At 46.7% G+C, this 55,683-nt stretch carries 66 protein-coding genes, 1 tRNA gene, 1 pseudogene and 2 riboswitches (2 of these 70 only partly in view); of the genes and pseudogenes, 33 read left to right on the top strand and 35 right to left on the bottom strand.

The window, feature by feature from the left end; all coding sequences use genetic code 11:
• Positions 1–957, top strand: the 3' portion of a protein-coding gene (locus tag MST20_RS02095) for a DHA2 family efflux MFS transporter permease subunit (RefSeq protein ID WP_243939778.1). 468 nt of this gene lie to the left of the window's left edge; only the last 957 of its 1,425 coding nucleotides appear in the window; the start codon falls outside the window, past its left edge; it ends in the stop codon at positions 955–957.
• 57 nt (positions 958–1,014) lie between these two features.
• Here MST20_RS02095 and MST20_RS02090 read toward each other — a convergent pair whose 3' ends face one another.
• The gene (locus MST20_RS02090; RefSeq protein WP_243939776.1) at positions 1,015–1,758 is read right to left on the bottom strand and encodes a LysM peptidoglycan-binding and 3D domain-containing protein; all 744 of its coding nucleotides are present in this window, start codon (positions 1,756–1,758) and stop codon (positions 1,015–1,017) included.
• A 439-nt stretch (positions 1,759–2,197) separates the two neighbouring features.
• Here MST20_RS02090 and MST20_RS02085 point away from each other — a divergent pair, with 439 nt between their 5' ends.
• Positions 2,198–2,746, top strand: coding sequence for an IseA DL-endopeptidase inhibitor family protein (locus tag MST20_RS02085; RefSeq protein WP_243939774.1), 549 nt, complete (start codon positions 2,198–2,200; stop codon positions 2,744–2,746).
• A 44-nt stretch (positions 2,747–2,790) separates the two neighbouring features.
• Here the strand turns inward: MST20_RS02085 and MST20_RS02080 are convergent, their stop codons facing one another.
• Together MST20_RS02080 and MST20_RS02075 are read right to left on the bottom strand one after the other, a co-directional pair.
• The gene (locus MST20_RS02080; protein ID WP_243939772.1) at positions 2,791–3,168 is read right to left on the bottom strand and encodes a VOC family protein; all 378 of its coding nucleotides are present in this window, start codon (positions 3,166–3,168) and stop codon (positions 2,791–2,793) included.
• A 48-nt stretch (positions 3,169–3,216) separates the two neighbouring features.
• Entirely contained in the window at positions 3,217–4,089 is an 873-nt protein-coding gene (locus tag MST20_RS02075) for a DMT family transporter (RefSeq protein ID WP_243939770.1), read from the bottom strand.
• A 91-nt stretch (positions 4,090–4,180) separates the two neighbouring features.
• On the opposite strand from MST20_RS02075, the gene MST20_RS02070 reads away from it, so the two are divergent.
• Positions 4,181–5,068, top strand: coding sequence for a LysR family transcriptional regulator (locus MST20_RS02070; protein ID WP_243939768.1), 888 nt, complete (start codon positions 4,181–4,183; stop codon positions 5,066–5,068).
• A gap of 56 nt (positions 5,069–5,124) precedes the next feature.
• On the opposite strand, the gene cysI is transcribed toward MST20_RS02070, so the two are convergent.
• Together cysI and MST20_RS02060 are read right to left on the bottom strand one after the other, a co-directional pair.
• Positions 5,125–6,843 (bottom strand): assimilatory sulfite reductase (NADPH) hemoprotein subunit, encoded by a 1,719-nt coding sequence (gene cysI / locus MST20_RS02065; RefSeq protein ID WP_243939766.1) that lies wholly within the window; start codon positions 6,841–6,843, stop codon positions 5,125–5,127.
• Positions 6,844–6,870: 27 nt separating this feature from the next.
• Positions 6,871–8,700 (bottom strand): assimilatory sulfite reductase (NADPH) flavoprotein subunit, encoded by a 1,830-nt coding sequence (locus tag MST20_RS02060; RefSeq protein ID WP_243939764.1) that lies wholly within the window; start codon positions 8,698–8,700, stop codon positions 6,871–6,873.
• Positions 8,701–9,017: 317 nt separating this feature from the next.
• Here MST20_RS02060 and MST20_RS02055 point away from each other — a divergent pair, with 317 nt between their 5' ends.
• Together MST20_RS02055 and MST20_RS02050 are read left to right on the top strand one after the other, a co-directional pair.
• Positions 9,018–9,908, top strand: a complete 891-nt coding sequence (locus MST20_RS02055) for a LysR family transcriptional regulator (RefSeq protein WP_243939762.1) — start codon at positions 9,018–9,020, stop codon at positions 9,906–9,908.
• A 135-nt stretch (positions 9,909–10,043) separates the two neighbouring features.
• Entirely contained in the window at positions 10,044–10,394 is a 351-nt protein-coding gene (locus MST20_RS02050) for a hypothetical protein (protein ID WP_243939760.1), read from the top strand.
• A gap of 70 nt (positions 10,395–10,464) precedes the next feature.
• Here the strand turns inward: MST20_RS02050 and MST20_RS02045 are convergent, their stop codons facing one another.
• Together MST20_RS02045 and MST20_RS02040 are read right to left on the bottom strand one after the other, a co-directional pair.
• Positions 10,465–11,043 carry a maltose acetyltransferase domain-containing protein gene (locus MST20_RS02045; RefSeq protein ID WP_243939758.1) on the bottom strand — a complete coding sequence of 193 codons (579 nt, stop codon included), beginning with the start codon at positions 11,041–11,043 and terminating at the stop codon, positions 10,465–10,467.
• A 34-nt stretch (positions 11,044–11,077) separates the two neighbouring features.
• Positions 11,078–11,257: a hypothetical protein gene (locus MST20_RS02040; protein ID WP_243939756.1), complete on the bottom strand. Its 180-nt coding sequence runs from the start codon at positions 11,255–11,257 to the stop codon at positions 11,078–11,080.
• A gap of 174 nt (positions 11,258–11,431) precedes the next feature.
• On the opposite strand from MST20_RS02040, the gene MST20_RS02035 reads away from it, so the two are divergent.
• The 3 genes from MST20_RS02035 (at position 11,432) to abnA (ending at position 13,351) form a co-directional block, all read left to right on the top strand.
• Positions 11,432–11,504, top strand: a tRNA-Val gene (locus MST20_RS02035).
• A 192-nt stretch (positions 11,505–11,696) separates the two neighbouring features.
• A complete protein-coding gene (locus MST20_RS02030; protein WP_033155145.1) occupies positions 11,697–11,780 on the top strand; it encodes a putative holin-like toxin in 84 nt (27 codons plus the stop codon).
• Between the two features lie 620 nt (positions 11,781–12,400).
• Positions 12,401–13,351, top strand: a complete 951-nt coding sequence (gene abnA, locus MST20_RS02025; protein ID WP_481747878.1) for an arabinan endo-1,5-alpha-L-arabinosidase AbnA — start codon at positions 12,401–12,403, stop codon at positions 13,349–13,351.
• An 87-nt stretch (positions 13,352–13,438) separates the two neighbouring features.
• Here abnA and MST20_RS02020 read toward each other — a convergent pair.
• From MST20_RS02020 to MST20_RS02005, 4 genes and pseudogenes are all read right to left on the bottom strand, one after another.
• A pseudogene (locus MST20_RS02020) lies at positions 13,439–13,858 on the bottom strand (SMI1/KNR4 family protein).
• 164 nt (positions 13,859–14,022) lie between these two features.
• Positions 14,023–15,396: a serine hydrolase gene (locus MST20_RS02015; protein WP_243939755.1), complete on the bottom strand. Its 1,374-nt coding sequence runs from the start codon at positions 15,394–15,396 to the stop codon at positions 14,023–14,025.
• A gap of 178 nt (positions 15,397–15,574) precedes the next feature.
• On the bottom strand, positions 15,575–15,859 hold the full coding sequence (locus tag MST20_RS02010; protein ID WP_243939753.1) for a hypothetical protein: 285 nt from the start codon (positions 15,857–15,859) through the stop codon (positions 15,575–15,577).
• Positions 15,849–16,418 carry a MarR family winged helix-turn-helix transcriptional regulator gene (locus MST20_RS02005; protein WP_243939752.1) on the bottom strand — a complete coding sequence of 190 codons (570 nt, stop codon included), beginning with the start codon at positions 16,416–16,418 and terminating at the stop codon, positions 15,849–15,851. The genes MST20_RS02010 and MST20_RS02005 overlap by 11 nt, the downstream gene beginning before the upstream one ends.
• Before the next feature lie 168 nt (positions 16,419–16,586).
• Between MST20_RS02005 and MST20_RS02000 the strand changes: the two genes are divergently transcribed.
• Positions 16,587–17,777 carry a DUF819 family protein gene (locus MST20_RS02000; RefSeq protein WP_243939750.1) on the top strand — a complete coding sequence of 397 codons (1,191 nt, stop codon included), beginning with the start codon at positions 16,587–16,589 and terminating at the stop codon, positions 17,775–17,777.
• A gap of 44 nt (positions 17,778–17,821) precedes the next feature.
• On the opposite strand, the gene metC is transcribed toward MST20_RS02000, so the two are convergent.
• Together metC and MST20_RS01990 are read right to left on the bottom strand one after the other, a co-directional pair.
• Entirely contained in the window at positions 17,822–18,997 is a 1,176-nt protein-coding gene (gene metC / locus MST20_RS01995; protein ID WP_243939748.1) for a cystathionine beta-lyase, read from the bottom strand.
• A complete protein-coding gene (locus tag MST20_RS01990) occupies positions 18,987–20,111 on the bottom strand; it encodes a methionine biosynthesis PLP-dependent protein (RefSeq protein WP_243939746.1) in 1,125 nt (374 codons plus the stop codon). The genes metC and MST20_RS01990 overlap by 11 nt, the downstream gene beginning before the upstream one ends.
• Before the next feature lie 65 nt (positions 20,112–20,176).
• A riboswitch (SAM riboswitch) is annotated at positions 20,177–20,293 on the bottom strand.
• A gap of 127 nt (positions 20,294–20,420) precedes the next feature.
• Between MST20_RS01990 and MST20_RS01985 the strand changes: the two genes are divergently transcribed.
• The 10 genes from MST20_RS01985 to uptA all read left to right on the top strand — a co-directional run bounded on the left by MST20_RS01985 (position 20,421) and on the right by uptA (position 27,380).
• Positions 20,421–21,368: a helix-turn-helix transcriptional regulator gene (locus MST20_RS01985; protein WP_243939744.1), complete on the top strand. Its 948-nt coding sequence runs from the start codon at positions 20,421–20,423 to the stop codon at positions 21,366–21,368.
• An 80-nt stretch (positions 21,369–21,448) separates the two neighbouring features.
• Entirely contained in the window at positions 21,449–21,937 is a 489-nt protein-coding gene (locus tag MST20_RS01980; RefSeq protein ID WP_243939743.1) for a DinB family protein, read from the top strand.
• 11 nt (positions 21,938–21,948) lie between these two features.
• Positions 21,949–22,404 (top strand): helix-hairpin-helix domain-containing protein, encoded by a 456-nt coding sequence (locus tag MST20_RS01975; RefSeq protein ID WP_243939741.1) that lies wholly within the window; start codon positions 21,949–21,951, stop codon positions 22,402–22,404.
• A 111-nt stretch (positions 22,405–22,515) separates the two neighbouring features.
• The gene (locus tag MST20_RS01970) at positions 22,516–23,238 is read left to right on the top strand and encodes an esterase family protein (protein WP_243939738.1); all 723 of its coding nucleotides are present in this window, start codon (positions 22,516–22,518) and stop codon (positions 23,236–23,238) included.
• A gap of 64 nt (positions 23,239–23,302) precedes the next feature.
• On the top strand, positions 23,303–23,812 hold the full coding sequence (locus tag MST20_RS01965) for a YjcG family protein (RefSeq protein ID WP_165426709.1): 510 nt from the start codon (positions 23,303–23,305) through the stop codon (positions 23,810–23,812).
• A gap of 9 nt (positions 23,813–23,821) precedes the next feature.
• Positions 23,822–24,241: a GNAT family N-acetyltransferase gene (locus MST20_RS01960; RefSeq protein ID WP_243939736.1), complete on the top strand. Its 420-nt coding sequence runs from the start codon at positions 23,822–23,824 to the stop codon at positions 24,239–24,241.
• Positions 24,242–24,405: 164 nt separating this feature from the next.
• Positions 24,406–24,801, top strand: a complete 396-nt coding sequence (locus tag MST20_RS01955; RefSeq protein ID WP_243939734.1) for a GtrA family protein — start codon at positions 24,406–24,408, stop codon at positions 24,799–24,801.
• Positions 24,802–24,817: 16 nt separating this feature from the next.
• Positions 24,818–25,714 (top strand): UTP--glucose-1-phosphate uridylyltransferase GalU, encoded by an 897-nt coding sequence (galU, locus tag MST20_RS01950; protein ID WP_161517787.1) that lies wholly within the window; start codon positions 24,818–24,820, stop codon positions 25,712–25,714.
• A complete protein-coding gene (gene galE / locus MST20_RS01945; RefSeq protein WP_243939732.1) occupies positions 25,711–26,697 on the top strand; it encodes a UDP-glucose 4-epimerase GalE in 987 nt (328 codons plus the stop codon). Before galU ends, galE begins: the two co-directional genes overlap by 4 nt.
• A 95-nt stretch (positions 26,698–26,792) precedes the next feature.
• Entirely contained in the window at positions 26,793–27,380 is a 588-nt protein-coding gene (gene uptA / locus MST20_RS01940; protein WP_020450968.1) for an undecaprenyl phosphate transporter UptA, read from the top strand.
• A 39-nt stretch (positions 27,381–27,419) separates the two neighbouring features.
• On the opposite strand, the gene MST20_RS01935 is transcribed toward uptA, so the two are convergent.
• Complete coding sequence (locus tag MST20_RS01935) at positions 27,420–27,677, bottom strand: hypothetical protein (protein WP_243939730.1); 258 nt, start codon at positions 27,675–27,677, stop codon at positions 27,420–27,422.
• A gap of 121 nt (positions 27,678–27,798) precedes the next feature.
• Between MST20_RS01935 and MST20_RS01930 the strand changes: the two genes are divergently transcribed.
• The gene (locus MST20_RS01930) at positions 27,799–30,078 is read left to right on the top strand and encodes an ATP-dependent helicase (RefSeq protein WP_243939728.1); all 2,280 of its coding nucleotides are present in this window, start codon (positions 27,799–27,801) and stop codon (positions 30,076–30,078) included.
• 38 nt (positions 30,079–30,116) lie between these two features.
• Here the strand turns inward: MST20_RS01930 and spoVIF are convergent, their stop codons facing one another.
• From spoVIF to MST20_RS01910, 5 genes are all read right to left on the bottom strand, one after another.
• On the bottom strand, positions 30,117–30,374 hold the full coding sequence (spoVIF, locus tag MST20_RS01925; protein WP_003180710.1) for a sporulation-specific transcription regulator SpoVIF: 258 nt from the start codon (positions 30,372–30,374) through the stop codon (positions 30,117–30,119).
• A gap of 128 nt (positions 30,375–30,502) precedes the next feature.
• The gene (locus tag MST20_RS01920; protein WP_165426703.1) at positions 30,503–30,634 is read right to left on the bottom strand and encodes a YjcZ family sporulation protein; all 132 of its coding nucleotides are present in this window, start codon (positions 30,632–30,634) and stop codon (positions 30,503–30,505) included.
• Positions 30,635–30,713: 79 nt separating this feature from the next.
• Positions 30,714–30,923: a hypothetical protein gene (locus tag MST20_RS01915; protein WP_165426702.1), complete on the bottom strand. Its 210-nt coding sequence runs from the start codon at positions 30,921–30,923 to the stop codon at positions 30,714–30,716.
• An 83-nt stretch (positions 30,924–31,006) separates the two neighbouring features.
• Complete coding sequence (locus MST20_RS21125) at positions 31,007–31,132, bottom strand: hypothetical protein (RefSeq protein WP_254926386.1); 126 nt, start codon at positions 31,130–31,132, stop codon at positions 31,007–31,009.
• Positions 31,133–31,209: 77 nt separating this feature from the next.
• A complete protein-coding gene (locus tag MST20_RS01910; protein ID WP_003180704.1) occupies positions 31,210–31,566 on the bottom strand; it encodes a DUF1360 domain-containing protein in 357 nt (118 codons plus the stop codon).
• Positions 31,567–31,713: 147 nt separating this feature from the next.
• On the opposite strand from MST20_RS01910, the gene MST20_RS01905 reads away from it, so the two are divergent.
• The 5 genes from MST20_RS01905 (at position 31,714) to MST20_RS01885 (ending at position 34,350) form a co-directional block, all read left to right on the top strand.
• Positions 31,714–32,100: a spore coat protein gene (locus tag MST20_RS01905; RefSeq protein ID WP_243939726.1), complete on the top strand. Its 387-nt coding sequence runs from the start codon at positions 31,714–31,716 to the stop codon at positions 32,098–32,100.
• A gap of 48 nt (positions 32,101–32,148) precedes the next feature.
• On the top strand, positions 32,149–32,553 hold the full coding sequence (locus tag MST20_RS01900; protein WP_243939725.1) for a spore coat protein: 405 nt from the start codon (positions 32,149–32,151) through the stop codon (positions 32,551–32,553).
• Positions 32,554–32,623: 70 nt separating this feature from the next.
• Positions 32,624–33,136, top strand: coding sequence for a spore coat protein (locus tag MST20_RS01895; RefSeq protein WP_026579895.1), 513 nt, complete (start codon positions 32,624–32,626; stop codon positions 33,134–33,136).
• A gap of 131 nt (positions 33,137–33,267) precedes the next feature.
• Positions 33,268–33,750, top strand: coding sequence for a CotY/CotZ family spore coat protein (locus MST20_RS01890; RefSeq protein ID WP_020450961.1), 483 nt, complete (start codon positions 33,268–33,270; stop codon positions 33,748–33,750).
• A 150-nt stretch (positions 33,751–33,900) separates the two neighbouring features.
• Positions 33,901–34,350, top strand: a complete 450-nt coding sequence (locus MST20_RS01885; RefSeq protein ID WP_165426698.1) for a CotY/CotZ family spore coat protein — start codon at positions 33,901–33,903, stop codon at positions 34,348–34,350.
• Between the two features lie 37 nt (positions 34,351–34,387).
• On the opposite strand, the gene MST20_RS01880 is transcribed toward MST20_RS01885, so the two are convergent.
• From MST20_RS01880 to MST20_RS01835, 10 genes are all read right to left on the bottom strand, one after another.
• A complete protein-coding gene (locus MST20_RS01880) occupies positions 34,388–34,867 on the bottom strand; it encodes a CotO family spore coat protein (protein ID WP_243939723.1) in 480 nt (159 codons plus the stop codon).
• Positions 34,868–34,970: 103 nt separating this feature from the next.
• Complete coding sequence (fabI, locus tag MST20_RS01875) at positions 34,971–35,747, bottom strand: enoyl-ACP reductase FabI (protein ID WP_003180687.1); 777 nt, start codon at positions 35,745–35,747, stop codon at positions 34,971–34,973.
• A gap of 156 nt (positions 35,748–35,903) precedes the next feature.
• Positions 35,904–36,722 (bottom strand): bifunctional hydroxymethylpyrimidine kinase/phosphomethylpyrimidine kinase, encoded by an 819-nt coding sequence (thiD, locus tag MST20_RS01870; RefSeq protein WP_243939721.1) that lies wholly within the window; start codon positions 36,720–36,722, stop codon positions 35,904–35,906.
• A 22-nt stretch (positions 36,723–36,744) separates the two neighbouring features.
• Positions 36,745–37,755: a thiazole biosynthesis adenylyltransferase ThiF gene (locus tag MST20_RS01865; RefSeq protein ID WP_243939719.1), complete on the bottom strand. Its 1,011-nt coding sequence runs from the start codon at positions 37,753–37,755 to the stop codon at positions 36,745–36,747.
• Entirely contained in the window at positions 37,752–38,519 is a 768-nt protein-coding gene (locus MST20_RS01860; RefSeq protein ID WP_243939717.1) for a thiazole synthase, read from the bottom strand. Before MST20_RS01860 ends, MST20_RS01865 begins: the two co-directional genes overlap by 4 nt.
• Positions 38,520–38,525: 6 nt before the next feature.
• Positions 38,526–38,729, bottom strand: a complete 204-nt coding sequence (gene thiS, locus MST20_RS01855) for a sulfur carrier protein ThiS (protein WP_243939715.1) — start codon at positions 38,727–38,729, stop codon at positions 38,526–38,528.
• Positions 38,726–39,835 (bottom strand): glycine oxidase ThiO, encoded by a 1,110-nt coding sequence (thiO, locus tag MST20_RS01850; RefSeq protein WP_243939713.1) that lies wholly within the window; start codon positions 39,833–39,835, stop codon positions 38,726–38,728. Before thiO ends, thiS begins: the two co-directional genes overlap by 4 nt.
• Positions 39,819–40,430, bottom strand: a complete 612-nt coding sequence (tenI, locus tag MST20_RS01845) for a thiazole tautomerase TenI (RefSeq protein ID WP_243939711.1) — start codon at positions 40,428–40,430, stop codon at positions 39,819–39,821. The genes thiO and tenI overlap by 17 nt, the downstream gene beginning before the upstream one ends.
• Entirely contained in the window at positions 40,405–41,106 is a 702-nt protein-coding gene (gene tenA / locus MST20_RS01840; protein WP_243939709.1) for a thiaminase II, read from the bottom strand. The genes tenI and tenA overlap by 26 nt, the downstream gene beginning before the upstream one ends.
• An 83-nt stretch (positions 41,107–41,189) precedes the next feature.
• Positions 41,190–41,298: riboswitch (TPP riboswitch) on the bottom strand.
• A gap of 59 nt (positions 41,299–41,357) precedes the next feature.
• Positions 41,358–43,202, bottom strand: coding sequence for a monovalent cation:proton antiporter family protein (locus tag MST20_RS01835; RefSeq protein ID WP_243939707.1), 1,845 nt, complete (start codon positions 43,200–43,202; stop codon positions 41,358–41,360).
• A 263-nt stretch (positions 43,203–43,465) separates the two neighbouring features.
• Between MST20_RS01835 and prpE the strand changes: the two genes are divergently transcribed.
• A complete protein-coding gene (gene prpE / locus MST20_RS01830) occupies positions 43,466–44,206 on the top strand; it encodes a bis(5'-nucleosyl)-tetraphosphatase PrpE (RefSeq protein ID WP_165426687.1) in 741 nt (246 codons plus the stop codon).
• A 15-nt stretch (positions 44,207–44,221) separates the two neighbouring features.
• Here prpE and MST20_RS01825 read toward each other — a convergent pair whose 3' ends face one another.
• Genes MST20_RS01825 through MST20_RS01810 form a run of 4 tightly spaced genes read right to left on the bottom strand, consistent with a single transcriptional unit; the run spans position 44,222 to position 46,975 of the window.
• The gene (locus MST20_RS01825; RefSeq protein ID WP_279599928.1) at positions 44,222–45,097 is read right to left on the bottom strand and encodes an RluA family pseudouridine synthase; all 876 of its coding nucleotides are present in this window, start codon (positions 45,095–45,097) and stop codon (positions 44,222–44,224) included.
• A 26-nt stretch (positions 45,098–45,123) separates the two neighbouring features.
• The gene (locus MST20_RS01820) at positions 45,124–45,924 is read right to left on the bottom strand and encodes an NAD kinase (protein ID WP_243939703.1); all 801 of its coding nucleotides are present in this window, start codon (positions 45,922–45,924) and stop codon (positions 45,124–45,126) included.
• Positions 45,925–45,942: 18 nt separating this feature from the next.
• A complete protein-coding gene (gene yjbM, locus MST20_RS01815) occupies positions 45,943–46,578 on the bottom strand; it encodes a GTP diphosphokinase (RefSeq protein WP_243939701.1) in 636 nt (211 codons plus the stop codon).
• A gap of 31 nt (positions 46,579–46,609) precedes the next feature.
• On the bottom strand, positions 46,610–46,975 hold the full coding sequence (locus MST20_RS01810) for a UPF0738 family protein (RefSeq protein ID WP_003180659.1): 366 nt from the start codon (positions 46,973–46,975) through the stop codon (positions 46,610–46,612).
• A 130-nt stretch (positions 46,976–47,105) separates the two neighbouring features.
• On the opposite strand from MST20_RS01810, the gene MST20_RS01805 reads away from it, so the two are divergent.
• The 5 genes from MST20_RS01805 to MST20_RS01785 all read left to right on the top strand — a co-directional run bounded on the left by MST20_RS01805 (position 47,106) and on the right by MST20_RS01785 (position 50,503).
• Positions 47,106–47,678 carry a CYTH domain-containing protein gene (locus tag MST20_RS01805; protein ID WP_243939699.1) on the top strand — a complete coding sequence of 191 codons (573 nt, stop codon included), beginning with the start codon at positions 47,106–47,108 and terminating at the stop codon, positions 47,676–47,678.
• Between the two features lie 12 nt (positions 47,679–47,690).
• Positions 47,691–48,344, top strand: a complete 654-nt coding sequence (locus MST20_RS01800) for a lytic transglycosylase domain-containing protein (RefSeq protein ID WP_243939697.1) — start codon at positions 47,691–47,693, stop codon at positions 48,342–48,344.
• Positions 48,345–48,627: 283 nt separating this feature from the next.
• The gene (locus MST20_RS01795; protein WP_003180652.1) at positions 48,628–49,026 is read left to right on the top strand and encodes a globin domain-containing protein; all 399 of its coding nucleotides are present in this window, start codon (positions 48,628–48,630) and stop codon (positions 49,024–49,026) included.
• Positions 49,023–49,925 (top strand): protease adaptor protein SpxH, encoded by a 903-nt coding sequence (gene spxH, locus MST20_RS01790; protein WP_003180650.1) that lies wholly within the window; start codon positions 49,023–49,025, stop codon positions 49,923–49,925. Before MST20_RS01795 ends, spxH begins: the two co-directional genes overlap by 4 nt.
• A gap of 410 nt (positions 49,926–50,335) precedes the next feature.
• Positions 50,336–50,503 (top strand): hypothetical protein, encoded by a 168-nt coding sequence (locus tag MST20_RS01785; protein WP_023856663.1) that lies wholly within the window; start codon positions 50,336–50,338, stop codon positions 50,501–50,503.
• 57 nt (positions 50,504–50,560) lie between these two features.
• Here MST20_RS01785 and pepF read toward each other — a convergent pair whose 3' ends face one another.
• On the bottom strand, positions 50,561–52,390 hold the full coding sequence (gene pepF / locus MST20_RS01780) for an oligoendopeptidase F (protein WP_347880848.1): 1,830 nt from the start codon (positions 52,388–52,390) through the stop codon (positions 50,561–50,563).
• Positions 52,391–52,602: 212 nt separating this feature from the next.
• Positions 52,603–53,751, bottom strand: a complete 1,149-nt coding sequence (locus MST20_RS01775; protein ID WP_243939693.1) for a competence protein CoiA family protein — start codon at positions 53,749–53,751, stop codon at positions 52,603–52,605.
• 170 nt (positions 53,752–53,921) lie between these two features.
• On the opposite strand from MST20_RS01775, the gene MST20_RS01770 reads away from it, so the two are divergent.
• Positions 53,922–55,466, top strand: coding sequence for an ATP-binding protein (locus MST20_RS01770; protein ID WP_481747877.1), 1,545 nt, complete (start codon positions 53,922–53,924; stop codon positions 55,464–55,466).
• A gap of 22 nt (positions 55,467–55,488) precedes the next feature.
• Positions 55,489–55,683, top strand: the start of a protein-coding gene (locus tag MST20_RS01765; protein ID WP_020450941.1) for a response regulator. It continues 525 nt past the right edge of the window; only the first 195 of its 720 coding nucleotides appear in the window; the start codon lies at positions 55,489–55,491; its stop codon lies off the right edge, out of view.

Here is a 55,683-nt window from a genome sequence, read left to right as displayed (position 1 = left end):
ATTGTCGAGCATTATTCATGGCGGGTTGTTTTCTTCATGATGCTGCCAGTATCGGTTTTCATGATTTTTTATGCGGCGTTCCGCCTAAAAAATGTAACCGAACTGACGTATCCGAAAATAGACATATTATCGATCTTTTTATCGACTGCCGGGTTTGGCGGAATCGTTTTCGGCTTCAGCAACGCCGGGGAAGCAGCGGGCTGGAGCAGCCCGAAAGTGATCATCGGACTGGCGGCCGGTGTCATCGGATTAATATTGTTCGTCATGCGCCAGCTCAAATTGAAAGTGCCGATGCTAGATATGAGGCCGTTTCGTTCAAAAATATTTTCCGTCTCAGTTATCCTGATGTGGATCGTGATGATGCTGCAGTTTTCGATGATGCTGATTTTGCCGCTTTACTTCCAGATGGCGCTTGAGCTTTCACCGCTTTATACGGGCATTCTTATGCTGCCGGGCGGCCTTGTCCTGGCGATGACATCCCTTGTTGCAGGACGCCTGTTTGATAAGCTTGGCTTTAAACCGCTGCTGATCACCGGATTGATGATTGTGATTGCCGTCCTTTCGCTGTTTACGAATATTTCAAGCGATACGCCGATGGCGGCCGGAATGATGCTGTACGCCGGCTTCACACTCGGCGTCGGGTTGACGATGGCTCCGATTATGACGCTCGGTTTAAACCAGGTGCCAAAACCGCTGTACCCGCATGGCTCGGCGATTATGAATACGGTCAATCAAGTGTCAGGGGCCATCGGTCCGGCATTGTACACGACTATTCTGACGACCGTTTCGAATCGCTTTATCGCGCATTCTTCAGGAGCCAGCCGTCAGGAGCTGCACATGCAAGGCATGACAGAAGGCGTTCATATGGCTTATTTCGTAGCCATCGTCTTTGCAGCAGCTGCTCTTGTGATTTCTGTTTTTGTGAAAAGCAGTCGCGGGGAACATCATCCAGCATAAACATCGATTCATCAAAAAAATGCAGGAGGCGTTTCATGCCTCCTGCATTTTTTGATATTAGTTTAAAATTTTGACCTTTACGGTTTTGACGCCCCAATTGAAAGCGTCTTTTTTATCTGGAATAAATACGTCTATTTTATGGCCTTTAATGGCGCCTCCGGTATCTTCAGCCGTCGCTTCGCCATAGCCTTCCACATATACTTTCGTACCGAGCGGAATCACGCTTGGATCAACCGCGATGACTTTCGCGTCACGGTTCGCATTCAGGTCGACGCCTGTTTTTGTGATGCCTGAAATGCCCCCGTCATTTGCCGTATACGCAGTTGCTGTCACTGTGATTTCCTTTTGCACGTTGACTGGCTGATCGATTTGTTTTTGCGCGGACTCTTGTTTCAGAGGCGCTGCTGTTACTGCAGCCTCTCCTGCTTGTCCGTTTATCGCAATCGTATGCCCTGCAATAATCAGGTCTGACTTCAGATTATTCCGTTTTTGAAGATCGCTTACAGTCACACCGAACTCTTTTGCGATTTTTGAGAGTGTGTCCCCTGGCTGAACGGTGTACTGCTTTTCTTCAGATTTTTCTTCTTGAGAAGAAATGTTCAGCTTTTGACCCGGTAAAATCAGATCTGATGAAAGCTGATTCCATTTTTTTAAGTCCTTGAGGTTCATTCCGTAGTTTTGAGAAATCCCCCAGAGCGTGTCTCCTTTTTGAACTTCGATTTCTTTTGCTGAGGCAGTCGCTCCGAATGCAGTCGCCGACATAGCTGCGGCTGCAGCCAAGGACATGATTGTCTTCTTCATAAGTTAAATCCTCCCTTGTTAGCCCTTTTGAAACTAACAGGGAAAATCGTAACACAGCAAAATGTCATCGCTATGACAGATTGATGCGAATTTCGTTACAGTTTTTTTACTGATAAAGTTTGATTTTATATAAAATTCTGATTTTTAACAACATTATTCCTTGATGTTTCAGACGTCCTCTTTCCTGCTTTTGACGCTGGTCAAGCTGGAATTCTTTTTCAGTATAAGATGGTTTTTCTTCTATGTTTATGAGAGGAGAAATTCGGGAATACGAATCAATAGACGCAAATTATTTTCCTGAACACATAACCCCAGTCGCTTTTACGTCGTCATATATAAGAAAACAGCGGAGGAAAATTTTTCTCGCAAATCTCTTGTAATCTATCTGTAATTATTGTAACATTTGTAACATAAGAGATATATTTAAGGAGAGAGGAACATGAAAAAGTTAATCGTTTGTTTATTAGCTGTTTTACTCATCTTACCTGCCGGAGCATCTCTCGCAGCGAAAAACCAAACATCAGGGAATTTAACAAATAAACAAGTCATGCAAATGACTTTGCAGGCACGGGAGCACTTTTGGAATACGATGAGCGGCCACAATCCAAAAGCGAAAAACTCAACTTGCCAAACCGAAACATTTGAATACCGTGGTCTTCCATATACGTATATGTGCAGTGAATTCAGCACAAAAGCGAAATTAACAGATTACTTGACGCCGGTTTTCACAAAAGACGCCATTAAAAAAGGATTTGAGAAATACAACATTATGTCTTATAAAGGAAAAATGGCCGTTCCTGTCGGCGATGGGGACAACCTCTTAGGATGGGACAAGGCAAAAATCAAACTGATTTCTCAAAAAAACAATACCCGCACCTATGAATTTTCCGTACCGGCATTGGACGGATCAGTGACTGCGAAAAGAAAGATCACGTTTGTGAAAGAAGACAATAAATGGAAAATCAATCAGCTCGATGCTGCCATCTAAACGAAAAAAGCTAATGTCTAAAAACGGACATTAGCTTTTTTCCGTCAAACGGTCAGCTCAACGATGTTGCCGTCAGGATCCAGGATGACGCTTTCATAATACCCGTCACCCGTGACGCGCGGCTTTCCGGTAACCTGGTATCCTTCCTTTTCAAAGCGGCTCGTCATCTCGTCAACCTCTTGCCGCGACCCTAAGGAAAACGCCATATGTGCATAGCCGCAAGCGTTTTCCTCTCCTTTTGCAAGGTCGGGACGTCTCATCAGCTCAAGCCGTGTTCCCGATTCAAACTGAATGAAATATGATTCGAAATGCTTTTTCGGGTTGACGTATTTTTCATTCGCCTTTCCGTGAAAAAACCGGGTATAAAAATCTTTCATTTCCTCTAAATTGTTCGTCCATATAGCGATGTGTTCGATTTTCATAAAATTTCCCTCCCGTTACATCATATCATATAGACCCTCTGCCTTTTTTTACACCTTTTTAAATTGATAAGTATTCATAAAAATCCCGATGCAGATCATGAAGGCACCGATCAGGATGCTGATTGTGACCGGTTCATGCAGCTGCAGCCAGCCGAATAAAAGGCCTAATACGGGAACAAACATTAAAGCCATCGATGCTTTTGTCGCTTCGATTTGATTCAGGATCCAAAACCAAATGACGAACGTCAAAGCCGTAGAGAATAAACCGTTAAATAAAAGAGACAAGATCGCTTCATTTGACCAGTGAATCGGCCGGGACGGTTCCAGTATAAAAGAGAAGATCAATAACATCACCGCCCCTGTGAGAAGCTGCCATGCATTCATATGAATCATATCTGTATCCTTAAATTTCAGTTTGCTGTAAACATTGGCAACGCCCCAGCTGAGCGCTGCGATTAAAACACAAAGCTCGCCAAATATGACGTTTTGATCAACATTCAGAATCCCTCCCCCTAATATAAATAAAAGACCGATCAAACCGGAAAATAAACCGAGCATTTTATACACATTGATTTTCTCGTTTAATTTAAAATGACTGATGACAGTGACAAAAATCGGCATGGTGTACACCAAAACAGACGTTTTTCCCGAATCGACAAACTGCATGCCGTAAGTTAACACCCCCATATAACCTAAACCCATCAACAAACTCATCACCAGATAATGCTTGATATTCTCCTTTCCTATTGAACGCTTCCTTCCTTTGATCAAGAGAATCGCAAACAAAGGAACGGCTCCAATGAACAGCCGCAGTGCCGAAAATAAAACAGGGGGAATGTCAGTGATTGCGATTTTCATCGTCACCCAGGTATACCCCCAAATAAGCGTTACAGAGATGATCCCCAAAAGTACTTTAAACATAAACCGTCACCTTTCTTCTTTGTTTCATGTACAGTCTATGCTATATTGACTTATAACTGAAATACATTTTTATCATTGGAGGTATAACCATTTGGTTATGAATATGAACAGCCTTCACATCTTTGTGAAAGTCGCGGAGACACTAAATATGACAGAAGCCGCCAACGAGCTGTATATTTCACAGCCGGCCGTGAGCAAAGCCATAAAAACGATGGAAACGTCGCTCGGGGTCAAATTGTTGATTCGGGATAAACAAAACAAGTTAAAGCTGACTGACGCTGGAAAAGAAATCGTCGTACTGGCCAGACAGATGATCGTGATTGAAAACAAAATATACCAGGTGGCCGATCAAGAAAATCATCTGCTCAGGGGGAAAGTCAAAGTCGGCTCGTTTCCCGCCGTCTCAGCGAATATTTTGCCTCAGGCTATCGCCTCCTTCAGATCAAAGTATCCGCTCGTACAAATCGAGCTGGTCGAGGGAACCTCCGACCAAATCAAACAATGGGTCGAAACTCGCCTGGTTGATCTAGGCATCGTCGCCTCTCCCTTTGACGGTTTCGAAAGTCAAGTATTGTTTCAAGACCGGATGGCGGCCGTCATCCCTGAGCACTATCGTCACTTAAAAGACGCACCATTCATTGATCTGAAAAAACATCAAAATGAATTGATTTTTTGTAAAGGCGGGCACGAAATTGCGGTATCTCAAATCTTTCAAAAACACCGCCTCGAATTAAAAGAAAATCTGACTGTGCAAAACGCGGAAACATTGGTCAATATGGTCAATAACAACTTGGGGATCGGCTTGATTTCTAACTTTTCGCTTTCTTCCGTGTCCCATCAGTTGATCAAAAAAGACATCTCTCCTCAAATTATCCGCGAGGTCGGCATGATTACACCTTCATTTGCAGAAGCAACACCGGCGGCTGCCGAGTTTATGAAAATGATCATCGAATCGGAAACGGCCCGGTCATTTTCGTAAACAGAAAAACGCCTCAGCACCAATCAAAGGGCTGAGGCGTTTTTTTAAAATGACCATCAATCATGGAAATTCGTTCCGTCCGTCGTTTCTTTAACAATTCCGGCGCGGATGACGAAATCTCCGAAATGTTCTCCTTCATGGCGTTCTTTCGCATAGCGCGGAAGAATGTCGCGAAGTTCTTTTAAAATTTCTTCTTCACCGATATTTTCCCGGTACATTTTGCTCAGACGGCTGCCGTCAAAAGCGGCGCCGAGGTACATGTTGTACTTGCCCGGGGCTTTTCCGATGAAGCCGATTTCGCCGAGCGCATGGCGGGCGCAGCCGTTCGGGCATCCTGTCATGCGGATCGTAATCTCTTCATTCTTCAAGCCGTTTTCTTCAATGATTTCATCAATTTTATCAATCAGCTTTGGCAAATACCGTTCCGCTTCGGCCATCGCCAATCCGCACGTCGGCAGTGCGACGCATGCGATCGAGCTGCGGCGGAGCGCTGTATAATGCCTGCCGTCAGTCAAACCAAACTGTTCGATCAGCTCGCTGATCTTTTTCTTCTTTTGGCTTGTGACATTGGCAATGATCAAGTTTTGATTGGCTGTGAGGCGGATATCGCCGGTATGAACTTTGGCAATTTCCCTTAAGCCGGTCATCAGCTTGTAATCATCATAATCAGTGACACGGCCGCCCTCAATAAACATTGTAAAGTGCCATCTTCCTTTTACACCCTTTACCCAGCCGTAGCGGTCGCCGTTATGTTCGAAATGATACGGCCTTGCTTCAGGGAGGCTCCAGCCGAGGCGGTTTTCCAGCTCGTTTTTGACCGTTTCCAAGCCGAGGCGGTCAATTGTGTACTTGAAGCGGGCATTTTTGCGAACCGAGCGGTTTCCGTAGTCCCGCTGGATCGTAATCGTTTTTTCGGCGACATCGTATAACTGATCAGGCTTGCAGAAGCCGATGACTTTGGCAAGCTGCGGATACGTTGCTTTGTCCCCGTGGGTCATGCCCATGCCGCCGCCGATCGCGACGTTGAAGCCGATGAGTTCATCATCCTCGACAATCGCGATAAACCCGAGATCCTGGGAAAATACGTCAATATCATTTGACGGCGGAACGGCGATGCCGATTTTGAATTTCCGCGGCAGATACAGCGGTCCGTACATCGGTTCGAGTTCTTCCGCATCAGGCGTGCCGGCCACTTTTTCTTCATCAAGCCAGATTTCATGATATGCCCGTGTGCGGGGCAGCAGGTCATCACTCAGTTTTTTCGACCATTCATACACTTCTCTGTGGATTTCTGATTGATACGGATTGGAAACGCACATGACGTTCCGGTTAACATCGCCGCATGCTGCAATCGTATCCAGCATGGCTGAATGGATCGACTGAATCGTTTTTTTCATGTTCCATTTTAAAATCCCGTGCATTTGGAAGGTTTCCCGGGTTGTCAGCTTCAATGTGCCGTTTCCGTATGTCCGGGCAAGCTCATCCATGACAAGCCATTGCTCAGGCGTTGCGACACCGCCCGGCATCCGGACGCGCAGCATGAACTGATACGCCGGCTCAAGCTTTTGCTTTTGACGCTCATTCCGGAGATCGCGGTCATCCTGCAAGTAGCTGCCGTGATGCTTCATCAGACGGTTGTCGTCATCGGAAATTCCGGCTGAAAGCGGCTCAAGCATCGATTCCTTCAGGGTACCGCGCAAATAGTTGCTTTCTTTCTTAATGCGTTCTACATCGCTCGGCGGGCCTTCAGGCGCTTTTAATATTTCGTTCCCCATGTTGAAAAAGTCCCCTTTCAATCAAAATCAGTATACATCGCGCTGATAACGTTTTTGCTTTTTCATTTCTGCCAGATAGGCTTCAGCTTCCTCACGGCTTTTGCCGCCTTCTTTTTCGATAATTTCAAGCAATGCGTTCTGAACATCTTTGGCCATGTTGTTCTTGTCGCCGCAAACGTAGAAAGCCGCTCCTTCTTCAAGCCACTCAAACAGTTCTTTGCTGTGCTCAAGCATGCGGTGCTGTACATACACTTTTTCTTCCGTATCCCGCGAGAACGCGACATCCATTTTTGTCAGCACGCCGTCACTCAGCCACTTTTGCCATTCTGTCTGATATAAGAAATCGGTGACGAAATGCTGATCGCCGAAGAACATCCACGATTTCCCCGATGCCCCGGTTTCTTCGCGCTCCTGCATAAATGACCGAAACGGCGCAACACCTGTGCCCGGACCGACCATGATAATCGGAGCCTCCGGATTTTCCGGCAGCTTAAAGCTTTTATTCGGCTGAATAAAAACAGGCAGCGTGTCGCCAGGCTGAAGGCGTTCAGCACATAAAACCGAGCAGACCCCTTTTCGGTCTCTGCCGTGCGTATTGTAGCGGACAGCGCCGATCGTCAAATGCACTTCATCCGGATTTGCAGCGAAGCTCGATGCGATCGAATAAAGACGCGGCGGAATTTTTCGAAGAATCGAAACAAATTCCTGCGGAGCTGCTGCAATCGGGCCGAAATCCTGAACAAAATCAATCAGGTCGCGGCCTGCGATGTACGCTTTTAATTGATCCACGTTTTCCTGAGCGGCAAGCTCGCGCAGTTTTTCATTTTCAATGAGTTCTGCCGCCTGCTGAATGAATTTTTTTGTCAGTACCGTAATTTCATAGTAAGAAGTCAACGCTTCTTTCAGGGAAAGGTTTTCTCCTTGATCAACAGTGATGGTAGCATTCGGATCCCATTTCAGCTCGGCCAGCAGCATGTCGACGAGTTCCGGGTCATTTTCCGGAAAAATGCCGAGCGCATCGCCAGGTTCATAAGTCAAGCCTGAGCCTTCGAGCGATAATTCAAGGTGGCGCGTTTCTTTATTTGATCCGCGGCCGTTTAAATTCAAATTTTCCAGCACTTCCGCTCTGAACGGATTTTTTCTCGAATATACCGTTTCTCCTCCTGCGGCTTGCGGTGCTGCCGTTTGAGCGGGTGCTGAGCTTGCGCCCTGTTCCTGTCCTTCGTTTAAGCTTGAGATGACACCGTCAAGCCATGCTGCAGCCGGCTCATCATAATCGAGATCGCAATCGACGCGCGGATGGAGCCTTGTGCCCCCAAGCTCACCAAGCCGCTGATCGAACTCTTTTCCGGTCTGGCAGAAAAATTCATACGACGTGTCGCCAAGAGCCAGTACAGAAAAACGGAGATCATCGAGCTTCGGAGCCCGTCTGCCGTGGAGAAATTCATGGAATGACAGCGCGTTGTCCGGCGGATCCCCTTCTCCGTGCGTGCTGACGACGATGAGAAGATTTTTTAATTTTTTCAATTGGTTCGGCTTAAAATCACTCATTGCAGAGACGGTGACTTGAAAGCCCCGTTCTGTAAGCGTCTTAGCCGCGTTTTCAGCAAGTCCCTGTGCATTTCCTGTCTGCGATCCGAATAAAATGGTCACTTCTCTGGAAACAGGCTGGGCCGGGCTTGCAGCCGGAGCTTCCGCCGGCAATGTTTCAAGCGCTGCCGCGGCATCGGCGGTTTGCACAGCCGCCAGATAACCGCTCAGCCAGGCTTTTTGCGATGCCGTCAAAGTTGGCAGAAGGCGGTTGAGGAGCTCTGCCTGCTCCTGATTAAAAGGACTGTTCATTACCTGAAGTTGCAACGATATCCACCTCACTAAGGAATAAAAAAATTATGACTTGTTTGAAACGGAAAAGGATTACATTCATCATATATCCACTATTCCTATAAATCAAATCGGTTTTATTGACGCAAAACATCTGTCGATCACGGCTTTGCTGCAAAGAAATATTGTAAGCGCTCACTCATCACGTCCCTTTTGCCGCTCGGCGTCAGCCTGCTTCAAACTAAACATTCCTAAAAAATATTCTAATTTAAAGTTTACTGGAATACTCAACATTAGTAAAATATATATTAATTATCACAGCTATTAAGATTTTTAATAAAGGAGAGATTCGTGTGCATTATGATGCGCTGAAGACATTCGTTACCCTTGCAGAAGTCAAAAATTTCACGAAAACGGCCGAGCTTCTTCTCATGTCGCAGCCGAGCGTGAGCATGCACATTAAAAATCTTGAAAAAGAGTTCCAGACAAAATTATTTGAACGCTCTCCGAAATATTTGAAAATCACGCCGACCGGTGAAATTTTATACGATCGCGCCAAACAAATGATCACTATCTATGAACAAACGCGGCAGGACATTCTCGATCACCACAACTCGATCAAAGGCGAGCTGAAAATCGGCGCAAGCTTCACAATCGGCGAATACATTTTGCCATCTCTCTTGTTCGACCTACAAAAAGAATATCCTGAGCTCGAACTCAAGGCCGTCATTGGAAACACGGAAGAAATCGTGCAGTCTGTCCGCCTGTACAAAGTGGACATCGGCTTGATCGAAGGACAGACAAATGAAAAAGAGCTTTCTGTCCACGCCTTTATGCAGGACGAATTGTTTATCGCAGCTTCAAGCGATCACCCGCTTGCGGTCAAACAGGATGTGACAATGGCCGATCTGCAAAATCAAACGTGGGTAACGCGCGAAGTCGGCTCAGGCACACGCGAATACTTAAACCATGTCATCCGTTCAAACGGTTTGAAAGTGAAGTCGTTTCTGACGATCAGCAGCAATCAGGGGATCAAAGAAACGCTCATGACAGGCATCGGACTGTCTCTTTTATCTAAAAGCGTCATTGAAAGAGATGTGCAGCATGGAAACCTTTCCGTGCTCCGGCTGAAAAATCAAACCTTTAACAGGACGCTTTCATATATATATTCACCCGTCATGCAGGACAAGAAAAATGTGAAAACCTTCATTAACGCTTTGAACAAAAGAACGGCTTCGGGATGATGAACCGTTCTTCCTGCCGCTTCACGAAATGTTTGTTTTCGTTTGTCCAATGTATGAATCATCACTGGAAACGATTGACTGCCGGCTGATCATACCATATCCTGGAACTATCACATAGGAAAAGAGATGATGGTTATGAAATGGTTAGGTAAAAGTTTAGTTGCTTCATCATTACTGGCGGGTATGCTTGCTGTTTCGGGAAGTCCCATGCATGTACAAGCCCAGGAACTCTCTAAAACTGAAAGTCTCTCTTCTCACGTATCTGTCATTGCCCCTCAGGCGATCGTTATCAACAGGCCGATGAAAGTCGGACAGGAAGATCAATACGTCGGCATTTCGAACGTCTCCTACAGCGGCAGCGCCATTACCGTCAGCGTCACCTCGGACCGCGTGTACGTAAAAGCCGTCAGCCCAGGCAAAGCGACATTTTCGTATCTCAATTCATTGGGACAGCTGGTCATCAACAATATTACGGTCACCCGATAGCACTTAAATCCGCGGGAGGAAACGGCTTCCGCGGACATTTTATATCTCCGGTCTAAAATAAAAACACCAATCACATCGAATTGGTGTTATTGCTATCAACGTATTTGATGATCTTCGCCGGATTTCCGCCGACGATGGCATTGTCCGGGACATCTTTTGTCACGACGGCTCCGGAAGCGATCACTGCATTGTCGCCGACCTTGACGCCGGGATTGATGACCGCGCTGCCGCCAATCCAGACGTTCCGTCCGATGATGACAGGTATCCCGTACTCCGCACCGCTTATCCTTTCGGACGGATCGAGCGGATGGGTAGCCGTATAAATATTAACACCCGGTCCGAGCATACAATGATCGCCTATCCGGATTTCGCATACATCGAGGAAAACACAGTCAAAATTGGCGAAGAAATTTTCCCCGACATGTATATTAAAGCCGTAATCACAGCGAAACACCGGTTCGATGTGGAGCGTTTCCCCTGTTGAACCAAACAGCTCTTTAATCAGCTTGGTCCTTTTAGTGTCGTCGATTCCGTTCGAATGGTTGAATTCATTCGTAAGTTTGCGCGCCCTGAGTCTGTCATGGCACAGCACCGGATCAGAAGCATGATAAAGCTCTCCGTCCAGCATTTTTTGCTTTTCTGTTTTCATTGGTTTTGGTCTCCTTGACTGCATTTTATATTGGCTACATCAATTGCAACACTAGATTGAGCACTTTTACAATAAAGTAGACATTGATGAGCAGCAAAAGCAAAATAACAGCCTTCCGCTTCTCATGTTTAATTTCATAAACGAATTTCCACATAAAAAAGATTGCTAAAAATACGATTAAAATACTATCAACACTTTTAAGTATCAGATCCATCCAATTCCTGCTCCCTTTTGACTTCTATATAAGACAATATTTTCATAACGCGCGGCGTACTGCAAGACTTTTTCCCAGTTCTCAAAAAAAAAATCGAAAAACTGTTGACGAATCCATCTAATCTGCATATAATAGAACTTGTCAGCAAAACAAATACCCAGTGTTACATACCATGATTCCGTAGCTCAGCTGGGAGAGCGCTACCTTGACAGGGTAGAGGTCGCTGGTTCGAGCCCAGTCGGAATCATACCAAATCGAAACGGCAGGATTTCCAATGGAGTTCCTGCCGTTTTTGTGTTTCGTTTTATTCAATTCTCCTCTATCCCGCCTCAACATCAAAAAACAGCCTCAGGGTTTGAAAGAGTTATGGTAAAATATTCTTTGTACAAAGTTCGGGCTCACTCAAGGGAAGTTGGCTCATCCCCTATGAAAGGGGGTGATGCTTATGACAGCATACGAAACAATCTCGTTAATGATTGCTTTCGGCATGTTAATTGCCGTGTTGTCGAAGAAAGAAAAATAGACTTCCCTTGAGCCCTGGTAAAGTTCATAGGGAAAGTCTATTTTAAAATGACTGAGCCAAGCCCTTGTTGGGCCGCTTTGTACACGCGACTCGACTGTTGGCGCAGTCGGGTCTTTTTTATTTTATGCATTTCTTTTTAAAAAATACACCTGAACGTTTGAGCGATACGTTGATGACGCACCTGTGGTCTTTTTATGATTTTGACAGTCTATCTTCAAATTCATATTACCAATTTCAACCCACTAAATCAACTAATAGTGTCATTCACCTCTCGGGATAAATGAAAATATTCGAGGGTAAACCGTGCTTCTTCTTCCAACGCTTTTGAACAACCACATTATTTTTTCATAATTCACAACATCCAAAATAATCCAAAGTAAGTCGAATTAATCTCCTCCAACTCTTTTACATTCAGACGAAAAAATGACTTTTGTTTGATTGTTTTTTAAACATGGATGTTTTCTGGGTTTTCCGCTTTATTTCAGGACTAGAAAACAAGTCCTTTGTCTGATTGAGAGAGACCGAACCCCTGCTAAAATAAAGTTCGTGTTGTTGGGAAATATTTCTCAAAAGGGAGGGCCGATTGTTAAAGGATATCGACATTTGAAAGGAGAACAACTGTGGCTAAGACTATTATTTCTGGTTTTATTTTATTTTTTCTGCTTATTTTTTCGGGAGCTGAACCAACATCGGCGGCTTTCTGGGATACAAAAGGAGACAACATTATTCATGATCCTTCCATGATTAAAGAAGGAAATACATGGTATACATTCGGCACTGGAATTGGCAATGGAATCCGCGTCATTAAATCGACAGACGGAAAAACGTGGAGCGCAATGCCAAGCATATTTGCAACTCCATTATCATGGTGGAAACAGTACGTGCCAAACCATGAAGAAAACCAATGGGCGCCTGATATCAGCTATTATAATGGACGCTACTGGCTTTATTATGCGGTATCCGCGTTCGGCTCGAATACTTCCGCGATCGGATTCGCTTCAACAGACCGACTCTCTTCCGGAAAATGGCGCGACGACGGGCTTGTTATCCGGACGACGCCTGCGAACGATTATAATGCGATCGACCCTGATTTAGTCATTGATAAAGAAGGAAATCCGTGGCTTTCCTTCGGCTCATTTTGGAGCGGCATCAAGTTGACAAAGCTTGATAAAAACACGATGAAACCTACAGGGAAGATTTATTCCATCGCATCAAGGCCGAGCCATGGCGGAGCGGTTGAAGCGCCGTCTATTACATATAAAAACGGCTACTATTATTTATTCGTTTCGTTCGATAAATGCTGCCAAGGTGTGAACAGCACGTACAAAACCGCTTACGGCCGCTCGACAAAAATCACAGGACCTTACTATGACAAAAGCGGCAAGAAAATGACGGAAGGCGGAGGCACAATCCTCGATTCCGGAAACGACCGCTGGAAGGGCCCGGGCGGCGCGGATATCGTGAACGGCAGCATCATCGTCAGACATGGTTATGATGCGCTTGACAATGGAGCGCCTAAGCTGCTGATTAATGATTTATACTGGGATTCCAAAGGCTGGCCGAGGTATTAGTTTTTAAACCGAGCAGATATTTTTCTGCTCGGTTTTTTCTGTTATTTTAGCAGTCCAGCTTTGCAAGAACTCCATCCAAAAAAATGTTCAATCTTCCATATCTTCAAAGTATCGATCATTTTGATCAACTTTTTTAATAAATCCCTCTAGAGAGTCAGCTATTTTTTTATCAAAAAAAGAATACCGATGACTTATCGGTATCATTTAAATCAAGCGTTAAATATACACCTTCATTTACCTCATAAAAAACAAGCTTGTCTTCATCTTCATATATATCATCTAAATCAGGGTCAAATTCGTAAATATCTTCCCTTAAAGTGATATCTGCGATCGTAGCGGGATCTAAAAATCTGTTTATTGCACTATTTCCTCTTATAAATAAAATTCTCTGAGTTCTTTAGGAAATAGAAAACCAAGTCTATCTTCCGCTTTTCTTAGATCGTTTTCTTTTAACTCATAAAACTCATGATGACTATTTTTTATAAAATTAAGTTTGTTCAGCCTCATGAACAGCCTTAGACAGCCTTATAGATGGTGCACCTTTACTATGAATATCCGATTGATGCTCATCAAGAAATTTAGCCGGGCTGATATCCCCAAATTGCATAATCAACCTTCCAACGGTTAATTTTCTTCCTGGCAGACAGCAGAGCCAGGCCGCCAAACAACGTTCATACCTTGCTGTTTGATTCCACTATCCGCACCGCTTCTTCCTCTGCGCCATTTTGATAAATAATCAAGCGGGTTACCACACCATTCTCCAAAATAAATTCCACTTCAACAGACAATAACCTGAGGAAAAAGCGCGTTTCCGAGGCTGGAAATAATTCAAAACGGATCTGTCCGGTGATTTGCATATAAAGCCGTTCCTTATCAACTGTCACATCAGCGACGGTGCCATCCTGAAGTGAATAACTTCCGACATATCTTTTGTAAATGGCCGGATCGATCTCTTTTTTCTTTTTATCGGCGGGGCGGTCAGGGGTTTTGTAGTCCTTGTCAAACAGGATATTTTCAACGGCTTCAAAGATGGCCTGTTCATATTCATCATCCTGTTCCACATTGCTCAAATAAATGAAGGTTTTTCGTTGATCAATATATCGGATCATTACGGTTGAATAGCCTGGCCAGCCGCCGCTGTGACCGACAATTCGCCCTGTTTCAGGACTGTCCCGAAGCACCCATCCACATCCGTAATCTACAGACTCTCCGTTTTTCAGAGACGCGGGAGAAAAGGCAAGCTCTTTTGAAACTTGATTGATCAAACAATCTGTATATAAGGCTTGGTCAAACAAATATAAGTCATGAATGGTTGAATTTACGGTTCCGTCCCCCTGAATCCCGTCAAGATAGGAGACATATTTTGTTTCTTCAAGGTCATCGGGCAGAACGTACTGTTCTGTATACACGTCATACACATATCCATACGCATAGTTCTCAATGGTTTCAGGTTGAAGCCTTCTGTTATACACCCTTGAGTTCCGCATTTCCACCGGTTCAAAGATGCTTTTTTTCATGTATTCGGCAAAGCTCAAACCGGATGCCTTTTCAATGATAACCGCAAGCAGCACATATCCCGTATTGCTGTACAGCCAGCCTTCACCCGGGGCAAAATAGCGTTGCGGCTGATGATTCACCAGCATATCAACGATATCTTGATTAACAGCAATCTTGTTATGATCCCAATGTTGTAAAAACCACTCCATATAATCGGGCAGACCCGACGTATGTGTCAACAAATCGTGAATCGTTATGCCCTGATAAGGAAATCCGGTTATCCATCGTTCTACGGGATCCTCAATATTCAATGCCCCTTGCTGTGCTAATTGAAGGATGCCCAAAGCAGTGAACGGCTTGGATAGCGATGCTAATTCAAATAAGGAGTGCTCCTGCAATAAACGCTTATCTGCCAAGTTTGCATAACCGAAGGCGCCTTGATAAAGAATGTCTCCGTCTTCAGCGACTAATACCGCCGCGTTGATCTGATTTTTTTCATTTAACACACTAAACAGGTTAACAAGTTGTTCTCTTTTTTTCTGTTTCATTTTTCCACCTCCCTTTCTTTATACGCATATGGAAATAAGAGGTTTCAACTAAAAAAAAGACAAGACTGCTTCTTGTCTTTGAAATCACTGTTCTACCATTCTAATAAGTTTCAACATCCTTTTCGCAAGTCACTCATTGTTCTACAGTGCGAGCCATTAGCCCCAGCACAAATGAATGTCAAATGGACTTTTGATTGCGGCGAAAAAATGTTGCAAACAGCAATGAAACGTTGCTCAAAAGACTTGCCGCCCCTAACCAGACGAGCCATTCCGCATTTGTCCCCCAGGAATATCCGATGATGATCAGAGCAATGCAGCTTGAGAAAAAGGGTCCTGTCCTGTCTAACTTTGCGCCGCGGCGAATTGTTTCCTTTGTCTGCAGGAATTTATCTTTTGCATGATAGAGCTTCTTCTTTACCTTGATTTTAAAAATAGTTACCTTTGCATACAGATTATTTTTCATCATTTTCTCCTCCATAGCGGCGTTTCTCTAATTCTCCGAGAATCTTTTCTGTATCTAATAGGTTTCCCACGCCAAGCTGAATGTTTGCATTCTCCTCAAAACCGTCTTGTTCTTCACCGTCAAAACGGTAAAGCTTTTGCAGCAGCCGCCAAAATGTCGCAACCTCTTCGGTTGTAAACTGCTGAAACAAGTCGGCCAAGAAATAGACGGACCTTTCGGAACAATCCACCAGCGCTTTCTTTCCTTCAGCGGTCATTTCAATATTAATGGAGCGTTTGTCTTTTTGACTTGGCACTGATTTGATATAGCCTTTTTTGATCAGACCTGTCATCAGCTTGTTGGCGGTCTGTTTGGTTGTGCCAAGCTTTTTGGAGATATTCGTAAGCGTGGCAGTTTCAGTCGGCAAATGCGCGATGGCGATGAGTGCCATATGTTGCCTGGAAGTTAATATTTCCATGTATTCATCACCTCGGGTTTGCACCTTATTGACAACTGAAAACAATGTCGCATAGCTTTGCTGCATCAAATGTAATTCGTTGATTAAGCTGTTGATATCCATTTGTTCTCTCCTCCGAATATAGTCAACATGCTGACAAATGTACAATACCCTCTTTCCGTAAAATTGTCAACATGTTGACTATTTTTATGATTGATCAATTGGGCATTCCGCTTTACACTATTTAATTATCAGATAATTCAAAATACTAATCGGAAACAGGGGGTTTTTATGAATTCTTCACTCATTTCAGCGGATGATGCATGGGTGCTTTGGGGGTTTATTGCGGTGTGGGCGGCGGTGAGTATTTATTTGGAGCAGCGGTATCGCTGGGCTGCGGCCGTATCGGGGGCTGTACTGGCGCTGGGCGGATCGATGCTGTTTACGAATGCGGGGATTCTTCCGGCCGAGTCGCCCGTCTATGATGCGGTGTGGTCCTATGTTGTTCCGCTTGCGATACCTTTGCTGCTTTTTCAAATCAATGTGCGGAAGATCCTGAAAGAAAGCGGCAGGCTTTTGATGATGTTTTGCATCAGCGCCCTGGGCACTGCGGCCGGAAGCGTGATTGCTTTTTTTCTGTTTAAGCAGCAGATTCCGCACCTTGAGAAAATCGGCGGGATGATCAGTGCCTCTTATATCGGCGGAGGCGTGAATTTTGCAGCGATGGCCGCGAAGTTCTCAACTCCCGGTGAGTATGTATCATCGACGGTGGTTGCAGATCATTTTATGATGGCACTTCTTTTTTTCATTTTAATGGGGATACCGGCGCTTAAATGGTTTCAAAAACGCTTTGGCGTCCCTGAAGAGGCGGCCGGCCGCAAAAATCAGGCGGAAGCCTATTGGAAAAGAAAAGAGATGTCCTTGCAGGACATTTCTTTAAACATCGGAACCGCCTTTGCGATCGTTGTTGTGTCTGTAAAAGCAGCGGCCTTTTTCAAAGAGCATTTTTCTTCTGACGACGGGTTTCAGTTTCTTGCCTTTGTCTTGGGCGACCAGTTCCTGCTGCTGACGACGCTGACAATTTTGCTGACAATCGCCTTCCCCCGCTATTTTGAACGGCTGCGCGGCACACAGGAAATCGGGACTTATTTGATTTACCTATTCTTTGTCGTCATCGGCATTCCGGCAGACTTGCGGATCATTCTCATGAACGCCCCGCTCCTCCTTGCATTTGTGTTTGTGGTTGCCATGTCCAACCTGCTCGTATCGCTCGTCGCCGGAAAGCTGTTTCGTTTTCGGCTCGAGGAAATCCTCTTGGCCTGCAATGCGTCTGTCGGCGGTCCGACAACAGCGGCGGCGATGGCGATTGCCAAAGGTTGGCAGGGCCTCGTTGCTCCGGTAATGCTGGTCGGGACGTTCGGATATCTGATCGGCAATTATGTCGGCACCCTCTTGGGCACATGGTTTTCCACCCTGATTTAAACGCAAAAAAAGCCGCAGATTCCCTGAAGAGTCTGCGGCTTCTTTTATGATCGGGCGAGCGCTCCGGATACAGCTTCCAATGCACGGGCAAAATCGGCCTGCAAATCATCGGCATGTTCCACACCGACGCTCAGCCGCAAAAGGCCGTCGGTAATCCCCCGTTTTTCCCGCTCTTCTTTCGGCATGGCGGCGTGAGACATTTTCGCCGGATAAGAAAGGATCGATTCCACAGCGCCGAGACTGACGGCAAAGACCGGAAGAGAGACGCGTTCCACAACCTTTTTCACGGCTTCTGCATTCTCCAGTTCGAATGAAAGGACAGCGCCGGCGCCGTATGACTGGTGCCTGTGAACGGATGCACCAGGATGCGAAGACAGCCCCGGATAATACACTTGTTTGACGGCCGGATGCTTTTCAAAAAATTCAGCGAGCTGCTGAGCCGTTCGCGATGCTTTTTCAAGCCGAACCTGCAGTGTCTTCAGCCCTCTCAGCACAAGCCAGCAGTCTTGGACGCCGAGAACAGCGCCGAACGAATTTTGCAGTTTATAAAGTTCTTCCCCGAGCTTTTTGTCTTTCACGACGGCAAGGCCTGATAAGACGTCGCTGTGTCCGCTTAAAAACTTCGTCGCGCTGTGTAGCACAACATCGACGCCGAGCTCAAGAGGTCGCTGCAGCGCCGGGGTCATGAACGTGTTGTCAAGAAACGTCAGACAGCCGTGCGCCTTGGCAAGCTTGACGACCCCTCTGATATCCGTAATGCCGAGCGTCGGATTTGACGGTGTTTCAAGGTAGATGACTTTTGTGTTTTCCTTTATGTTTAAAGCAATTTCATTTAAATCCGTCATATCGACGAAAGTATGTTCAATCCCGAAGCGGCTCAGCACTTCCGTAATCATCCGGTAAGTGCCGCCGTACACATCTTTTGTGACGAGCACGTGATCGCCCTTTGACAAAAGCAGAAAGGCGGTGGAAATCGCGGCCATTCCGGATGAAAAAGCAAATCCCCTCGTCCCTCCCTCAAGCTCGGCTATCGTGTCTTCAAGCGCCGTTCTTGTCGGTGTGCCTGACCGGCTGTAGTCATATTCGCCGAATTTGTCAAAAGAACCTTGATGAAAGGTTGAGGCGTGCTGGATCGGCACGCTGACGGCTCCGGTTGCTCCGTCCGTTTTATTTTGGTTATGAACAAGCCTTGTTTCAAGCGTCCAGTTTTCATGACTCATGCGAAACCGCCTCCCCTTTCACTTTTTCCAGCGCAGTTTTGAGATCCTGCTTTAAATCTGAGACGTGTTCGATTCCGACTGAAAAGCGCAGAAGTCTGTTGCAGACGCCGTTTGCAATTCGGATGTCTTCCGGAATATCCATATGGGTCTGTGTCGCCGGGTAGGTGATGAAGCTTTCGACTCCGCCGAGGCTTTCGGCGAAACAGATCGTCTTGAGATTTTTCAGAAACGGATTGACCCATTCTTCTTTCTGAACGCGGAATGACAGCATGCCGCCTTTTCCCGGATAAAGAACATCGGCAATTTCCTCCTGCTCTTCCAAAAAGGCCGCGAGTTCCTGTGCGTTTTCCTGATGCTGTCTCATCCTGAGAGCGAGCGTCTTCATCCCTCTCATTAAGAGCCACGAATCGAACGGCGATAAAACCGCGCCGATGGCGTTTTGGTGCTGGAACATTTCCTCAGACAGCTCTTCGCCTTTTGCGACGACAAGCCCCGCCAAAAGATCGTTATGACCGCCCAAATACTTCGTCGCGCTGTGAATGACAAGATCAGCGCCGAGCTCAATCGGCCTTTGCAGAACCGGTGTATAGAACGTATTGTCGACAATGAGCAGCAAGTCGTGCTCTTTGGCGATTTGCGCGATTTTTTGAATATCGGCTTCCTGCATGAGCGGATTTGTCGGCGTTTCTACAAACAGTGCCTTTGTATTGTTCGTGATTTTCGACTTGATACAGTCTTCGTCTGAAAAATCGTCGTAGAAAAAGCGCAGTCCGTATTTCTTCCATTCGTTTTCAAAAAGGCGGTACGTTCCCCCGTATAAATCGGATGAAACGATGAGTTCATCCCCGCTTTGAAACAGAGCCATGATCGTCTGAATGGCAGCCATACCGGAACTGAACGCAAAGCCGCGCGTTCCCCTTTCGAGTTTCGCGATTGCATCTTCAACAAGCTGTCTTGTCGGATTTTTTGTGCGAATGTAATCAAAGCCTGTGGATTCCCCGATTCCTTTGTGTCTGTACGCAGAAGAGAAATAAACGGGAGGATTGACAGTTCCGGTTATTTCATCACTGCGGTTGCCGATTTGCGCCAGCGTTGTTTGTACATGTTCAGTCATATGACACCATCCTTTTAAAAATAAAAAACCCCTTCTTCATAAGAAGAAGGGGGATTATGCGCTTCTTCTTATCTTCCAAGCATCTGCTTGCTGGATTTAGCACCTTGGTACACTGACATCGTCAGTGCAGACCGGTTGCTGAGGTTTCAAAGGGCCAGTCCCTCCACCTCTCGTGATAAGAATCTCTTAAATTTTCTGATTGTTCTTTACTTTAACCTAAGTCAAGACATTTTTCAAGGGCCATTTTTAAATCTTTCCTCATATTGAACATGGTATGATGAAACCAAATGACGGAACCGGAGGAATCAGATGCCAAAAACAGAGCGATTAATCGAATTGATGATGACCATTCATACAAAACAAAAATTTACGGCCGGGGAGCTCGCTGCTGAATTCGGGGTTTCCTACCGCACGATTCTCCGCGATCTGAACGAGCTGAGCGCGCTCGGCGTCCCGATCTATTCTGAAACAGGTGCGAACGGAGGCTATTATTTGCTGAATGAACCTGTGCTTCCGCCGCTCTTTTTTACACAATCAGAGGCGGCGGCTATGTTTTTCGCGTATCAATCTCTGCAGTTTTTCGGATCGCTTCCCTTTGATGCGGAAACACGGATGGTTTTAAAAAAGTTCTACCGCCACCTTCCCTCGGAAACACAGGAGCGGATTGATGCGATGAAAGACAGAATCGTGTTCTGGAATCCGCATCGTCCAAAAGCCGCCGAACATTTAGAAACACTTCTTGACGCAGCCATCAATCAATCCGTTTTGACGGTCGTTTATGACGGAACAGACGATTGCGCGGAGAGATCCATCCAGCCCATCGGCTTGTTCAGCTGGAACGGCTTCTGGTACTGTCCGGCCTATTGCTTTAAAAGGCAGGCGTTCAGACTGTTCCGCGCCGACCGCATCTTTCGGGCGGAAAAAGCGGCCAGCCCGCTGGCCCGCCAGCTTCCCTATCGATCGGTTCTCAGCTGGATCAAACATTCGGAGATCGAGTGCCTTGAACCGGTGCGGCTGCAAGCGGAACTGACACGCAGAGGAGCCAGGCGGGCTGCGGCTGATGTGGATTTATTCAAGGTCCTCACCATGCGGGATGACGGAACGGGGGTTATCGATGCAAACCTCCCCAGGTCAGAACTTAAGTATTTCGGAGACCTTTTGTGGAACCTCGGCACTGAGGCAACGGTCAAAGAACCCGCGGAAATCAAGCTTCAGCTGAAACGAAAGGCTTCTGACATTTTAGCAAGGTACGACTGACTTTTTTAAAGAAACGTGACAAAGCCTGTCAGGATTAGGTGATACTTTTAGAATAAAGCCAAATGGAAAGGATGAAGCAAATGAATCAAGTTCAAGTCCTGCGGAGCGATTTGTTCCACGAAATGGAGACAGGCGTCCGCTCCACGTGTCATCTTCTGAAAAAAGTGAAGGAATCTGACTGGTCTTACCGGCCCGCCGACCGCATGCGAAGCCTGAAAGAACTGGCAAGCCATCTGACGGCCATCCCAGAAGCCGACTTGGCCATCATGCAGGAAAAGGAAGAGGCCGCCATCTCCCGGATTGAAAAGAAGTATAGTGCATTACAGTCTGCTGACCAAATGGCTGAAGCGATGCAGAAAGGATTCGCCGCTTTTCAAACGTATATGACTTCCCTCTCCGACGAGGAGTTTTTGACGAAAAAAACAAAGCCGTTTTACCTCGATGAAGGGATGACCCAAAGCCGCTGGCTGACGGAAACGCTCACCCACGTCTTCCATCACAGGGCCCAGCTGTTTAATTATTTAAAACAGCTCGGATATGACGTCAACATGTTCGATCTGTATCTTTAAAAGGTGTTCATATGCAGCTGCCTCTGACAAAAAAAGAACGGTCAAACTTAAGGACAGCCAAGGTGAAAATAAAAAACACGGCATATATGGATCTGTCCGTCCTTGCACATGCACTCGGTTCGTCTTTGGAGCGCGCCGCATACATCAAGGCGCTCGCCCAGTTTCAAACGGTTCCTTCCATCGGGCCGAAAATGGCGCAGTGCGCCGTTGACTTAGGCTACTATTCCCTCGGCGACATCAAGCATGAATCAGGTGCGGATTTGATCATCCGCCTGGAAAAACTGAAAGGCTACTGGGAAGACCCTTGTGCAGAAGATGCGCTGCGCTGCATCGTCCATTATGCCAACGATCCCGAAAGCGACAAAAGCTGGTGGGATTTCACAGCGGAAAGAAAAAAGTACCGTGAGCGCTACGGATACCCTCCGGATAGACCGTCAACGCCCTGGTACGAAAAAAAACGATCATAAAAAAACACGGCTGCCGAACAGTTCGGCAGCCCTTTTCGCTTCTTTCACAAGAGAATTTCGTGTTAAAATGAATGGAAACGTTCACAAACATTATTTCTGGAGGAATTCACCTTGGCTATGAAAACAGGAGTCATTCAGGAGAAGAAGCTTTTTTCGGAAGAGCTCGGCGAGGAAATGGAGCTTCTCGTCTATTTGCCGTCATCCTTCTCGCCGCTTTACAAATATCATGTGATCATCGCACAGGATGGACATGACTATTTCCGGTTCGGGCGCATCAGCAGACAGGTGGAAGAACTGCTGGCGAACGGTGAAATCGAAAGAAGCATCATCATCGGCATTCCGTACAAAAACGTCCAGGAGAGAAGGCTTACATACCATCCGGAAGGGTCAAAATTCGAAGCGTATAAACGTTTTTTGGCAAATGAACTCGTCCCTTTCACCGACAGAGAGTATCCGACATACCAAGTCGGATCAGGCAGAACGCTGATCGGGGATTCGCTCGGAGGAACGGTTTCTCTCATGACGGCGCTTGACTATCCGAATATGTTCGGGAACGTCATCATGCAGTCACCTTATGTCGACCGCCATGTTCTCGATAAAGTGAAACAGTCCGATTCCCTGCAGCTTATTTCAATTTGCCACCAAATCGGAGAGAAGGAAACCGCCGTCAAAACGACAGATGATCAAATTTTGGACTTCACAGGTCCAAATGAGCAATTAAAAGAATTACTTGAAGAAAAGCAGACAAACTACGATTTCAAAGCTTTCGACGGGGATCACAAGTGGACGTACTGGCAGCCGCTCATCACCCCCGCTTTAAAAAAAATGCTGTAGCTCTCTGTATATCGGCTCATCTTTGATATACTAAACCATATCAATTGTTTAAGGAGGGAACAAAATGAAATACGGTATTGTGCTATTTCCATCAAAAAAACTTCAGGACATTGCAAATTCCTACCGAAAACGCTATGACCCTAATTACGCTTTAATTCCGCCCCACCTTACATTAAGAACACCTTTTGAAGCGTCTGAAGACGAGATCGCGGGCGTCGTAAGACACCTGAGGGAGCTTTCAAAAGAGCTGAAACCCATCACGCTGAAGATTACAAAATTCAGTTCCTTTGCCCCCGTCAATCATGTCATCTATATGAAAGCCGAACCGACAGAAGAATTGACGCAGCTTCATGAAAAAATGTACAGCGGAGTTTTGGAAGACAAACCCGAATACGCGTTTGTTCCCCATGTCACAGTCGCACAAAAGCTGTCAGATGATGAGCATTCCGACGTCCTCGGCACGCTGAAAATGAGAGACGCGTCACACGAAGAAGTCATCGACCGCTTTCACCTGCTTTACCAATTGGACAACGGATCATGGACCGTCTATGAAACTTTTATTTTAGGAGCGTGAAGAAAGCCAGTGGAAGCCGTCATTGTGAAGAATCAACAACAGCTTGAAGACGCCTTCTTTGTTAGAAAGGAAGTCTTTATCAAGGAGCAGTACGTATCACCGGAAGAAGAAATGGATCATCTCGACCAGGAATCTTCACATCTCGTCATCTATGACGGAAAAGAGCCGATTGGCGCTGGCCGGCTGCGGCTTGTCGACGGCTACGGCAAACTTGAACGAATCTGTGTGCTGAAAAGCCACCGCTCCCTCGGCGTCGGCAACCTGATCATTCAGGCGCTTGAAGAGGAAGCCGCCAAGCAAGGTGCGGTTCAATTCATGCTGAACGCACAGACACAGGCTGTTCCCTTTTACGAAAAACACGGCTATAAAGTCGTGTCTGAAGAATTTTTAGATGCGAATATCCCCCATGTCAAAATGGTCAAAAAGTAACCGTTCCGCTTAAAAAGCGGAACGGTTTTTCTTTTCCTCAGAAAACATTTCATAGTTTGTTCATCTTTTGTTTATCGTTTATTCAACATTGTCTATTAAAGTTGTTTCTAAGCTTTTACGAAGCCCTGCACAAAATAGACGGGAGGTAACAGCCGAATGCCGTTATGAACAAAAACAACATCACCACACTCGCCCGTTTCGGGGTAGTCGGAGCCGGAAACACACTCGTTGATTTCGCCGTGTTTTTCCTCCTTACGTCGCTCCACGTCCCCTACCTGGCCGCACAGTTGTTTTCCTATTCGGCAGGCGTGGCAAACAGCTATATCTGGAATCGGACGTGGACGTTTCAAGTAAAGGAAAAAGCGCATGGCGCGGAGATCATCCGGTTTATCATGATCAATCTTGCAGCAGCAGGCGCTACATTTGTCCTTCTGTATATATTTCAAAAAGCCGGCCTGTCCCTTTTTGTCAGCAAAATGTCCGCAACAGTCGCAGGAATGGCGATCAACTTTATCGGAAACAGGCTATGGGTGTTTCAAGAACCCGGAACAGATTCATAAAAAAGACAAGGAGTGAATAACCATGAAAGTAAAAAAAGCAGTCATCCCAGCAGCCGGATTGGGTACAAGATTTTTGCCGGCAACAAAAGCGCAGCCGAAAGAAATGCTGCCGATTGTCGATAAACCGGCCATACAATATATCGTGGAAGAAGCTGTCCAGTCAGGAATAGAAGACATCCTTATCATTACAGGAAGAAATAAACGTTCGATTGAAGACCATTTTGACCGCTCTGTTGAACTGGAGCAAAACCTGTTCGCCAAAGGAAAAAACGATGTGTTAAAAGAAATACGCGACATCGCCGATATGGCGAATATTCATTATATCCGACAAAAGGAGCCCCTCGGTCTCGGACATGCGGTGTTATCGGCCAAGCATTTCATCGGTGATGAGCCGTTTGCCGTTTTGCTCGGCGACGACATCATGGTGTCAGAAACGCCGGCGCTTCGGCAGCTGCTTGAAGTATTTGAAGAATATCAGACGGAAGTCATCGGCGTTCAGCCAGTCGATCCGGCGGACGTCAGCAAATACGGCATCATTCAGACGTCCGCGCAAAAGAACAAAGTGTATCAAATTGACGATCTTGTTGAAAAGCCGTCTGTCAAAGAAGCCCCTTCAAATATCGCGGTCATGGGCCGCTATGTGCTGAGGCCATCGATTTTCCCCGTGCTCGAACAAACAAAGCGCGGTGCGGGAAATGAAATTCAGCTGACTGACGCACTAAGGGAAATCTGCCGGGAACAAAGCATGTATGCGCGCAAATTGGAAGGAAGCCGCTTTGATATCGGAGACAAGCTGGGCAGTTTTAAAGCGAGCACGGAAATCGCTCTTATGCGGGACGAGATGCGGCCAAAACTGCTCGCCTATCTGGAAAGCGTCTTAAAAAAAGAAGCGCAGAAAGGAGCATGGCAATGACATCCGTACTCGTTACAGGAGGAGCCGGATACATCGGCAGCCACACCGTACTCGAATTAACAAAGCAAAACCGCTCCGTCGTCGTGCTTGACAATTTATCCACCGGACACAGGGAAGCTGTCAGCGGGGGCAGCTTTTACGAAGGCGATATCGGTGATGCGGCACTTATCAAAGCCATCATCAAACATCATGATGTTGATGCTGTCATCCATTTCGCCGCCAAAAGCCTTGTGTCCGAATCGATCGAAAAGCCTGAACTCTACTTTAAGGAAAACACGCTCAAGTCTTGTGCATTCTTCGAAACGGTCATCAAGGAAGGCGTCAAAAACATCGTCTTTTCGTCGACCGCCGCCGTATATGGCATCCCGGAAAAAGTCCCGATCAAAGAGACAGCCCTCCTCTCCCCTGTCAATCCATACGGGGAATCGAAGCTGATGATCGAAAAATACTTGCACTGGGTCGGGAAAACGCACGGTATCAAATGGGCAGCCCTCCGCTACTTCAACGCGGCCGGCGCCGCTTTAAACGGAGCGATCGGCGAGGATCACGATCCTGAAAGCCATCTCATTCCCCTCGTCCTGCAGACGGCTTTGAGACAGCGAAAGCAGCTGTCAATTTTCGGAGATGATTATCCGACGCCGGACGGAACATGCATCAGGGATTATATTCACGTCCTTGATCTGGCTTCCGCCCACCTGGCGGCCCTTGACGGGTTATATGAAGACAGACTGAAGCAAAATGTTTATAATGTAGGGACAGGGGCCGGACATTCCGTAAAAGAAATCATTGAAACCGCGGAAAACATGACAGAGCGAAGCATTGCAGCAAAAACGGACGAGCGCAGAGCGGGGGATCCGCCAGTGCTTGTGGCGGACAGCCGGACACTGATGGAAGATACCGGATGGAAGCCGCGATACAGCGATTTACAAACCATTATTCAAAGCGCGTGGCAATGGCACAGGGCGCATCCGGACGGTTTTTGAGATTTGCTTGTTTCCCGCGCGGGCGGCAGGGAAACATCCCGGCAGCTGCTCCAACGTTCGGCTGATGAAATCAAAAGCAGGGAGAAAAAACGAAAATGGGAAGCATAGTGAATGATATTTTAATGTGGCTGACCGATCTTGGCTATTTCGGCATTGCGATCGGTTTAATGATCGAAATCATCCCGAGTGAAATCGTACTGGCCTACGGCGGATACTTGGTGTCAAGCGGCTCCATTACGATGACAGGGGCCGTGATCGCCGGCGTCATCGGGGGAACGATTGCTCAATTGTTTTTATACTGGATCGGCTATTACGGCGGAAGGCCGTTTTTATACAAATACGGAAAGTACTTATTGATCCAAAAGCATCACATTCAAACGGCCGAAAAATGGTTTGAGAAATACGGCGGAGGCGTTGTCTTTTCCGCCCGCTTCATTCCCGTGGTCAGGCACGCCATCTCCATTCCGGCAGGAATTGCGAAAATGCCGATTTTAAAATTCACGGGTCTGACCGTGCTGGCCATCATACCGTGGTCGATACTATTCGTCTACCTCGGCATACAGCTCGGCAGCCGGTGGGATCATGTTGAAAATGTGGCGAGAACGTACACGACTCCGATTATGATCGGAGCGGCCGCTATGATTATTCTGTATTTCGGACTCAAAAAACTGCGCAAAAAATAACGAAAACCCCGGTATAAAAGCCGGGGTTTGTTTCATCTTTCAAACGGACTCGTTAACGTAGCGTCCGCTTTCCGCCTTTTCCGCAACACGGCGGTTCAGCGTTTTTTTTCGCTTCTTTTCCAAGACCCGCCTAAAAGCCGCAGTCTGGTTTTCCTCTCTTTTTTCGACTTCGCGGTAGGCGCGCTCGCTTGGGATATTGGTGATTTTTTGTATATGCGCATAGTTCGATTTTTGGCTGATGCTGCGATTGACGTACTGTGTATATTGATCATGATGGACAGGCGGCAAATATCCCATTCGATCTCCTCCTCATCAGCTTTAATTCCCAAAAATCTACTGTTTTAAACGGTTTTCATTTGATATGATAGACGTTGTCTCATGACACTAGACGACTACCCATTAATTGGAGGACCTCTTTTTGAAATGCGCCCGATTCAATAACCGAGACATTCATATACATACATATTCGAGAGAACACCTGCAATTCCTCTTTGATGAAGCAAGAAAAGACAGAATCACGTGTAAACATTGCGGCTTGCCGCTCAGACTGAAATTGTCGATTCATGAAGAACCGCATTTTTTCCACCGGGAAACCGGGGATTTTTCTCAATGTGAGGCAGCTTGCTTAAGCGAGAAGACAGAGCAGACCAGACAGAACGACTATACAGAAAGCGGCGTGTTCCGTCTTCCGAAAGGCAAAGCGATCGAAGAGGAAAAGAAGGCGGACGCGGACTTCTGGACGCCGCCTCGCGAAGCTTCCATCCATTCTCCTTTCTCCCCAGCGGAAGAAACGGCTCCGGAACCGGTCTTTCCGAATGTGCCGCTGAATGAAAAACAGCTTGCCGCCGTGACGGCCCCCGAAGAACCCCTTCTCGTTCTGGCCGGCGCGGGAAGCGGAAAAACGCGGGTCTTAACCGCGCGGGCGGCTTATATGATAGCCCGGCTCGATATCCCGCCTTCTGCGATTTTGCTCGTCACATTCACGACAAAAGCCGTGAAAGAAATGAAAGAGCGGATGGCCTCGCAATACGGATTGCCGATGCAGACTGTGAACCGCCTCGTGACAGGCACCTTCCACAGCTTTTTTTACAAAATTCTTTATCATCATGATCCGGCAAAATGGAATGGCGAGCACCTGCTGAAATGGGAATGGCAAAAAGAACAATACATCAAAATGGCCCTTGCCGAAGAAGGGCTTGATGAAAAAGATTTTCCGGTTGATCAGGCGATCCAGCAGATCGGCTACTGGAAGAACGCTTATCTTCCGGGCGAACAGATTCCGCTGGAAGACGAGTGGGAAAAGAGGGTTCACCGGCTGTACCGTCATTATGAAGAACAAAAAGCTGCGCGGCGCCAATTCGATTTCGACGATATGGCATCTGCATGCTGGCAGCTGTTTCAAGAAGAGCCAGACATTTTAAAACGATATCAGACGCGCTTTCACGCGATTTTGATCGACGAATTTCAGGACATTAACCCTGTTCAGTATGCCATCATCAAGCTGTTGACGAGCCCGGAAAACAACCTGACCTGTGTCGGGGATGATGACCAGTCAATCTATGCGTTCAGAGGCAGCAGCCCCTCTTTTATACTCGATTTTGAAAAAGATTATCCGAAGGCGAAAACGGTCCGCCTCACGACGAATTACAGATCGAGCCATCCGATTGTGGCAAGCGCCGATATGGTCGTGAGGAAAAATAAAAAGCGTTTTCCGAAAACATTAAGCGCCGCGAGAGATGACCGTCAAAAACCGCTCTTATTTTATCCTTATGATGAAGAGGAAGAAGCGATTATGATCGTCTCTGATATCCAAGAAAAAATTGAAATGGGTGCTAAGCCTGATGACTTCGCCATCCTATACCGGACAAACAGCAGCGGACGCGCAATCTTTGAACGTCTGCACCAGTCGGCTATTCCGTACACGGCTGAACAAGGCGTCCGGTCGTTTTACAGCAGGAGAATCGTCCGGCAGATGCTGGCTTATCTCTATTTAAGCCAAAATCAGGATGACGCGGAAGCCGCCAAACAGATTTTACCCGCCCTCTTTCTCAAGCAGTCCGCTTTAAATACGCTTAAAGCGCTCTCGATTACAGAAGATTGCACGATGGTTCAGGCGCTTGAAAAACTGACCGACATCAAACCGTTTCAGCTTGATAAAATTAAAAAAATCGTTCCTTTTTTCACAGGCTTAAAAACGATGAAACCGGTTGAAGCGATCTCTTTCGCAGAGGAAAAAATGGGCTTTTCCGATTACTTGAAAAAGCGCGGTAACGAAGGAAACAAGGTCGAAAAAGGGTCTGACGATCTGCGGGATCTCAAAACAGCGGCAAAAAGATTCAAAACGATCCCCGAATTTCTTGAGCATGTCGATCATATGAGAGCCGCGGAAAAGCAAAAAGCCGACGGATACGGTGTTCAGCTTTTAACAATCCACCGTGCGAAAGGGCTTGAATTCAAAACGGTCTATATCCTGGGAGTACAGGACGGCTCGATTCCGCATGACTTTGCCCTGGAGACAGCGAGAAAAGGCGACGAAACCGCTCTTGAAGAAGAGCGGAGGCTGCTGTATGTCGCCATGACCCGGGCCGAGGACCGCCTGTATATCAGCGTCCCTTCCGTCAGAAGGGGCAGAACGGCATACCGCTCAAGGTTCTTGCAGCCTGTTTTACGCCCGAATCCCCAGGTCCAGCTGCAATAAAAAACACCGTGCCCTCCTTTTATCGGAAGGCGCGGTGTTTATTTTTTGCTGTTCATCATTTTCGCGATCGTGTTGAAATCCATTTTTTCCTTGCCGCTTACAATGGATTCAACAATCTTATCTTCCATTTCCTGAGGAACCCGTTTGTTCGCCAATTTAGCGACGCGCTTAATCACGCTGCGGACCGTTTTTTCATCCTTGAAGTTGGCATTTTGCAGCGAATTCGCAAGCTGCATGACGTCATTCATGCTGACGCCCGTTTTCTTTTCGATGTTTTTGAAAAATTGATTGTCCATACCTATGCCTCCTTTTTGGGAGTGTTACGCTATCTTATGCATCTTTGAAAAGCCTTGTGCTTTTCCCGTTCAAAAAGAAGAGAGCACGGCCACATGCTGCCGCCGCCCTCTTCGCTTCAACTCAAAAACTAATATTTAAAAGAAGCGCCGACAATAATTAGAAGAATAAACAAGACAACGATCAATACAAACGTTGAACCATAGCCACCGCCATAGCCGCCGCAGTAACCGCCGCCGTAGCCTCCGCCACAAAAGCCCATCTAAAGCACCTCCTTTTCTCCCTACACGATATGACAGTTGATAGAATTCGCTTGGATTGATGCATAGGGCTTTCGTGGATTATTTAAAGATGCCCGGCAGACTCACGTCCTCTCCCAGCCATTTTTCGGCATTCTCTGCAAACGCTTCGACCTGCCTGCCGAACTGTTCGGCAGAACGGTCAAATGTCTCCAGTTCCTTCTGCTGCTCAAAGATCGCCCGGTCATGGCCTGCTTGCGTTTGATCGTGCTTGCGGTATATCGATTCAACCAGCTGTTCAAATAAATTCATCGCTTTTCCCCCTTATGATGGTGTATGCATCAGAAGAAAAATTGGCAACAAAAAAACCGGACTGTATCCGGCTTTTTTTGATATTAATAGGTTCTCTTTTTTTTGCCGCATCCGCAGCCTTTTTTCTTCACTTTTTTTGAGAAAGTGGACTGATGATTGCTGGAAGCGTTCGTTAATCGGCCTTGCTGCCTTCTTTTCACTTGTCTCATTGCATTCCTTCCTTTCTCATGCTTATACGCCATTATATGAGTCTTCTTTTCATAAGTTGCTAATGACAAATCCCCATTCAATCGAGCCATTTGGACACGATCGTTTCCAGTACCCCAGCAAGGCCCGCGATGGCAAGCAGAAGAATCAGCCATTCAGCAATGGTCGGAACAAATGCGTAAAGAACAAGCAAAAACGCGGTACACCACACACCCGTACACCAATAACAGCTCAACAGCTCGCCGATCCACGCTCTCACGCCTTTTCCTTTCATGACAAGATACGTCTCAGTCTCTCCCGTTTTTTCGTTTTTTTCTTCAACCTCTTCGTGAAACAGGCTTCTAAACGGCGCCATAATCGTATCAAACACGACCAGCCGCGTCAGCCGAAATACCGCGATAGAAAATAGAATATATAAAAGCCAGCTTTGTATCACAGGGCTCCCCCTTTCCTGCTTCCAAATATATGCCGGAACCGCCTTCCCTAAAACAGCAAATTTGGGTGCTGAAATGTATGTTTTCCTCATTCCGCTAAGTTACCGGTCTGCATTTAATAAAGTGTGGATAAGAAAGGAGTGAAAGTTATGTCGTTTCATGAAAAAGCCGAAGCGCTGTACGCAGAAACATTTGACGAATTATACCGGGAATATGACCAGCTCATTGAAGTGATTGATTCCGAACATGTCACAGTAAACACGGCAAACATAACAGCAGCTCTCTCTTTACAAGCCATCGTGATCTCTTTGACGATTTTATCGGCTCAGCTTGCGATCGAAGACGAGGATACAGCAGACATTGTCTCAGAACACGTTTTAGCCGTTCACAGGCTGCAAAACAGGAGAAGAGTCATCATTAAAGTCATCAACAGCAGCAATGTCACCATTACGCTTTCCTCGCTGGAGATCCTGCTTTCCGTCCAAGTTTTAACCGAAGTGCTGATCGCGCTTATCACAGAGCTTGACATACTTTAAGCCTTCCTTTCTTTCTAATATTTTTTGAGAAATTGAGGTGAGAAACAATTGGCAGATTTTGAAAAACTCCAAGAGAACGTAGATCCGATAATGAAATCAGTTGTTAAAAACATCTTGAAAAATCGAGGAGTAACCAGCGATAAAGTTCGGAAGCTTTCAGAAGAAGAAAAAGAAAATATTTTCAATATGCTGGAAGATCTAAAAAAACAATCCGATGCTTTAGTTCAAAGACAGAAAGAAATAGCCGCAGCGAAGGAAAAAGGGACAAAGAGAGAAAAGAACGCTGATGCATCTTCAGAAAATGGCGAGAGAACAAGAAGAAGAAGAAACAGAACAAATAGATTGAGAGATAAACTTAGACAACGGAGGGAACAAGAAAACACAGCAACAGCGGAAAATTCAACCGAGCCGGATACTTCAGCAGCAAACGAAGAAAAAAATGGGGATTTGTAGCAGGGTATCTGTCTTATACAAGTTAAGGAGTTACAACATTTAATAATAGTAAATGGAAGGAGGAAATGAAATGGAAACAAGACCATATTCATGGGTTGCGCTTGACCCGGAATGCGAACATCCAGGCAACGATTATCACCCTAGTTATCCTAAGAAAAAATTATGTGACGACTATACTTGCAACTGTGGTAGGAAAGGGCAAAATGGCTTTATCGATTCTGACCTAGATCAACTTCATCTTAACAAACAGCTCTCAGATGAAACGATCATCATTAAAGACTCCTGTGATGTTCAAGTCTCAACTGAAGACACACAAACTTTGGTATCAGTCATGACAGCTGTGCAAACACTAGCTGTAACGATTGTTCTCGCCATTATCGATGATCCTGATCTGGCCGAACTTGTAACATCTGATTTGCTGCAGGTAACTGCCAATAAACAAACGAACAGACAAAAATTGGTGATTGATAATTCCCGAAATGTTCATGTCACAACCGAAGATACAGACACAGCCGTCATCGTAAGCACATTTGTTCAAACTGTTACAATCACCATCGTCGCCCTTATCGTCGGCCTTCTATAATTCAAAAAGCAGAGCCATCAAGCTCTGCTTTTCTTCATTTTTATAGACGATTACCCACACCAACAAGGGCACGGGTACATATGTTGTTAAAGACTAAAGTCAAATATCCCTATAAAAAGGAGCTGAAATCCATGAGCTGCGGAAAACATCATGGCCGGCATGAAAATTGTGTATGCGATGCAGTAGAACAAATTATAAAAGAACAGGATGCAGTTGAAGAAACATGTCCGACGAGCTGCTTCGGCAATCTGCTGAGTCCGACGGTTTCCGGTAAAGACACCATTCCGTTCCTTTTGTACGACAAAAAAGGCGGTTTATTTTCAACATTTGGAAATGTCGGCGGATTTTCAGATGATATGCAGTGCTTCGAATCGATTTTCTTCCGGGCAGAAAGTCTAAAAGATTGCTGTGCAACGCTTTCAATCCTGAGGCCTGTGGACATAAACGGCGACACATTAAGCGTCTGCCATCCTTGTGACCCTGACTTTTTCGGGCTTGAAAAAACGGACTTTTGCATCGAGGTTGACTTAACTTGTTTCTGCGCAATTCAATGTCTGTCACCTGAACTAGTTGATCGTGCAACAGACAAAAAACACAATCAGCACCACGGTTAAAAGGTGTCGGGCTGCATCAAGCCGGCCGTTATGCTCGGCTTGATGCCAGTCTTTTCACGAAAGCTGCCGGCTTTCGGCAGCTCCTTTTACCAATAGAAAAGCCAGGCCGAAAAATGAATTTTTAAATCCTGAACTAGGAGGGATCATAACATGACGAAATGTTCAGCCGAAAATTGCGTGTGCGAAGCCGTTGAAAACATTCACGATCTGCAAAACGCCATTGAGGAAGAAGGCTGCCCGACAAGCTGTTTCAGCAACCTGCTTTCCCCTTCGAGACACTTAGGCGACACCATTCCGTTTATTTTATACACTTCAAAGTCTAAGCCGTTCGTAGCGTTTGGGAATGTCGGAGAGCTTCAGGCAGGCCCTTGCTTCAGCACCGTGTTTTTCAGAGTTGAAAAGATTGATGACTGCTGCGCTACATTGAGACTGTTGATTGCCTTTGATGAAAATCGCCGCGTTCTCGATTTCACAGAAGATAAAGACAAAATTTGCGATGTGTTCCGTTTGGAAAAAACAAATTTCTGCGTTGAAGTGGATCTTGAATGCTTCTGTGCGATCGAATGCTTAAATCCGCAACTGATCAATCGTTCAAAATAAAAAGTCCCTGTATCGGGACTTTTTTTATCGTATGAATTTAAAAGCCGAGAGGGTGCAAGGAAGTAATGCTCTCGATCGGCAGTTCCGCCGGAGCCCCTTTGCTCGACGTTTTGACAAATAAGGAACCGCCTTTCTTTCCGGCGATCGTTCCTCTGTATGTCTTCCCGTCTGCTTCAATGAGACAAAGGGTTTTCGGCATATTGCCGGGAAGGCTTGCCAAAAAGTCGATTTTCTCGGCGATGGTCATCTTGTTGAGCGGCTTTTTAATCGGTTTGACTCCTTTTTCGGACCGATTCGCCTCATCGCTAATCACCGCTTCGGCGCCGTCTTTTTCGTCTGGCCGGACGGCTTCATCCTGCTGTTCCTTTCGCCGGGCTTTTTGTTCGGAAGCGTCGGGCTTTGCTTTCTTCTTTCTTTTAATCAGAATATCCTGCATGTTCGCTTCTGCCTTATCATAGTCCGGCTGCACAATATACATGAGCGGCTTTTGCTCCGCATCGTTTTTTCTGCTAGACATCTTGATCCCTCCGATCTGTTCATGGTATATCTATATGCAAAAAAGGAGAAATCAGAAGAAAAGAAAAAGCAATCCTTTAGCGGATTGCTTTTTTAGCGCTATGTTATCGCGCGATGATATGGTAGCCTGAATCAACATGCAGGTTTTCGCCGGTCATGCCGCGGGAAAGGTCGCTGAACAGGAAAGCAGCCGTGTCGCCGACTTCTTCCGGAGTCGTCGTGCGGCGAAGCGGTGCGCGCTCTTCGATTTCTTTTAAAATCGAGTTGAAGTCGCTGATTCCTTTTGCGGACAATGTCCGGATCGGCCCTGCGGAAATGCTGTTGACGCGGATTCCGTCTTTCCCGAGATCGCTCGCCAAGTATTTGACGCTGGCATCAAGCGATGCTTTCGCAACACCCATGACATTGTAGTTGGATACAACGCGCTCCCCGCCAAGGTATGTCAGCGTGACGATGCTTCCGCCTTCAGTCATAATGCCGCGCGCCGCTTTAGCGACCGCTGTCAGTGAGTAAGAGCTGATATTGTGTGCGAGCAGAAAACCGTCGCGGGTGGTATTCAAGTATTCTCCAGCCAAGTCTTCTTTGTTCGCGAAAGCGATGCAGTGTGCAATGCCGTGGATGACCCCGACTTCTTTTTTGATGTCGGCGAAGCACGCTTCAATTTCCTGGTCATTTGTGACATCACAAGGAAGTACGATTGAATCGTTCCGCTCCAAAGAATCGGCCAGCTCCTTGACCGATTTTTCAAGCCGCTCACCCGCATACGTAAAAATCAGTCTTGCGCCTGCATTGTGAAGCGAGCGGGCGATTCCCCAAGCGATGCTTCGTTTATTTGCTACACCCATGACGACGATATTCCGGCCTTCCAGTGATAAATTCATATGTATGAAATCCTCCTAATGATTAACATTTTATTAGTACCTGATCATAATATATAGTATCACAATTAATAGCAGGCTGACAATTTCAGAATATAAAAAGCGGCAGAGACCGTTTTAGATGTCCTGCCGCGATATTGATTCGTTTTTATTGCGGGACTACAGTTCCAACCCTGCGTTGGATAACTTTTGATATGCAAAATGGTTGGTCGGTCCGTGGCCGGCTCCGAAATCAAGGCTGCGTGCAACCGCTTCGTGGACGAAAGCCTCAGCGATGCGGAAAGCTCCTTGAATGCCGTTTCCTTTCGCTGTTTGCGCCGTTAGAGCGGCGGCAAATGTGCAGCCTGTTCCATGGGTATTTTTCGTCTTAATATAGGTGTTCGTTTTTTCTGTGAACACCTCTCCGTCGAAGAGGAGATCGGTTACTTTGCCGTCCTCGGGCTGATGTCCTCCCTTGATGATAATGTTGCGGACGCCCATTTCATGCAATTCACGAGCCGCTTTTTTGCGGTCTTCCATTGTTTGAATGCTTCTCCCTGTCAGCACTTCGGCTTCGGGAATGTTCGGCGTTACCGCATAAGCGAGCGGAAGCAGGCGCCGTTTTAATGTTTCAACTGCTTCCTCATTCAATAGTGAAGCGCCGCCTTTGGCGATCATGACAGGATCGACAATCACACGTTTAAGCTCGTGTGTTGCAATTTTTTCGGCAATGATCTCAATCATCTCCGCGCTCCACAGCATCCCTGTTTTCACGGCGTCAGGTTTTAAATCTTCCGCCACTGCATCAATCTGGGCGCCGAGCGCTTCCGGAGAAAGCGGGTAGACACCGTGAACCCCTGTTGTATTTTGCGCAGTGACCGCTGTCAAAGCCGTCATACCGAAGACGCCAAGCTCCTGAAATGTTTTAATGTCGGCTTGAATGCCGGCTCCGCCTCCTGAATCCGACCCGGCGATTGTTAATGCTTTATATATGCTCATGATGTTGCACTCCCTTCGGCCTTTAGCCAATCCACCTGTGATATATCGTTTTCGCGCGATTGATATCGTTCGTTCCGTGAATCAAAGCGCGTCCGTCCCGAAAAATCACGAACTTAATATCCTCCGTACGGCAGGATAATAAATAAGGATTTCCCGTCACATCCAAACCGGCTTTTTTTAATCTGGCGGCAAGCGGCTCCAGCTCCGGCGGCTGTTCCGCGGCCGGCCTGATCTGAACCGTTTGTCTGCCGCAAAGAACGGCTGCTTTTGTTTCGTTTTCAGCTGAAAGAAACGGAAACTCGCCTTTTCCGCACGTCGGACACGAGCCATGTTTAAGCGCGTCAGCCCGGACTTCAGAGCGCTCATTTGTCCAAATATCAAATGAGCGAAGCATTCCTGACGGTTCATGCCCGGTCAGCAGCTTCAGGGCATCTGTTACCTGGTATGCGGCAACCTGCTGGACGACCGGACCGATCACCCCTGCTGTGTCGCACGTCATGGTATTCGCGGGCAAATGCCCCAAAAGACAGTGAAGGCACGGCGTTTTTCCCGGAATTACGGTATATGTGATGCCATAGCTTGCGACACACGCGCCGTACAGGAAAGGGATGCCTAATTTGACCGCCGCATCGTTCATGATCAGCCGCGTTTCAAAATTATCGGTCGCATCGACGATCAGGGACGCTTCTGCCGCAAACTCGAGCGTTTTTTCCGCGGTAACATCCGCTACAATGCCGGTCACTTGAACAGAGCTGTTGATCAGGCGCAGCCTTTTTTCGGCAGCGGCTGCCTTTGGCATATGATCCATCACATCCTGTTCCGTATAGAGCTGCTGGCGCTGGAGATTGCTCCATTCCACATAATCCCTGTCGGCAATCGTCAGCGAACCGACCCCGGCCCTCACCAGCATTTCTGCGCTGGCCGCGCCCAATGCCCCTGCACCGATCACGAGGACGCGGGCGCGGCTTAATTTTTCCTGGCCGTCCGGTCCGATCGGGTGAAAAAGCTCCTGTCTTGAATACCTGCCGGTCAAATCGTCAACTTCCCTTCTTCAGGACTGCTGGCGATGCCGTAGTTCTTTTCCGGAATTCGTCCGGCAAGGTATCCGAGTCTGCCCGCTTCAACGGCAAGCTTCATAGCCTTCGCCATTTGGACCGGATCTTTCGCCCCGCTCACTGCCGTGTTCAAAAGTACTCCGTCAGCGCCGAGTTCCATTGCGTATGCCGCATCTTTCGGAGAACCGATTCCGGCATCCACGATTACGGGAACCTTAGCCTGTTCAATGATGAACGACAGGTTGAGCGGATTGACGATTCCCTGTCCCGAACCAATCGGAGATGCCCCGGGCATAATGGCGTGTACGCCGAGCTCTTCAAGCTTTCTCGCAAGGACGACATCGTCCGATGTATACGGCAGCACAATGAACCCTTCTTCAAGCAAGGCTTCTGACGCCTTCAGCGTTTCTACCGGGTCAGGCAGAAGCGAACGGTCACAGCCGATCACTTCGACTTTGATCATGTCGCAAAGACCGCTCGCTTTAGCAAGCTTGGCGATCCGGACGGCTTCCTCAGCCGTTTTTGCTCCGGCCGTATTCGGCAAAAGCCTATAACGGCTTAAATCAAGCTGCTCCAAAAAATTAGGCTGAGATTCTTCAAAAATATTCATCCGTCTGACGGCAAACGTCAGGATCTCCGATTCAGATGCGCTGACGGCTTCTTTTTGAATTTCAAATGACGGATACTTCCCTGTGCCGAGCAATAATCTTGATGAGAATTGACGATCTGCGATTTTTAACATAACGGTTTATCCCCCTCCGACAAAATGAACGATTTCGATGACATCGTGTTCTTCCAGTTTGACTGTTTGATATTGGTCTTTTCCGATAATCTGCCTGTTTCTTTCAACAACGACAACACGATTTTCCAAACTGTAGGATGCGAGCAAATCGTAAATCGTGCTGCCGTCATCTCTCCACTCTATTTTCCGGCCGTTGAGCTGAATGTTCACCTGTGCACAGCCTCCTTTCGCTCCGCTTTAAACGCCTCGGCCCACTCTGTTTTGACCAGATTGCCGAGGATCATGTCAGCTATCATCTCACCGGTTGAAGGTGCCAGGAGGATGCCGTTTCTGAAATGTCCGGCAGCAAACAATATCCGGTCATTTTCAGGATGTCTGCCGATATATGGATTGCCATCCCCTGTTTCGGGGCGCAATCCTGCCCAGCATTGGTCGATTGCCATGGATTCAATGTCAGGGAGCATCGACTTGGCCTTTCGGATCAACTCCTCAATTCCGCCAAGTTCCGGCTGTTCATTCCAATCCCCGGGCTTCATTGTCGCGCCGACGACAAGCTTTCCGCTATGGCGCGGAACGATGTAGCAATGATCATGGTAAAGCGTCCTTGTCAAAGGGATGCCGTTATTCCACACAGACAGGCACTCCCCTTTGACGGGATAAAAGCTTTTGTCTATGCCGATCTGTTTAAAGAAAGTACCGCTCCACACACCGCTTGCAATCACAACGTGCTCCGCCTCCGCGGTGCCTGAAGCAGCAGTGACGCCGACGGCCCCCGCTTCAGATTCAATCGATAAAACGGGCGTATACTCGAAGATATCGGCACCGAGCATCCGGGCCCCCCTGGCAAATGCCCTGCACGCTGCAGCCGGTTCGACATGGATGTCGTCCCGAATGAAATTGGCGCCGAGAATCCCTTTTCCGGCATGCGGTTCCAGCTCATATACTTCAGCTGCTTCAAGCCATTCCACAGAATCCAGTGCAGCCATTTGCATCAGATGTTCGCGATCGCTTTCTGAAAATGCCAGCTTTAATATCCCTCCGTCATGCTTTCTGATATCAATGCCGCTGATGTCTTTCAATTCGCCCGTCAGCCGCTGATAGGCTTTTTGGCTGGCTCTGGCAAATTCGAAAAAGGTACCGGGTTTATCGCATTCAGCATGGGCGCCGAGCATGCCCGCCGCCGCGCTCGTCGCTTTTTTGCCGACTTCTCCGCTTTCAAACACGGCCGTTTTTTTCCCTGCTTTAGCAAGATGGTAAGCGATGGATGTCCCGATGATGCCTCCGCCGATCACGATCGTATCATAGCGCTTTCTCATATGAATCTCCCTTCGCGAGACAGGCGAGCCGCGCGGCCGCCTCATCCGGTCTGTCATGGGAAAAGATCCCCGACATCACGGCGATGCCGTCTGCCATTTTGACTTCCGCCAGTCGTTGTTCGGTAATACCTCCGATCGCAATGACCGGAATGCTTACAGCCGCCTTCACTTCAGCCAGGCTGAGAGCCCCTCTTCCTTTCCGGCCCTTTTTACAGTCCGTTTCAAAAATGTGGCCGAACAGCACGTAATCTGCACCTTCAGTTTCAGCCTGAACCGCTTCTTCTGGCGAATGTACGGACTTTCCGATTTTCAAATGCGGAAAACGGCTCCTCACACTTTTGACGGAAAAGCCGTGTGAAGGCAGCTGCACCCGGTGAATGTGATGAAACAAAGCGATATCCACCCTATCGTTGATGATAAGTTTCCGCTTATTAACCCCTTCTTCGGCCAGGCGGTCGATTAAACTTGATATTTCGCTTACTTTTTTTGACCTTTCCCTAATGTGGATAAAGTCAACGGCATTTTGAATCGAGATGATTTTTGCAGCAAGCTCTTCCACAGAGTGCTTGTCATCGGTGATCGCGTGCAGATGCAAGCTGATCCACCCCGCTTTTTGACCAGCTTTCTTTTTGGTAGGCCATATCCCAGAAGCTGTATTCGTAGAAGCTGGAGATGACGAAGTTCTCCTTCATCTTCGCGCGCGTTTTCTCATCGGCGTTTTCAGCCAGCTCATCGAAGCGGTTAATCTGTTCCATCACATGTTCTCTAAACCAGTCGCCTCCGTATGTCGCGATCCATTCTTGATAAATCGCGTTGTCAGGCCTGCACGTTTTCAATGTTTCACCGACGTCATAATAGAGCCAATAGCAAGGAAGCAAAGCAGCCAGTATTTCCGCAAAACTGCCGCTGACGACAGAACGGTACATATGCGATGTGTACGCATACGCTGTCGGCGACGGCTGAAACGACTCCAGTTCTTCCTTTGTGATTCCCAATAGATCGGTGAATTTCCTATGGAGCGACATCTCGGCTTCATATGTGCCTTTCGCGTGTTCAGCCATCCGGCTTGTCGTATATAAATCGTGAGCATATGCCGCACCAAAGGATTGGACTTTGGCAAAGTGGGTCAAATAGTAGGAATCCTGCATGACATAGTATTTAAATCGTTCAACCGGAAGTGTGCCGTCTCCAATCCCTTGAATAAACGGATGGACAAAACTGCCTTCCCACCATTTTGCAGCGCTGTTTCGGCATTCTTCTGAAAACTTCATTTCGAGGCTCCTCCTTCGATTCTGAACATAAAAAAACCACTTTCCCGCAAGGAAAGTGGTTTGGAATTTGCATATATACATACTCAAATACCGTGCCACTTCCCTACGCAGGTTTGAACCTGTTCAGGTTATGAGGGTCTAAAAGTCACACTTTTATCTCAGCCCTTATCAAGGACTCCCCTAGTGGAAAACATTTCTTGTTCATTCAGTTTATACTTTTATCTTATCACGAATTGCAAAATGGTCAAGCATCAGTCTCCAAGCGTTTTTCTCAATTCCGCAATATATTCGCGCGAACCGGTGGCGATCAGCCTGTCACCCAATTGCAGCCTTGTATCCCCGTGGGGCACGATGCTGTCAACCCCGCGAAAAATTCGGACGAAGATGACATCTCCCGTAAACGGAAACTCCCTTAACAGGACACCGTCAAATCGCTCATTGCTCATATTGATCTGATACAGCGACGCATCCTGGTTCGTCAGGAGTTTCATAACGCCAGGCGCCTCGATCAGCGCGCGCAGCAGCGTTTTTGTAGAAAGCAGAATGGAGAATGTATCAATTCCGTTATCTTTCAGTCTGGATTCGGCGTCTGGAGAATCTGCGCTGGCGATAATTCTCGCAACTTTCTGCTCCTTCGCAAAAAGCGCGATCCCTGTATTGCGCTCTTCACTGCCTGTGGCGACGACGAGTATATCCGTTTGGAAAACGCCGAATGATTGAAGCGTCTCGTATTCATAATCAGGCAAAACTTCAACATCAAACACCGGGTCCGCCAGCTTTTCTTCCTTTTTTTCCTGCCGGACATGCAGGATTCTGACGTGATAATCTTCCGGAGAAAGTTCGAGCGTAACTGGCAGTGTCATTTGATTTGCGCCGATAAAGGTGATCGTCTTTTTCTCTTTTTCGCTTTCCATTTTCGGCATTAATTTTTTAAAGCCGGTCGGTGTGATGATGCATGTAATGACAGCCACCAAAATCAGCGCGCCGGACATCTGCGCGTCAATGACGCCGATGCGCTCGCCGATCGTTGTCGCCGCGATCACCAAAGAAAGCGTGGAAGTCAGGAGAAAACCGGAAGCCAGCACGGTTTTCATGTCATACCACTTTTTCAAAAACAGCACCGGAACGACTTTGCTGATTAACAGAGCCACAAACAGAAGCGGGATCATCACTAAAATTTTCGGATTGCCAAACAGCGACCAAATGTCCAATTTGACGCCTGTCATCACAAAGAAGATCGGGATCAGGAATCCGTAGCCGAATGAATCGAGCTGCTGAACGAGCTCCTTGTTTGGCGAAAGCAGCGAAACAAGCACCCCGGCTAAAAACGCGCCGAGTATATTTTCTGCACCGAGCGATTCGGACAGCGCCACAAGTACGATGATCAGCGTAAATATCGCCCTTGTGCCGATCTGGATCGTGCCTTTTGACAGCACTTCGACAAAAGGCCGCTTTTTAAATACCCTTCCGAACAGGTATAAAACGACGCCGGCGGCAAATAAGATCATCAGCAGCCACATATTGCTGTTTTCGTCGCCGTAGATTGAGGCGAACACCGCAAGCAGAATCATCGTGACAAGATCGGCAATGACGGCGACAAGCAAAATAATCTGCCCGATATTCGTCTTCATGAGACGCTCTTCCTTCAGCGTCGGAACGACAACCCCGAGCGAAATTGTCGAAATGATCAGCGTCATTAAAAAGGCGTTGTCAATAAATCCTGCCATGACAAAGCTGTAAGAAAGGCCGAGCGATAAAATAAAGACGGCAATAAAGATGACCGAAGCCGTTTTAAATGTATTCGGCGCTTCATTTCCGCTCGGAAGCAGCTGCTTTTTCTTTCCTTTTTCAAATGCGGAAAAATCGATTTCAAGCCCGCTTAAAAACATTAAAAAGATAAATCCGAGCATCGATAAAGTTTCGAGCCATGTATCATGCTGGGCGACCAGATCGAACCCGCTTTTTCCGATAATAAGACCCATGATAATTTCAGCGACAACCACCGGTATGCTTAACCTGAAACGGTGCAGCAGGATGGGCGTTAAAAATGCGATAATCAGTACAACAACTAAAGATGAGACAGATGTGTGCTCCATAAACTGGTACCTCCTCTAAAACCGGTTTCCGGGTATGATTAGCGTTCCCTTTTTTAAAAATAAAAGGAACATCTTTTTAGACATTTTCATGTGGGAAAAGAACCGTTTGAACTCTTTTCTCACAGGTGTAAAAATCGATTTTAACAATGCTCGCTCAGAAAAAAAAGTAATATGCCTGATTTTCTCCGGCGAAAGTCGCTGAAGCTTTATTTATATATGGATTGGGCAATGTAAATACATACGCAGACAGGAGGAAGAAACGCATGAATTACGATGTAATCGGTGATATTCACGGGTGCTATGACGAAATGATTGCGCTGATTGAAAAGCTCGGTTACTCGCTGTCATCGGGATTTCCCGTTCATCCGGAAAACAGAACACTTGTCTTTCTCGGGGATTTAACAGACAGAGGGCCAAAATCGCTGGAGGTCGTTGAATTTGTCGGACGGGCCGTTGAAGAAGGAGCTGTGCGATATGTGCCCGGCAATCACTGCAATAAACTGTACCGTTTTTTCAAAGGAAATCCGGTGAAGCTGCAGCACGGGCTGGAGACGACGGCGGCCGAATACAGAAACCTTCCGAAACATAAACAGAAGGATATCAGAGACCTTTTCATGCGCCTTTATGAAAAAGCTCCGCTTTATGAGATCCTGCATAACGGCGAACTTGTCGTCGCACATGCCGGCATCAAAGCGGAAGACATCGGCAAAAAACCTGTCGGAAAAGTAAAACAGTTTGTGCTATACGGAGATATTACAGGAGAAACGCTGCCTGACGGACGGCCGGTCAGGCGGGACTGGGCCGCCCATTACAAAGGCGATCCGTGGGTGGTGTACGGCCACACTCCTGTCAAACGTCCGCGGATGATTCATCATACGATCAATATCGATACCGGTTGTGTATTCGGCAACAGGCTGACCGCTTTCAGATTCCCCGAACTGACAACCGAATCTGTCCCCTCTTCATTGCCTTATGATGAGTCAAGATTCCGGATGGAGCCATAAAAAAAGAGAGCTTATTCAGCTCTCTATCAACTTGCTCATATCATGCGGGATCGGCGCTTGAAACGTCAGCTCTTCCATTGTAAACGGATGAAAAAACGCCAGCCTCTCACTGTGGAGCGCCTGCCGATTAATGAAGCCGCGGGTTCCCCCGTACAGCGTATCACCGCACAAGGGATATCCGATATGACTCATGTGAACGCGGATCTGATGGGTTCTCCCGGTTTCCAGACGGATGGAGATATCCGTCATGCCGCTGAAGCGCCTGTTCACCCAAAAATGCGTCACCGCTTTTTGCCCGTCCGGTATCACCGCACGCTCGATGATGCTCGATGATTTTCTGCCGATCGGCGCATCGATCGTTCCCTGCTCTTCTTCGATCAAACCGTGGACGACCGCCCGATATTGCCGTTTGACGTCTCCCTTTTTTTGCAGTCCCGATAAAAGCGAGTGGGCGAAGCGGTGTTTGGCTACAAGCATGACACCCGATGTGTCGCGGTCAAGCCTGCTCACCAGGTGAACGGTCGCGTGTACGCCTGTCCGCTGGTAATAATGAATCAGACCGTTCGCCAAGCTGCCTGATGGATGCTCGCGCGAAGGAATCGACGACAGGTATGGCTGTTTATTTAATACGAGAACATGGTCATCTTCGAACAAAATATCAAGCGGGATTTCTTCCGGGCGCAAAGATTCGCTCATTTTTTCCGGAGGGAACTGAATGACGAGCTCGTCCCCTTTTTGAAGAACGTATCTGACCGTTACATGCCCGCCGTTTACCAAAAGATCCCCGCCGCCGAATTTGATGTCCGTCAGCATCCTTTTTGAAATGCCCAGCCGCTGGACGTATTCTTTCAAAAGAACCCCGCTGTCCTCTTCTGTTATGATCTGTTTCATCAAAAAATCGCTCACAGCAAACCTTCCTATTCTCCTTTTCCGATAAAGGAATCCTGGACCCTTTTCCAAAACGGAAACGGCCGAAAACGGGCAAACCTGATATTTTCGTTTGCGACGCGGCATTGAATTGACTTGACGTCTTTATGCAACAATGTCAAATGGTCAATCGCGACTTGAAACGTCACATCATTAATCGGTTTAATTAAACAAGTGTGATGCTCAGGCAGAATGAGCGGCGAGCCGACCGTCCGAAACACCCGGTTGTTGATCGACGCCATTTCAGCCAGCTGGACCGCTCTGATGGACGGATGAATAATCGCACCGCCGAGCGCCTTGTTATATGCCGTGCTGCCCGATGGGGTCGATAAGCAAAGGCCGTCGCCGCGGAACGTTTCGAAAAGTTCCCCTTTAATTTCGACATCCGTCACAAGCGTTCCTTCGATGCTCTTGATCGTACATTCGTTCAGCGCCAAATATCTCGCTTCATCGCCGCCGTCATTATAGCGGACGATGACTTCCAAAACCGGGTATTCAACAATTTGATACGGCGTTTTCGCAATCGCGATCACGAGTTTTTCAATCTCGTTCGGCACCCAGTCGGCATAAAAGCCGAGATGACCGGTATGAACCCCGACAAAAGCGGTTTTGTCGAGGCGGCCGCTGTATTTGTGAAATGCGTATAAGAGCGTTCCGTCACCGCCGACGGAAATAACGATATCCGGCTCTTCTTCATCGCATTCAAGACCGAAGTCGAGCAGATATGTTTGAATTTTGCTTTTTAATGAATCGGAAACATCATTTCCTTTGGACGATACCGCAAACTTCATCATTCCATCTCCTTTCCCCTAACCGTCATCCTCATCCTTTTTCTTACGTGAAAATGCCACCTGAGCCTCCTGAATCTCGCCTCTGATCTCGGACATTTCCATATCGAGCATTGATGCTGCTTCAGAAGCTCTTTGAAGCCTTAATTTTACTTTTTCCGGAATGTTGCCGCTGTATTTATAATTTAAAGAATGCTCGATTGTCGCCCAAAAATTCATCGCCAGCGTCCGGATTTGAATTTCAACCAAAATCTGTTTTTCCCCGTTGATTGTCTGCAAAGGATACAGCACGACGAGGTGGTAGGAGCGGTAGCCGCTCTCTTTATGTTCCGCGATATAGTCGCGCTTATCCACCACCGTGAAGTCCTTTCTCGCCAGAAGCATATCGACGACAATGCGAATATCCTCAAAAAATTGGCACATGATTCTGAGCCCGGCAATATCTTGCATGCTTTCAATGTTGTGCAGAGGAATGTTTTTTCGCTTGGCCTTCTCAAGAATACTCGGAACAGGCTTCACCCGCCCTGTCACGAATTCAATCGGCGAATGCTCCTCTTCGTATTCGTAAAGGGTCCGGACCCCTTTCAGCTTCACTTTCAGCTCTTCAACAGCCTGCCGGTACGGCGCTAAAAAATGCTCCCATTGTTTTTCGTCCATAAACCTTCCCCCAATTTCATCGCCTTTTTTTCTAGAGGAATATCCGTTTCACTCTCTCTTCCATTTCTTCGCCATAATTAGCATTATCTTTAATATTCTCTATTAAATATCCAAGCTCATCATGGAACCCGTTAAGCTCCAGCTCCGTGTTTCCGATATGTAAAAACACAGGAAGATTGGCGTCGAGGGCCGCTTTAAGATCGGACCAGATGCCTTCGTTTAAAATGACGTATTCAAAGGAATCGTCCTGTTCAAGTATGTATACAAATGCAAAATGATCGGAGTCTGTCAGCATGCGTCCGGCCGGTTTCCGCTCGGCTCCGTCATTGATTTCGCTGGTCAGCACCAGCCGGTCGTTTCGCAGATTGGCTTCTGTAATCTCAATTCTGTTCTGCATAATGCTCTCCTTTACAATAAAAGTACAGATTCATTTTATCATATCAGCTTCAATATTGATAAACGTTCCTTCTCAAGAGATAATAAGGAAAATGCAATTTTACCAGCTGAGAGGATGAAAAAATTAAAGAATGAGCCAGGAACTTGAAATCGAATTTAAAAATATGCTGACAAAAAAAGAATTTGAGAAAATCAAATCATATTATCAATTTACCTCCGAGCAATTTGTTATACAAAAAAACCATTATTACGATACGCCTTCCTTTTCTTTAAAAGAAAAAGGAGCGGCTTTAAGAATTCGCGAAAAACAGCAGCGATATGTACTGACATTAAAAGAGCCGGCACCTGTAGGTCTGATGGAAACCCACCAGGAGCTGACCCGGAAGCCCGAATTTGAAACGTTCACGATTCCGCATGGGCCGGTATACGATCGCCTGAAGCACCTTGGCATTGAACCGGACGAGCTCATCCTTTTCGGAACGCTTGCGACAAGCCGTGCAGAAAAAAATTTACCGCAGGGCTTAATTGTTTTGGATCACAGCCGATACTTAATGGTAGAAGACTTTGAAGTTGAATTCGAAGTGACAGACTATGAACGCGGAAAACGGGATTTCTTTGAACTGCTGAAATCGTTCGGCATCCCTGAGCGTGAAACCAAAAACAAAATCGTCCGATTTTATGAGCAAAAACTTAAAGATCAATAAGGTGGGAAAACAATGAACGTCAACCATTTGGCCGCCCTCTTGGAACTCCAGGCGATACGGTCGTTTTATCCGGCTTCAGACAGCGGTTCCGAAGATGCTGGTTTTGATTTCAGCTCGATTTTAAACCAATATTTAAGCAATGTCGGCGGCTTGGAGTCTGCACAGCCCGCGGTTGTTCCGGCTGTGTCGACAGCGTCTCAGCTTCAGGCGCCGCTGACAGCTGAAAAGCCTGCGGCGATTGCGGCTGTCCCATCTGCCGCAGCGAAACCCGTCTCTTTCGGCGGCCAAAATCAGAGCATTGACCAAATCATCAAAAACGCCGCAGAAAAATACGGAGTCGATGAGAAGCTGATTCATGCCGTCGTCAAGCAGGAATCGCGCTACCAGGAAAAAGCGGTCAGCCCGGCCGGCGCCATGGGCCTGATGCAGCTCATGCCGTCAACGGCGAAAGCGCTCGGCGTGAATAACGCTTTTGACCCCGTGCAAAATATAGAAGGCGGAACAAAATACTTAAAGCAGATGCTCGATAAATACAGCGGAAATGTGAACCTCGCATTAGCGGCCTACAATGCCGGACCGGGAAATGTCCAAAAGTACGGAGGCATTCCCCCTTTTAAAGAAACGCAAAATTATGTAAAAAGAATCACCTCAAATTACTATGCCTAAGCCGGAAAGGACGCTTTCCGGCTTTTTTTGTCCGCATTTACTTCCTCTTTGATCCTCCCGGTATTAAAAATACACATTTAAGAAGCGAATATGATATGATATTTGAAACAAAAACAGCGATTTTCGCCCGCAGGCAGAAGTCGGTTTGTTTGTAGAAATGGCACGAGGTTGCTAAAATAAGTATATACAATCGTGAAATAATAAATGATGCACAAGATAAATATTTTTTTGCAATAGGAATCGGTATATTTTCCTATTAGCCATATTAAAAGGAGTAGTCAACATGGGACAATCGTTTAACGCACCTTATGAAGCGATTGGAGAAGAGCTTCTATCGCAACTTGTTGATACTTTTTATGAGCGTGTAAAGCGGCATCCGCTGCTCTACCCGATTTTTCCGGACGACTTAACGGAAACGGCAAGAAAGCAGAAGCAATTTTTAACGCAATATTTAGGCGGTCCGCCGCTTTATACAGAAGAACACGGACACCCGATGCTGAGGGCGCGGCACCTGCCGTTTCCAATCACACCGGAACGGGCGGACGCATGGCTTTCGTGTATGAAAGAGGCAATGGATCATGTCGGTTTAAAGGGCGAAATCAGGGAATTTCTTTTTGAAAGGCTGACATTGACAGCCAGACATATGGTAAATCAGCCTAAAATGGAGGATGGTTCACATTGACACTCAATCAGCGTGACCAATTTTTCTCCCATTGCCACGGACATCCGCAAAAACCGATGGAAATTTATATGTTTGTCGACCCTTTGTCTCCCGAATGCTGGGCTTTAGAGCCGGCGATCAAAAAGTTGAAAATCCGCTACGGCCGCTTTTTCACACTAAGGATCATCGCCGCATGCAGCATCACAGCGCTGAACGTTCAGAAACGTAAAAAGCACCGACTCGCAGAGGCATGGGAAAAGATCGCATGCAGGTCGGGCATGTCTTGTGACGGGACGCTCCTGCATGATAAAGCTCTTTCCGCGCCATACCTCGCTTCGCTCGCTTTGAAGGCGGCGGAACTGCAGGGCAGAAAAGCAGGGCTGCAGTTTTTGAGATGCATGCAGGAAAGCCTGTTTCTCAATCGGCAGGATATCACCGAAGAACAGGTGCTCCTGGCAATCGCAGAGCATACACAGCTCGATCTGGAGGAATTTAAAAGGGATCTTCATTCGCAGAGCGCCGTGAAAGCCCTGCAATGCGATTTGAAAATCGCTGCCGAAATGGAAGTGGCATCTGTTCCGACTCTTACGTTTTTTAACAGTCTCCGCGAAGGAGAAGGCTTAAAAGTAACCGGAAATTATTCATACGAGATTTACGAAGAAGTATTGTTTGAGATGCTCGGCGATGAGCCGAAGCCTTCACAAACACCTCCACTCGAACTTTTTATCGAATACTTTCAATTTGTAGCCGACAAAGAAATTGCCGTCGTTTACGACTGGACGCTGGAAGAGGTGGAACGGGAAATGAAAAAGCTCGCGTTCGCCCGCAAAGTCGAAAGAGTGGAAGCGAAACACGGCATGTTCTGGCGCTATATAAACGGACATCATGATGCCGGACCGCTTTATCAATGCGAAAAATAGCACGGGTTTCTCCCGTGTTTTTTTTCGCGCTAAAACGAACACACGTTCCTTTTTGAAGCAGTAAGAAACCGCGCCGGGATAAGCGCGGTTTCTAATATGTCTTAACGACAACAAAGGGGATGGGAGAAATTTTTCACGGTCAAACAAAGGGGTAAATGTTTGTTTGTGATCAATTTCACATCTTTATAATATCAAATCATGTCGAGTTTTGACAACTGATTTCATTAGTTTTCACATTTTTGTCACAAAAACATAAATAATAGATGTCCATCATATGTTCAAAGTAACAAAGAAAACGAGCCCGCCGCACGTTGCAAAACCGCGATTTATGCGGACTGGCGAACGGTTTGCTGCGCTTTTTGCGCCTCGTCTCCCCCTGTGAAATTTTATCAGTCCTTAGGAGGGTTTTTATGCTTCAGATCATTTTAGGACTTGCATCAATATTATTTTTTTTCGTCTTGAACATTTTAGGTTTGATGAATATGTTTCCCCTTTATATTACGTCTCCCCTCTTATTTATATCAATCCTTTTTACGCTCAGCCGCCTCAACCACCGCAAAACATTTAAAGGTTTTTGACCTCATCGCGAACAAGGCTGCCGGTATGACCGGCAGCCTCTTCCATCTATTCGCCTATTATGAATGATCGACTTTTTGCAAAAGTTCTTCCATTTCGTTCAGCTGCTCTTCAAACTTTTTGCACGCAGCTTCGATCGGCTCTGAAGATGTCATATCGACACCGGCTTTTTTCAGCACTTCAATCGGATAATCCGAGCTTCCCGCTTTCAAGAACTCAATATAGCGGTCAACAGCCGATTTGCCTTCTTTTAAAATCTGCTGACTGAGCGCCTGAGCTGCACTGAAGCCTGTGGCGTACTGATACACATAATAATTGTAGTAGAAATGCGGTATTCTTGACCACTCAAGACCGATTTCCTTATCAATCTCAATATTGTCACCGAAATATTTTTTATTCAAATCATAGTAGATGCTCGTTAACAGCTCAGGTGTCAGCGGTTCACCTTCCTGGGCTTTGACATGGATCTCATGTTCAAATTCGGCAAACATCGTCTGTCTGAAAACCGTTCCCTTGAAGCCTTCAAGCATATGATTCAAAATATAGAGCCGCTGTTTTTCATCGTCGATTGTATTCAGCAAGTATTCTCCCAAAAGCGCTTCATTCGTCGTAGAAGCTACCTCGGCTACGAAAATGCTGTAGTTTCCGTACGGGTAAGGCTGATATTTTCTCGTATAGTAGCTGTGCACGGAATGGCCGAATTCATGGACGAGCGTAAACAAATTATTGACGTTGTCCTGCCAGTTCATCAAAATATACGGATTTGTTCCGTAAGTTCCTGAGGAATAAGCGCCGCTTCGTTTTCCTTTGTTTTCATACACATCGACCCAGCGGTTGTTCAATCCTTCTTTCAGGATGGATGAATATTCTTCCCCTAAAGGCGTCAAACCTTTCAGCATATAGTCCTTTGCCTGCTCGTAGGTAACTTTCATTCCAGAGTCCTTTACAAGCGGAGTATACAGGTCATACATGTGCACCTCATCAAGCTCAAGCACTTTTTTTCTAAGCTCAACATAGCGGTGAAGAAGCGGGAGATGCTTGTTGATCGTGCTGACAAGATTGTCGTAGACTTCTTCAGGAATGCTGTTGCGCGACAAAGCAGCTTCCCGCGCCGATTTATAATGTTTAACCTTCGCATAAAAGTTGTCTTTTTTCACAGCTCCGCTGAGCGTGGAAGCGAGCGTGTTTTTAAAGCGGCCGTATGTTTCGTAAACCGCCTTGAATGCCGCGCGGCGGACATCACGATTCTCGCTTTCCAAAAAGGTGACATAATTGCCGTGTGTGAGCTGCACCTTTTCTCCATTTTCATCCGTGATCTCCGGAAATTCCATATCGGCGTTATTCAGCATGCCGAACGTATTGGAAGAAGATGAAAGAACATCAGACGCTTCGGCCAAAATCCCTTCCTCCTCCTCGCTCAGCACGTGAGGACGCTCTTTATTGATTTCTTCGAGAGCATGTGAGTAAAGCTTTAACTCCTCTTTTTCCAACAGGAACTGCTGAAGCTTTTCTTCCTGAATCGATAATATTTCCGGCACCATGTAGGCCGTCGCGCTCGCAGCCTGGGTATAGAGGTTGGCCGCTTTATCATTGAGACCTTGGTAAAAAGAATTTCCAGTATCCTGATCATAGCGCATGTGAGCGTAAGTATACAGCTTCCCGAGACGCTCCATCACCTTATCCTGATAAGTCAGCGCTTCATATAAATCATCGGCGGAATGGCCGAGCCTGCCCTTGAATTCGGAAAGCTTGGGCAGCAGTTCTTTAACGGCTTGAAATTCCTCGTTCCAAGCGTCATCTGACGGGAAGATATCCTCAAGTCTCCACGTGTCTTCTTGCTTCACTTCTTCTCTTGAAGGCAGTTTCTTCGATTTTTTTTCTTCAGCCACTGTCAATCCCCTCGCTTTCTTTACTCCAAGTCCATTGTTGTCCAATAAACTTGTATTGTGTTTATCTTCTGTTTTTTCACCGTCTTTTGTCAAATCATATGCGAAAAAAAAGACGCAAAATCCCGCCGTTAAAAAATAAAATACGTATCTTTTGATCTGAAACAGCCCGGACACCACCTTCCTTTCTTTAGGTTGAACGAAAGGCTTGATAATCATTCGGAAAAATAATGTTCATCCCTTTTTAACAGCGCCTCCAGCCGCGGCTCCGGAGCAACAGGACCCGCGGAATAATAAAATTCCTCTTTCCTCTCCAAAAATCCTTTTTTATGCAAAAAACAAATGTATTCGCAAACGGCATCAGCAGCCGTTTGCTGCCCGCTCCATCTCAGCTTCAGCCTTTTGCTCTTGACGAGCCAGTCCACATAATGAACCGCAGACTGCAGGCGAAACGTATCATGCTTCGTTATAAATAAGAAAAGGTACCCTTGCCACACATAAACCGGATGGGCAAAAATATAGCCTGACGGAACCGGGAGAAAAACTTCTGAGGGGAAAAACGGGAGCGGGAGCCGGTACTTTTCATAAAAGAGCGCGGCAATCTGCTTCGCTTCTTTTGATAAAAAACGCACGGCTGACATCCGAAAGCTGAGGACGTTTCTTTTCCAATCTTTAAGCTGGAGAGGCGAACAGTTTTCCCGCGCGGTTACATCATGCCAGCTTGCTTCAGCAAGTGGGAGAAAACGCAAGGATGCGGATGTTTTGTTTGTTTGAAAGGGAATCAAGTGTTCGAGGATGATGAAAGCCTTTTGTTCGGGGCAAAAAAACAGGAGCTTGGGAGGCTTTTCGCTTTTCTGAGCGAACTGCCAGTGAAACACTGAAAGCTGAAAAAAACTCCCCGTCAAGCGTCTTACCCGGTTACCGCCCAGAATCCACAACGGCTCGATTCCCAGTTTGAGAAAGCCTTCCGTTCTTTTTCGGTACGCTGCAGCATCGAGATTCGCACATTGAAATTCAACCGCAACCTGGCGGGTTCCGTAGTCCAGAAGCAAATCGGGCCTTTGTCTGATCTCTTGCAAATACGGTTCAAGCACCGGACTGAGTCCTTGGCCGCCGAGCCATTCGTACAACAGCCGTTTTCCTTTCAGATGATAGGAGCTCTCCGGTTCATGGGGCACCGGACATGCTGCACCCGGCTTATGAGCGAAGTGCGGGAGCTTGACGGGACCGACTTTTAGGTCGAGTTCACACCGGCAAACCGGACAGTAAAATAAATGTCGTTTTCTCAATCGCTTGAGATCTTCGGTTTTGTATCCGTCGGCAAGACAGATGATCTCTTCTTGATCGATCATTGCACTGAACATTTTGTCTCTCTCCTTCCTGTTTGATCAAGTATTCAACATTCGCGGAAGCTTTCCTTTTTTTGAAAACGCTTCAAATTCAGGCCGATTTTATATAAAGTAGTATTATAGAACTCGAAATTTTTAGAAAAGGAGTTTTTGACATCAAACGGACGCTGACCACCAAGCTCACATTGCTGATTCTCACCCTGCTATTGATCTTGCTTTCTGTTATGAGCGGCCTCTATTTAATCATTTTAGAAAATTCGTTAAAAACACAAATTCAAGCCAGAGCGCTCGATATGGCGAAAACACTCGCCCAGATGCCTTCCGTCCAGGAAGCCTTTGAAACGGACGATCCGTCCCGAATCCTTCAGCCAATTGCAGAAAACGCGAGAAAGCAGTCCGGTGCGCAATACATCGTGATCGGCTCGGCGGATGCGATTCGCTATGCTCATCCGGACCCGGGAAAAATCGGCAAACCGATGGTCGGCGGAGACAATCAGCGCGCTCTTGAAAAAGGAGAAGCATACATTTCGGAAGCCGTCGGCACGCTTGGCCCGGCCATCAGGGGCAAAGCCCCAATCCTTAATGAAAACGGTAAAATCGTCGGAATCATCTCAGTCGGTTTTTTAAAAGAAAATATTCAGGATATCGTCTCTCAATATCAGACAAAATTCATATTTTTATTGGGATTTGTCGTGCTGATGGGAGTTTTGGGAGCCGTCTATATTTCCCGCAATGTCAAAAAGTCCATTTTCGGTCTTGAACCTTATGAAATTAATCAATTATATACTGAAAAACAGGCAATTACAGAATCTGTGCACGAGGCCTTGATCGCCATCAACAAACATGAAGAAATCACGCTCTTGAATAGAAAAGCGTGTGAGCTCCTTCGCGTTGAAAGCGAAGAACAATGGCTCGGCAAACCGATTTCCGAGCTTCTTCCGGATACGCTGCTCCCCGAAGTGCTGAAAACGAAAACGGCGCAAAAAGATCAGGAATTAACGATCGGAAACGAAGAATTAATCGTCAACAGAGTGCCGATTTTCGAAAACGAAAAAATCCGCGGAGCCGTCGCAAGCTTCAGGAGAAAGACGGACATTGACGAACTCTCCAAAAAGCTGGCGCAAACTTCCCAATACGCGGAAGGTCTGAGAGCCCAGACCCACGAATATTCAAACAAGCTGAACACAATCGCGGGACTGATCCAGCTGGAAAGCTATTCTGAAGCGCTCGAATTAATCCAAAAAGAGAACAAAAGCCATCAGGAAATGCTGCGATTTCTCATCCATTCGATTCCTGATCCGCTTCTTTCCGGGTTGCTGCTGGGAAAGGTCAACCGTGCCAAAGAGCTGCACATCAACCTGGAAATCGATGAAAGCTCAAAATTGGATGCCTTGCCGGACGAAATGGACAAAGGGAAATTCATTACGATTTTAGGAAATTTGATTGAGAATGCCTTTGACGCCGTGTCCCACAAAAAAGACCGCAGCATCCTTGTCTTTTTGTCAGACGGAGGAGATCACATCTTAATTGAAGTTGAAGACTCGGGAGACGGTATTCCCGAGGGGGAACAGGAGCGGATCTTTCAAAAGTTTTATTCGACAAAAGCGGCGAATCACCGCGGTCTCGGCCTCTTTTTAGTCAAAGAAGCCGTCAATGCGTTAAATGGACAAATCAAAGCGGATAAAAGCGACCTTGGCGGAGCATTGTTTACTGTCGTGATACCAAAATAGAGAAACGCTGGGGGACTGACCTATGAAAGCATTACAAGTGTTTATCGTGGAGGATGACATCAGGAACGCTGACATCCATCAAAAACTGATCAGCAAAATTGAAGGATTTTCTGTCATTGGAATCGCAGAAAATTTTCAAGATGCAAAGGATTTGCTTCCTGACGTGAAGCCCGACCTTGTCCTGCTCGACATTTTTCTGCCGGACGGCTCAGGGATG

It is taken from the genome of Bacillus sp. B19-2 (genome assembly GCF_022832475.1).
GTDB lineage: Bacteria > Bacillota > Bacilli > Bacillales > Bacillaceae > Bacillus > Bacillus paralicheniformis.
This window is presented reverse-complemented; position numbering and strand designations above follow the sequence as displayed.

Coding starts and splice junctions, on each gene's coding strand:
- MST20_RS02090 (WP_243939776.1), bottom strand. CDS start 1,758: ATGAAGAAGACAATCATGTCCTTGGCTGCAGCCGCAGCTATGTCGGCG.
- MST20_RS02085 (WP_243939774.1), top strand. CDS start 2,198: ATGAAAAAGTTAATCGTTTGTTTATTAGCTGTTTTACTCATCTTACCT.
- MST20_RS02080 (WP_243939772.1), bottom strand. CDS start 3,168: ATGAAAATCGAACACATCGCTATATGGACGAACAATTTAGAGGAAATG.
- MST20_RS02075 (WP_243939770.1), bottom strand. CDS start 4,089: ATGTTTAAAGTACTTTTGGGGATCATCTCTGTAACGCTTATTTGGGGG.
- cysI (WP_243939766.1), bottom strand. CDS start 6,843: ATGGGGAACGAAATATTAAAAGCGCCTGAAGGCCCGCCGAGCGATGTA.
- MST20_RS02050 (WP_243939760.1), top strand. CDS start 10,044: ATGAAATGGTTAGGTAAAAGTTTAGTTGCTTCATCATTACTGGCGGGT.
- MST20_RS02045 (WP_243939758.1), bottom strand. CDS start 11,043: ATGAAAACAGAAAAGCAAAAAATGCTGGACGGAGAGCTTTATCATGCT.
- MST20_RS02040 (WP_243939756.1), bottom strand. CDS start 11,257: ATGGATCTGATACTTAAAAGTGTTGATAGTATTTTAATCGTATTTTTA.
- MST20_RS02030 (WP_033155145.1), top strand. CDS start 11,697: ATGCTTATGACAGCATACGAAACAATCTCGTTAATGATTGCTTTCGGC.
- MST20_RS02015 (WP_243939755.1), bottom strand. CDS start 15,396: ATGAAACAGAAAAAAAGAGAACAACTTGTTAACCTGTTTAGTGTGTTA.
- MST20_RS02010 (WP_243939753.1), bottom strand. CDS start 15,859: ATGAAAAATAATCTGTATGCAAAGGTAACTATTTTTAAAATCAAGGTA.
- MST20_RS02005 (WP_243939752.1), bottom strand. CDS start 16,418: ATGGATATCAACAGCTTAATCAACGAATTACATTTGATGCAGCAAAGC.
- MST20_RS02000 (WP_243939750.1), top strand. CDS start 16,587: ATGAATTCTTCACTCATTTCAGCGGATGATGCATGGGTGCTTTGGGGG.
- metC (WP_243939748.1), bottom strand. CDS start 18,997: ATGAGTCATGAAAACTGGACGCTTGAAACAAGGCTTGTTCATAACCAA.
- MST20_RS01990 (WP_243939746.1), bottom strand. CDS start 20,111: ATGACTGAACATGTACAAACAACGCTGGCGCAAATCGGCAACCGCAGT.
- MST20_RS01985 (WP_243939744.1), top strand. CDS start 20,421: ATGCCAAAAACAGAGCGATTAATCGAATTGATGATGACCATTCATACA.
- MST20_RS01980 (WP_243939743.1), top strand. CDS start 21,449: ATGAATCAAGTTCAAGTCCTGCGGAGCGATTTGTTCCACGAAATGGAG.
- MST20_RS01975 (WP_243939741.1), top strand. CDS start 21,949: ATGCAGCTGCCTCTGACAAAAAAAGAACGGTCAAACTTAAGGACAGCC.
- MST20_RS01965 (WP_165426709.1), top strand. CDS start 23,303: ATGAAATACGGTATTGTGCTATTTCCATCAAAAAAACTTCAGGACATT.
- MST20_RS01955 (WP_243939734.1), top strand. CDS start 24,406: ATGAACAAAAACAACATCACCACACTCGCCCGTTTCGGGGTAGTCGGA.
- galE (WP_243939732.1), top strand. CDS start 25,711: ATGACATCCGTACTCGTTACAGGAGGAGCCGGATACATCGGCAGCCAC.
- uptA (WP_020450968.1), top strand. CDS start 26,793: ATGGGAAGCATAGTGAATGATATTTTAATGTGGCTGACCGATCTTGGC.
- MST20_RS01935 (WP_243939730.1), bottom strand. CDS start 27,677: ATGGGATATTTGCCGCCTGTCCATCATGATCAATATACACAGTACGTC.
- spoVIF (WP_003180710.1), bottom strand. CDS start 30,374: ATGGACAATCAATTTTTCAAAAACATCGAAAAGAAAACGGGCGTCAGC.
- MST20_RS01920 (WP_165426703.1), bottom strand. CDS start 30,634: ATGGGCTTTTGTGGCGGAGGCTACGGCGGCGGTTACTGCGGCGGCTAT.
- MST20_RS01915 (WP_165426702.1), bottom strand. CDS start 30,923: ATGAATTTATTTGAACAGCTGGTTGAATCGATATACCGCAAGCACGAT.
- MST20_RS21125 (WP_254926386.1), bottom strand. CDS start 31,132: ATGAGACAAGTGAAAAGAAGGCAGCAAGGCCGATTAACGAACGCTTCC.
- MST20_RS01905 (WP_243939726.1), top strand. CDS start 31,714: ATGTCGTTTCATGAAAAAGCCGAAGCGCTGTACGCAGAAACATTTGAC.
- MST20_RS01895 (WP_026579895.1), top strand. CDS start 32,624: ATGGAAACAAGACCATATTCATGGGTTGCGCTTGACCCGGAATGCGAA.
- MST20_RS01890 (WP_020450961.1), top strand. CDS start 33,268: ATGAGCTGCGGAAAACATCATGGCCGGCATGAAAATTGTGTATGCGAT.
- MST20_RS01885 (WP_165426698.1), top strand. CDS start 33,901: ATGACGAAATGTTCAGCCGAAAATTGCGTGTGCGAAGCCGTTGAAAAC.
- MST20_RS01880 (WP_243939723.1), bottom strand. CDS start 34,867: ATGTCTAGCAGAAAAAACGATGCGGAGCAAAAGCCGCTCATGTATATT.
- fabI (WP_003180687.1), bottom strand. CDS start 35,747: ATGAATTTATCACTGGAAGGCCGGAATATCGTCGTCATGGGTGTAGCA.
- thiD (WP_243939721.1), bottom strand. CDS start 36,722: ATGAGCATATATAAAGCATTAACAATCGCCGGGTCGGATTCAGGAGGC.
- MST20_RS01860 (WP_243939717.1), bottom strand. CDS start 38,519: ATGTTAAAAATCGCAGATCGTCAATTCTCATCAAGATTATTGCTCGGC.
- thiO (WP_243939713.1), bottom strand. CDS start 39,835: ATGAGAAAGCGCTATGATACGATCGTGATCGGCGGAGGCATCATCGGG.
- tenA (WP_243939709.1), bottom strand. CDS start 41,106: ATGAAGTTTTCAGAAGAATGCCGAAACAGCGCTGCAAAATGGTGGGAA.
- MST20_RS01835 (WP_243939707.1), bottom strand. CDS start 43,202: ATGGAGCACACATCTGTCTCATCTTTAGTTGTTGTACTGATTATCGCA.
- prpE (WP_165426687.1), top strand. CDS start 43,466: ATGAATTACGATGTAATCGGTGATATTCACGGGTGCTATGACGAAATG.
- MST20_RS01825 (WP_279599928.1), bottom strand. CDS start 45,097: ATGAAACAGATCATAACAGAAGAGGACAGCGGGGTTCTTTTGAAAGAA.
- MST20_RS01820 (WP_243939703.1), bottom strand. CDS start 45,924: ATGAAGTTTGCGGTATCGTCCAAAGGAAATGATGTTTCCGATTCATTA.
- yjbM (WP_243939701.1), bottom strand. CDS start 46,578: ATGGACGAAAAACAATGGGAGCATTTTTTAGCGCCGTACCGGCAGGCT.
- MST20_RS01810 (WP_003180659.1), bottom strand. CDS start 46,975: ATGCAGAACAGAATTGAGATTACAGAAGCCAATCTGCGAAACGACCGG.
- MST20_RS01805 (WP_243939699.1), top strand. CDS start 47,106: ATGAGCCAGGAACTTGAAATCGAATTTAAAAATATGCTGACAAAAAAA.
- MST20_RS01800 (WP_243939697.1), top strand. CDS start 47,691: ATGAACGTCAACCATTTGGCCGCCCTCTTGGAACTCCAGGCGATACGG.
- MST20_RS01795 (WP_003180652.1), top strand. CDS start 48,628: ATGGGACAATCGTTTAACGCACCTTATGAAGCGATTGGAGAAGAGCTT.
- MST20_RS01785 (WP_023856663.1), top strand. CDS start 50,336: ATGCTTCAGATCATTTTAGGACTTGCATCAATATTATTTTTTTTCGTC.
- MST20_RS01775 (WP_243939693.1), bottom strand. CDS start 53,751: ATGTTCAGTGCAATGATCGATCAAGAAGAGATCATCTGTCTTGCCGAC.